This is a genomic window from Vibrio sp. 1F169 (assembly GCF_041439605.1).
GTDB lineage: Bacteria > Pseudomonadota > Gammaproteobacteria > Enterobacterales > Vibrionaceae > Vibrio > Vibrio tasmaniensis_A.
Genome location: NZ_JBGOOI010000001.1, coordinates 173,015 through 227,521 on the forward strand (window position 1 = coordinate 173,015; position 54,507 = coordinate 227,521).

Annotated in this window: 53 protein-coding genes and 1 pseudogene (1 of these 54 running past the window's edge); 23 read left to right on the forward strand and 31 right to left on the reverse strand. The window is 44.0% G+C overall.

Annotated features, from left to right (window positions below; translation table 11 throughout):
• The 3 genes from fhuB to ACED53_RS00785 all read left to right on the forward strand — a co-directional run.
• Nucleotides 1-196, forward strand: the final stretch of a protein-coding gene (gene fhuB, locus ACED53_RS00775) for a Fe(3+)-hydroxamate ABC transporter permease FhuB (protein ID WP_017101589.1). The gene continues 1,802 nt to the left of window position 1, outside the view; the window shows 196 of its 1,998 coding nt (coding positions 1,803-1,998); its start codon lies beyond the left edge, outside the window; it ends in the stop codon at nucleotides 194-196.
• 281 nt (nucleotides 197-477) lie between these two features.
• Entirely contained in the window at nucleotides 478-1,434 is a 957-nt protein-coding gene (locus tag ACED53_RS00780; protein ID WP_017101588.1) for a GntR family transcriptional regulator, read from the forward strand.
• A 603-nt stretch (nucleotides 1,435-2,037) separates the two neighbouring features.
• The gene (locus ACED53_RS00785) at nucleotides 2,038-4,191 is read left to right on the forward strand and encodes a TonB-dependent receptor (protein WP_017100409.1); all 2,154 of its coding nucleotides are present in this window, start codon (nucleotides 2,038-2,040) and stop codon (nucleotides 4,189-4,191) included.
• A 140-nt stretch (nucleotides 4,192-4,331) separates the two neighbouring features.
• Here the strand turns inward: ACED53_RS00785 and ACED53_RS00790 are convergent, their stop codons facing one another.
• The 4 genes from ACED53_RS00790 to ACED53_RS00805 form a co-directional block, all read right to left on the reverse strand.
• Nucleotides 4,332-4,811, reverse strand: coding sequence for a hypothetical protein (locus ACED53_RS00790; protein ID WP_017100408.1), 480 nt, complete (start codon nucleotides 4,809-4,811; stop codon nucleotides 4,332-4,334).
• Nucleotides 4,812-5,708: 897 nt separating this feature from the next.
• Entirely contained in the window at nucleotides 5,709-6,434 is a 726-nt protein-coding gene (locus tag ACED53_RS00795; RefSeq protein ID WP_009847198.1) for a DsbA family protein, read from the reverse strand.
• Between the two features lie 10 nt (nucleotides 6,435-6,444).
• Nucleotides 6,445-6,972 carry a protein disulfide oxidoreductase gene (locus tag ACED53_RS00800; protein WP_017100406.1) on the reverse strand — a complete coding sequence of 176 codons (528 nt, stop codon included), beginning with the start codon at nucleotides 6,970-6,972 and terminating at the stop codon, nucleotides 6,445-6,447.
• Nucleotides 6,969-9,065: a protein-disulfide reductase DsbD gene (locus ACED53_RS00805; RefSeq protein ID WP_009847200.1), complete on the reverse strand. Its 2,097-nt coding sequence runs from the start codon at nucleotides 9,063-9,065 to the stop codon at nucleotides 6,969-6,971. Before ACED53_RS00805 ends, ACED53_RS00800 begins: the two co-directional genes overlap by 4 nt.
• A gap of 839 nt (nucleotides 9,066-9,904) precedes the next feature.
• Between ACED53_RS00805 and ACED53_RS00810 the strand changes: the two genes are divergently transcribed.
• Nucleotides 9,905-11,173: an alpha/beta fold hydrolase gene (locus tag ACED53_RS00810; RefSeq protein WP_017100405.1), complete on the forward strand. Its 1,269-nt coding sequence runs from the start codon at nucleotides 9,905-9,907 to the stop codon at nucleotides 11,171-11,173.
• Between the two features lie 415 nt (nucleotides 11,174-11,588).
• Here the strand turns inward: ACED53_RS00810 and ACED53_RS00815 are convergent.
• Nucleotides 11,589-11,708 (reverse strand): annotated as a pseudogene (locus tag ACED53_RS00815) (manganese-dependent inorganic pyrophosphatase); the annotation flags it as partial.
• A gap of 269 nt (nucleotides 11,709-11,977) precedes the next feature.
• Between ACED53_RS00815 and ACED53_RS00820 the strand changes: the two are divergent.
• Complete coding sequence (locus ACED53_RS00820; protein ID WP_017100404.1) at nucleotides 11,978-12,529, forward strand: hypothetical protein; 552 nt, start codon at nucleotides 11,978-11,980, stop codon at nucleotides 12,527-12,529.
• A gap of 111 nt (nucleotides 12,530-12,640) precedes the next feature.
• Here the strand turns inward: ACED53_RS00820 and ACED53_RS00825 are convergent, their stop codons facing one another.
• Both ACED53_RS00825 and ACED53_RS00830 read right to left on the reverse strand, forming a co-directional pair.
• Nucleotides 12,641-13,093: a septal ring lytic transglycosylase RlpA family protein gene (locus ACED53_RS00825; RefSeq protein ID WP_012604447.1), complete on the reverse strand. Its 453-nt coding sequence runs from the start codon at nucleotides 13,091-13,093 to the stop codon at nucleotides 12,641-12,643.
• 307 nt (nucleotides 13,094-13,400) lie between these two features.
• Entirely contained in the window at nucleotides 13,401-13,892 is a 492-nt protein-coding gene (locus tag ACED53_RS00830; RefSeq protein WP_017065261.1) for a VOC family protein, read from the reverse strand.
• A 483-nt stretch (nucleotides 13,893-14,375) separates the two neighbouring features.
• Here ACED53_RS00830 and ahpC point away from each other — a divergent pair, with 483 nt between their 5' ends.
• A complete protein-coding gene (gene ahpC, locus ACED53_RS00835; protein WP_004736364.1) occupies nucleotides 14,376-14,933 on the forward strand; it encodes an alkyl hydroperoxide reductase subunit C in 558 nt (185 codons plus the stop codon).
• A gap of 227 nt (nucleotides 14,934-15,160) precedes the next feature.
• Nucleotides 15,161-16,753 carry an alkyl hydroperoxide reductase subunit F gene (gene ahpF / locus ACED53_RS00840; RefSeq protein ID WP_017100402.1) on the forward strand — a complete coding sequence of 531 codons (1,593 nt, stop codon included), beginning with the start codon at nucleotides 15,161-15,163 and terminating at the stop codon, nucleotides 16,751-16,753.
• 187 nt (nucleotides 16,754-16,940) lie between these two features.
• On the opposite strand, the gene ACED53_RS00845 is transcribed toward ahpF, so the two are convergent.
• Nucleotides 16,941-17,540: a LysE family translocator gene (locus tag ACED53_RS00845; RefSeq protein ID WP_004736366.1), complete on the reverse strand. Its 600-nt coding sequence runs from the start codon at nucleotides 17,538-17,540 to the stop codon at nucleotides 16,941-16,943.
• Between the two features lie 122 nt (nucleotides 17,541-17,662).
• On the opposite strand from ACED53_RS00845, the gene ACED53_RS00850 reads away from it, so the two are divergent.
• Nucleotides 17,663-18,148, forward strand: coding sequence for an Lrp/AsnC family transcriptional regulator (locus ACED53_RS00850; protein ID WP_004736367.1), 486 nt, complete (start codon nucleotides 17,663-17,665; stop codon nucleotides 18,146-18,148).
• A gap of 117 nt (nucleotides 18,149-18,265) precedes the next feature.
• On the opposite strand, the gene ACED53_RS00855 is transcribed toward ACED53_RS00850, so the two are convergent.
• Both ACED53_RS00855 and ACED53_RS00860 read right to left on the reverse strand, forming a co-directional pair.
• Nucleotides 18,266-19,636: an L-serine ammonia-lyase gene (locus tag ACED53_RS00855; RefSeq protein ID WP_102494577.1), complete on the reverse strand. Its 1,371-nt coding sequence runs from the start codon at nucleotides 19,634-19,636 to the stop codon at nucleotides 18,266-18,268.
• Nucleotides 19,637-19,662: 26 nt separating this feature from the next.
• Nucleotides 19,663-21,204 (reverse strand): sodium/solute symporter, encoded by a 1,542-nt coding sequence (locus ACED53_RS00860; RefSeq protein WP_017100284.1) that lies wholly within the window; start codon nucleotides 21,202-21,204, stop codon nucleotides 19,663-19,665.
• A gap of 348 nt (nucleotides 21,205-21,552) precedes the next feature.
• Here ACED53_RS00860 and ACED53_RS00865 point away from each other — a divergent pair, with 348 nt between their 5' ends.
• From ACED53_RS00865 to ACED53_RS00880, 4 genes are all read left to right on the forward strand, one after another.
• The gene (locus ACED53_RS00865) at nucleotides 21,553-22,848 is read left to right on the forward strand and encodes an MFS transporter (RefSeq protein WP_017100285.1); all 1,296 of its coding nucleotides are present in this window, start codon (nucleotides 21,553-21,555) and stop codon (nucleotides 22,846-22,848) included.
• 162 nt (nucleotides 22,849-23,010) lie between these two features.
• The gene (locus ACED53_RS00870) at nucleotides 23,011-24,027 is read left to right on the forward strand and encodes a nuclear transport factor 2 family protein (protein ID WP_017100286.1); all 1,017 of its coding nucleotides are present in this window, start codon (nucleotides 23,011-23,013) and stop codon (nucleotides 24,025-24,027) included.
• 248 nt (nucleotides 24,028-24,275) lie between these two features.
• Nucleotides 24,276-25,370, forward strand: coding sequence for a porin (locus ACED53_RS00875; RefSeq protein WP_004736373.1), 1,095 nt, complete (start codon nucleotides 24,276-24,278; stop codon nucleotides 25,368-25,370).
• Between the two features lie 251 nt (nucleotides 25,371-25,621).
• Nucleotides 25,622-26,653: a LacI family DNA-binding transcriptional regulator gene (locus ACED53_RS00880; protein WP_017100287.1), complete on the forward strand. Its 1,032-nt coding sequence runs from the start codon at nucleotides 25,622-25,624 to the stop codon at nucleotides 26,651-26,653.
• 148 nt (nucleotides 26,654-26,801) lie between these two features.
• Here the strand turns inward: ACED53_RS00880 and ACED53_RS00885 are convergent, their stop codons facing one another.
• Both ACED53_RS00885 and ACED53_RS00890 read right to left on the reverse strand, forming a co-directional pair.
• Complete coding sequence (locus tag ACED53_RS00885; protein ID WP_017101003.1) at nucleotides 26,802-28,304, reverse strand: arylsulfatase; 1,503 nt, start codon at nucleotides 28,302-28,304, stop codon at nucleotides 26,802-26,804.
• 9 nt (nucleotides 28,305-28,313) lie between these two features.
• Nucleotides 28,314-28,703, reverse strand: a complete 390-nt coding sequence (locus tag ACED53_RS00890; protein ID WP_017101002.1) for a DUF4345 domain-containing protein — start codon at nucleotides 28,701-28,703, stop codon at nucleotides 28,314-28,316.
• Between the two features lie 139 nt (nucleotides 28,704-28,842).
• Between ACED53_RS00890 and ACED53_RS00895 the strand changes: the two genes are divergently transcribed.
• Nucleotides 28,843-29,613, forward strand: a complete 771-nt coding sequence (locus ACED53_RS00895; protein WP_017101001.1) for a DUF481 domain-containing protein — start codon at nucleotides 28,843-28,845, stop codon at nucleotides 29,611-29,613.
• A gap of 365 nt (nucleotides 29,614-29,978) precedes the next feature.
• Nucleotides 29,979-30,539: an outer membrane protein gene (locus tag ACED53_RS00900; protein ID WP_004736379.1), complete on the forward strand. Its 561-nt coding sequence runs from the start codon at nucleotides 29,979-29,981 to the stop codon at nucleotides 30,537-30,539.
• A gap of 62 nt (nucleotides 30,540-30,601) precedes the next feature.
• On the opposite strand, the gene ACED53_RS00905 is transcribed toward ACED53_RS00900, so the two are convergent.
• From ACED53_RS00905 to ACED53_RS00915, 3 genes are all read right to left on the reverse strand, one after another.
• Nucleotides 30,602-31,003, reverse strand: coding sequence for a globin (locus ACED53_RS00905; RefSeq protein WP_029222247.1), 402 nt, complete (start codon nucleotides 31,001-31,003; stop codon nucleotides 30,602-30,604).
• A gap of 155 nt (nucleotides 31,004-31,158) precedes the next feature.
• Nucleotides 31,159-31,539, reverse strand: coding sequence for a VOC family protein (locus ACED53_RS00910; protein WP_017101000.1), 381 nt, complete (start codon nucleotides 31,537-31,539; stop codon nucleotides 31,159-31,161).
• Between the two features lie 76 nt (nucleotides 31,540-31,615).
• The gene (locus ACED53_RS00915; protein ID WP_017100999.1) at nucleotides 31,616-32,500 is read right to left on the reverse strand and encodes a LysR substrate-binding domain-containing protein; all 885 of its coding nucleotides are present in this window, start codon (nucleotides 32,498-32,500) and stop codon (nucleotides 31,616-31,618) included.
• A gap of 104 nt (nucleotides 32,501-32,604) precedes the next feature.
• On the opposite strand from ACED53_RS00915, the gene ACED53_RS00920 reads away from it, so the two are divergent.
• Together ACED53_RS00920 and ACED53_RS00925 are read left to right on the forward strand one after the other, a co-directional pair.
• A complete protein-coding gene (locus ACED53_RS00920) occupies nucleotides 32,605-33,933 on the forward strand; it encodes a 6-phospho-beta-glucosidase (RefSeq protein WP_017100998.1) in 1,329 nt (442 codons plus the stop codon).
• A gap of 109 nt (nucleotides 33,934-34,042) precedes the next feature.
• Nucleotides 34,043-34,807 carry a carbohydrate deacetylase gene (locus ACED53_RS00925; RefSeq protein WP_017100997.1) on the forward strand — a complete coding sequence of 255 codons (765 nt, stop codon included), beginning with the start codon at nucleotides 34,043-34,045 and terminating at the stop codon, nucleotides 34,805-34,807.
• A 17-nt stretch (nucleotides 34,808-34,824) separates the two neighbouring features.
• Here ACED53_RS00925 and soxR read toward each other — a convergent pair whose 3' ends face one another.
• The 4 genes from soxR to ACED53_RS00945 form a co-directional block, all read right to left on the reverse strand.
• On the reverse strand, nucleotides 34,825-35,265 hold the full coding sequence (gene soxR / locus ACED53_RS00930) for a redox-sensitive transcriptional activator SoxR (RefSeq protein WP_017100996.1): 441 nt from the start codon (nucleotides 35,263-35,265) through the stop codon (nucleotides 34,825-34,827).
• Nucleotides 35,266-35,430: 165 nt separating this feature from the next.
• Nucleotides 35,431-35,952 (reverse strand): NADPH-dependent FMN reductase, encoded by a 522-nt coding sequence (locus tag ACED53_RS00935; RefSeq protein ID WP_029225495.1) that lies wholly within the window; start codon nucleotides 35,950-35,952, stop codon nucleotides 35,431-35,433.
• A 324-nt stretch (nucleotides 35,953-36,276) separates the two neighbouring features.
• The gene (locus tag ACED53_RS00940) at nucleotides 36,277-37,839 is read right to left on the reverse strand and encodes a glutamate synthase-related protein (protein ID WP_017100994.1); all 1,563 of its coding nucleotides are present in this window, start codon (nucleotides 37,837-37,839) and stop codon (nucleotides 36,277-36,279) included.
• A 226-nt stretch (nucleotides 37,840-38,065) separates the two neighbouring features.
• Nucleotides 38,066-38,623 (reverse strand): DUF1439 domain-containing protein, encoded by a 558-nt coding sequence (locus ACED53_RS00945; protein WP_017078873.1) that lies wholly within the window; start codon nucleotides 38,621-38,623, stop codon nucleotides 38,066-38,068.
• Between the two features lie 162 nt (nucleotides 38,624-38,785).
• On the opposite strand from ACED53_RS00945, the gene ACED53_RS00950 reads away from it, so the two are divergent.
• From ACED53_RS00950 to ACED53_RS00965, 4 genes are all read left to right on the forward strand, one after another.
• A complete protein-coding gene (locus ACED53_RS00950) occupies nucleotides 38,786-39,172 on the forward strand; it encodes a thiol-disulfide oxidoreductase DCC family protein (protein ID WP_017100993.1) in 387 nt (128 codons plus the stop codon).
• 222 nt (nucleotides 39,173-39,394) lie between these two features.
• Entirely contained in the window at nucleotides 39,395-40,714 is a 1,320-nt protein-coding gene (locus ACED53_RS00955; RefSeq protein WP_017100992.1) for an AarF/ABC1/UbiB kinase family protein, read from the forward strand.
• Between the two features lie 104 nt (nucleotides 40,715-40,818).
• On the forward strand, nucleotides 40,819-41,364 hold the full coding sequence (locus ACED53_RS00960; protein ID WP_017100991.1) for a glutathione peroxidase: 546 nt from the start codon (nucleotides 40,819-40,821) through the stop codon (nucleotides 41,362-41,364).
• Nucleotides 41,361-41,828, forward strand: coding sequence for a DUF3429 domain-containing protein (locus tag ACED53_RS00965; protein WP_017100990.1), 468 nt, complete (start codon nucleotides 41,361-41,363; stop codon nucleotides 41,826-41,828). The genes ACED53_RS00960 and ACED53_RS00965 overlap by 4 nt, the downstream gene beginning before the upstream one ends.
• Nucleotides 41,829-41,870: 42 nt before the next feature.
• Here the strand turns inward: ACED53_RS00965 and ACED53_RS00970 are convergent, their stop codons facing one another.
• The 6 genes from ACED53_RS00970 to ACED53_RS00995 form a co-directional block, all read right to left on the reverse strand.
• Complete coding sequence (locus tag ACED53_RS00970) at nucleotides 41,871-42,305, reverse strand: N-acetyltransferase (RefSeq protein ID WP_017100989.1); 435 nt, start codon at nucleotides 42,303-42,305, stop codon at nucleotides 41,871-41,873.
• 39 nt (nucleotides 42,306-42,344) lie between these two features.
• A complete protein-coding gene (locus ACED53_RS00975) occupies nucleotides 42,345-43,097 on the reverse strand; it encodes a phosphotransferase family protein (RefSeq protein ID WP_017100988.1) in 753 nt (250 codons plus the stop codon).
• A 61-nt stretch (nucleotides 43,098-43,158) separates the two neighbouring features.
• Nucleotides 43,159-43,773: a LysE family translocator gene (locus ACED53_RS00980; protein WP_017100987.1), complete on the reverse strand. Its 615-nt coding sequence runs from the start codon at nucleotides 43,771-43,773 to the stop codon at nucleotides 43,159-43,161.
• A 98-nt stretch (nucleotides 43,774-43,871) separates the two neighbouring features.
• Nucleotides 43,872-44,225 (reverse strand): hypothetical protein, encoded by a 354-nt coding sequence (locus ACED53_RS00985; RefSeq protein ID WP_017100986.1) that lies wholly within the window; start codon nucleotides 44,223-44,225, stop codon nucleotides 43,872-43,874.
• A 116-nt stretch (nucleotides 44,226-44,341) separates the two neighbouring features.
• The gene (locus ACED53_RS00990) at nucleotides 44,342-45,775 is read right to left on the reverse strand and encodes a lipopolysaccharide biosynthesis protein (RefSeq protein ID WP_102579819.1); all 1,434 of its coding nucleotides are present in this window, start codon (nucleotides 45,773-45,775) and stop codon (nucleotides 44,342-44,344) included.
• 16 nt (nucleotides 45,776-45,791) lie between these two features.
• On the reverse strand, nucleotides 45,792-46,718 hold the full coding sequence (locus ACED53_RS00995) for a glycosyltransferase (RefSeq protein ID WP_017100984.1): 927 nt from the start codon (nucleotides 46,716-46,718) through the stop codon (nucleotides 45,792-45,794).
• Nucleotides 46,719-47,011: 293 nt separating this feature from the next.
• On the opposite strand from ACED53_RS00995, the gene ACED53_RS01000 reads away from it, so the two are divergent.
• Complete coding sequence (locus ACED53_RS01000; protein ID WP_017100983.1) at nucleotides 47,012-48,160, forward strand: glycosyltransferase family 4 protein; 1,149 nt, start codon at nucleotides 47,012-47,014, stop codon at nucleotides 48,158-48,160.
• A 159-nt stretch (nucleotides 48,161-48,319) separates the two neighbouring features.
• On the opposite strand, the gene ACED53_RS01005 is transcribed toward ACED53_RS01000, so the two are convergent.
• From ACED53_RS01005 to ACED53_RS01025, 5 genes are all read right to left on the reverse strand, one after another.
• Nucleotides 48,320-49,093 (reverse strand): viroplasmin family protein, encoded by a 774-nt coding sequence (locus ACED53_RS01005; protein ID WP_017100982.1) that lies wholly within the window; start codon nucleotides 49,091-49,093, stop codon nucleotides 48,320-48,322.
• 191 nt (nucleotides 49,094-49,284) lie between these two features.
• The gene (locus tag ACED53_RS01010; RefSeq protein ID WP_017087186.1) at nucleotides 49,285-49,776 is read right to left on the reverse strand and encodes a DUF2059 domain-containing protein; all 492 of its coding nucleotides are present in this window, start codon (nucleotides 49,774-49,776) and stop codon (nucleotides 49,285-49,287) included.
• 319 nt (nucleotides 49,777-50,095) lie between these two features.
• The gene (locus ACED53_RS01015) at nucleotides 50,096-50,425 is read right to left on the reverse strand and encodes an AzlD domain-containing protein (RefSeq protein ID WP_017087187.1); all 330 of its coding nucleotides are present in this window, start codon (nucleotides 50,423-50,425) and stop codon (nucleotides 50,096-50,098) included.
• A gap of 2 nt (nucleotides 50,426-50,427) precedes the next feature.
• Nucleotides 50,428-51,156: an AzlC family ABC transporter permease gene (locus ACED53_RS01020; RefSeq protein ID WP_029225494.1), complete on the reverse strand. Its 729-nt coding sequence runs from the start codon at nucleotides 51,154-51,156 to the stop codon at nucleotides 50,428-50,430.
• A gap of 157 nt (nucleotides 51,157-51,313) precedes the next feature.
• Nucleotides 51,314-52,147 carry an AraC family transcriptional regulator gene (locus tag ACED53_RS01025; RefSeq protein ID WP_029225493.1) on the reverse strand — a complete coding sequence of 278 codons (834 nt, stop codon included), beginning with the start codon at nucleotides 52,145-52,147 and terminating at the stop codon, nucleotides 51,314-51,316.
• 237 nt (nucleotides 52,148-52,384) lie between these two features.
• Here ACED53_RS01025 and ACED53_RS01030 point away from each other — a divergent pair, with 237 nt between their 5' ends.
• Nucleotides 52,385-52,723 carry a hypothetical protein gene (locus tag ACED53_RS01030; protein ID WP_017100979.1) on the forward strand — a complete coding sequence of 113 codons (339 nt, stop codon included), beginning with the start codon at nucleotides 52,385-52,387 and terminating at the stop codon, nucleotides 52,721-52,723.
• A 42-nt stretch (nucleotides 52,724-52,765) separates the two neighbouring features.
• Here ACED53_RS01030 and ACED53_RS01035 read toward each other — a convergent pair whose 3' ends face one another.
• Entirely contained in the window at nucleotides 52,766-53,674 is a 909-nt protein-coding gene (locus ACED53_RS01035) for a LysR family transcriptional regulator (protein WP_017100978.1), read from the reverse strand.
• A 90-nt stretch (nucleotides 53,675-53,764) separates the two neighbouring features.
• On the opposite strand from ACED53_RS01035, the gene ACED53_RS01040 reads away from it, so the two are divergent.
• On the forward strand, nucleotides 53,765-54,397 hold the full coding sequence (locus ACED53_RS01040; RefSeq protein ID WP_017100977.1) for a LysE family translocator: 633 nt from the start codon (nucleotides 53,765-53,767) through the stop codon (nucleotides 54,395-54,397).
• The last annotated feature ends 110 nt before the right edge of the window (nucleotides 54,398-54,507 follow it).

The window sequence follows — 54,507 nt, forward strand, 5'->3', positions numbered from 1 at the left end:
GGCGCCGCACATGGCGCGTTCGCTTCACCAATATCGCGCGATTCCTCAAATGCTCACTGCAGCATTATTAGGCGCTATCATCATGGTTGCTGCCGACTGGATTGGTCGTACGCTATGGTTCCCTTGGCAGTTCCCTGCAGGTCTATTAGCCTCTCTGATTGGTGGCGGCTACTTCCTCTATCTAATGAGAAAATAAGCACACACGAGAAGTCACTTTCTCCGCTTAAAGCCCCGTTTGAAGCCTCTATTTGAAGTCGAGGCTTTAAGCGGGCTCTCTTCTTACCCACTCATCAACACACTTGCCAACAAAGCTATCACTAACCGATCAATTCCCTATGAACCGCTAAATTACCAACCAACCTATCCATTGCAACAGGTCGACTAACATTGTCTTTTGGTTACAAAAACACAATTTATGGTATTTAAGCCTTTTTGTGTTTACCATGGAATCAAGATTAAACACATACTCTGAGCGTCATGGACACAACGACAATTACAAAGCTCCAACAAAATTTGTTATTCAAGGTCATCGCGAGGCTAAAAGCCGACAACGCGAAAGCGGGAAGCAGCCTAAACGAATCATCTTTGGCGCAGCAATTCGAAGTATCAAGAAGCCCTATTCGAGCGGTGCTAAAACACTTGTCAGCGCAAGGCATCACTAAAGTCGTCCCTTATAAAGGGTCTGTATTGCAAACCGATGCGGCAGATATCGAAATTTCAGGCCAAGACAACGACCAACAACCTCGCCAAGAACAATTATACCTGCGCGTACTCATGGATTTATTCTTTAGTGAGTTAGGTCAGTCGTTTTCCGAGAAAGACCTGCAACAACGTTATGATGCCAACCGTGGTGAGATGCAAAGCGTACTGCGCCTGTTAGAAAGCGATGGTATTTTTCGTCGCAGTCCAGGATACAAATGGCAGCTTGATGGTGTGTTGAACACCTTAGAAAGACACACCGAAAGTTATCGCTGTCGACTCATTTTCGAGCCTGCAGGCCTACTCGAACCAACATGGACACTTGATAACAGTGCAATTGAAAGCTGCCGAGATCGCCATGCTCAAGCGATTAACGCCCCAGAATCAGTCAACGCCAGTCAACTCTTTAGCCTCAGTGCCGAGTTTCACGAGCAACTTGCCGCATGTTCAGGAAATCGCTTCTTATTGAGCACCATGCAACAACATAATCGCCTACGTAAAGCGACCGATCTCGTCTCGATGCACATTCAATCTTCGGTCACTAAATCGTGCCAGCGTCGCCTAGAGATCATCGAATTGGTGCTAGAAGGTGACAACCAAACGGCCTCGACAAAATTAGCTCAGCTACTGGAAAATGACATTCGAGTCATGAAACGCACCTACAACGACGTAATGACGGTCTCTATGGAGCAGCGAGAAAGTTTAATCAACAGCATCATTGCAAAAAACCGTTAACTACGTGAGCAGTCAAATCATGGCTGCCCTTATCGTGTCCTTCTACCATCGAAAATGCCATTCTGACTTCATGAACACACGAGGCCTGTTTACCTTTCGTTGTTAAATTTTGTTCAAAAGATCAACAGGCCCTAATACCTGCACTTTCACACCTTCTGAATTATATGGTTCACACCCGCTTAAACACTTGCGGAACAAGGCACTGGCTCTGTTCCGCCCGAGTGACTAACCCTCCCGGCAAACAAGTGTTTCCAAATCTAAAAAATAAAATTGCATTTTCATATTGTATTTTCGCAACAAAAACACAATAATAATGATTCTTATTTAGAATTGATAAACTTAACGATAATACTTCGTACTTTAACTATTGAAGTAGTAACCGCTTAGGTGGCGTGAATGCGAACGTATACAAGCTTGAAAGATATCGAGATGAGTATGTTTGGGGCCATAAGTAAGTGACCACTGTTAACCTCTTTTCTAATTTAGGAGGCTTCATTTATTACTAACCAGTAAAGATGAACGCTTGTTTACTTATAAAAAACAAAGTCATTGCACAAATATGAGTCTTTGTGCAGCCTTTTATTGATCAAGATTGAGAACAAAATGAAAACCGAAAAAGGAAGTTTCAAGCTTTCCACCGTTACGCTAGCGATTGTCGCAGCAAGCACAGTGTTTACAGCCCAAGCACAAGAATACACAACCGAAGAAAACATGGTGGTTGTCGCTAGCCGAACACCAAAAGCGATCAGCGATATTCCGGGAACAGTTTGGTACATCGACGCAGATAAAATCGAACAGGAATACCGTGGTGGTAAATCATTAGGTGAAATTCTATCGGCGAGCATTCCCTCTTTAGATGTAAGCAGCGGCGCTCGTACTAACTATGGTCAGAATCTACGTGGCCGTAAGATGCTCGTTATGATCGATGGCGTATCACTGCAATCCTCTCGCCAAATCAGCCGCCACTTAGATTCAATCGACCCATTTAACATTGATCGCATCGAAGTGTTATCGGGTGCAACATCTATCTACGGTGCCGGTGCTTCTGGTGGTGTCATCAACATCATCACCAAAAAAGCACAAGGTGAAGAGTTAGAATTCGAATCTTATGTCGGTGGCTCATCGGGCTTTAATTCAGGTGAAGATTTCGATTACAAAGTCGGTCAATCTATCTCTGGCGGTAACGACAAAGTTCAAGCTCGCTCTTCTGTGGTTTACACCGAGACACAAGGTGTATTCGATGCAGATGGCGATATTGTTACTCCTGACATTTCACAAGGCTCACTGCAGTTCAACAAGACGGTAGATTTCCTGACAACTGTCGGCGTGAACCTGTCTGAGACCAAAAAGCTCAACTTCCTAGCACAATATTACGATAGCCAGCAAAACTCTCCTTACGGTCTATACATCACCGGGCGCGATTTTGTTGACGTACGTAAAGGGTTTTACTCGGATCGCGAACACGGAACTGAGCGCATCATGCTGAGTGCCTCTTACGTCGATGATCAATTCCTTGGGCATCAGTTTATTGCTGAAGCTTCATACCGTAAAGAAGACCAAACTTACACGCCTTACTTCCAATCTTCTGGTCAACAAATTACCGATGTTATTTCATTAAAAACAGCACTGGCTAAGAGCTTCAATAAGTTCAATATTGTTTATGGTATCGATGCGTATCAAGATCAACTTGATAGCAATCAAGCGCTTTACGATCGCACCATTGCGAACAATTCAGGCAACTTAGTCAACAAGACCTATGCACAAGTGGGTCGCTATGCAGGTGTTAAAGTCAGCTCTATCGCAGGCTTTATACAATCTGACTATGCGATCACCGATGATTGGACGGTGGAAGGTGGATTCCGCTACCAATACATCTCTAACAAGATTGATGATTTTGTCGGCTACAGCCAGCAGAAGAAAATTGCTGCTGGTAAAGGCAAAACAGCAGACGCAGTACCAGGTGGTGAAACTGATTACGGTGTTGGCTTATTTAACCTAGGTACGATCTACCACCTTAATAACGAGTCTCAAGTTTGGGCAAACTTCTCGCAAGGTTTCGACCTTGCAGACCCAGCTAAATACTACGGACAAGGCAGCTACAAGCTCGTTGGTGATCACTGGAAACTCAACGACAGCATCAACGTTAATGACTCAAAAATGTCTGGTATCAAAACCAACAGTTTCGAGTTAGGTTACCGCCTTGATACTGGCGAGCTAAGCTTGCAAACCGCGGCTTATTACTCACAATCTGACAAATCAGTGAAGTACAACGGAAAGACATTGCTGATTGAAAACATCAATGACAAAAAGCGAGTGTACGGGCTAGAGGCGATGGCTTCTTACTGGGTACATGACAACATTCAACTGGGCGCTTCTGGTCACTACGTCACCTCTGAAGTGAAAGGTAACGACGGTTGGAAAGATGTATCTGCAGGAAGTGCAAGTACTTCTAAAGCAAGTGCTTGGGCAGGTTGGTATGACACAGACCTATCTGTAAAAGTACAAAGCCAAACTATGTTTGATTACGAAGACGACAAAAACAAACTTGATGGCTACACCGTGTTTGATCTAGTGAGTACGTATCAGCTTCCTGTCGGTAGTCTAGGTTTTGGTATTCAAAACTTACTGAACAAAGACTACACCACTGTTTGGGGTCAACGTGCTCAAATCCTTTACTCGTCTCATTACGACTCAGCAGCGTATGACTACAAAGGCCGCGGCCGTACTTACACTCTGAACTACCAAGTTAAGTACTAATTAATCGGTCTGCATAAGCTGAATTAGTCGCCCACTCTGAAGTGTGGGATGGCTAAAAGACAAAAAGGGTTGGCAAACATGCCAACCCTTTTCAATTGAGAGTTCATTCCGAACTCCCCTATGTTTAATTCTACTTATGCTTAAGCTGTCTTTTCTTTCAAGTTTGATTCTTGTTTATCATCAAGCGCAAAGTAGATCTTCGATACAATTACTTCAGTAATGAGAATCGTAAATACCACGGCGAAGAACGCCACTACACCATTCCAAGGGCCTGTAAAGCTCACCTTCTCGCCGAACAATAAGTTAATCGCTTCTAGCATCACGAACTTTGAACCCACCAAGATGATGTAAGTAGTGATGGCGCGATAAACCTTAGGCCCGGTACCCGGTTTACTTTTGAAGTGCTCAGCAATCTTGTGCTCTAAGCCAATAGAGAGCTTCAACAATAACTGCAGTAATAACGCTGCTATCAAAGAAATAGTGAAAGACTCAATGTTGACGAAGTCCCAGTACTCATCGAAAAAGTTAAGTACCACTAAGTCCACCAGCACAGCTAACGTGTAACCTACAAATAGACGTTGTGGTGTGTTGAACCCGTAAACTTTGTCTGATTTAGTCATTCTGTCTCTCTCTAATTTGATAAGTCGCCTTGATTTGAAATACATCTTAGCGCTCGAAAAGGAGCAAAACTTACCATTTTGTGACACCACCAATAATCATTATTCAAATTAATGATTCGACAGAAACCCCCCTTCCTTCTCTTATAGCAATAGCAAAAACACACCCAATTCATCACTGTCACCAAATGGCCATTCTTCAAATGCTGCCCCCATATGATGACTCCATCAGCGACACACACTCATTTCCAAAAGGTGCAGACTATGAAAAAGCTAATCACTAATGTGAACGTATTTAACGGTGTTGATAACAACTTAATCGAGAGCGTATCAGTCCTCATCGAGGATAACTTGATCACCCAGATTAGAGAAATTAACTTCCATTCTACGAGTTAGTTTCCGTTTTTCGAATTAATTCCCACTCTATGAATCAATTTACATTCACGTATTACCCACCCAAATAACAACCACACAAGAAACAAAATGGAATACCAACCTGTAAAAATTAAAAATAAACAACCTCTAATTACTTCGTAAAAACACAGAGTAAAGGGAATTATTTCAGCATGGGAAACTCTAACTAAATGTTAAGTGATAATTTATCTGGAGGTGCTATTTTAATATAACCTTGTCAACCCCACGCCCTTAAATTGCACATAAGACAATTTATAAAAGTAAATACTATTAATAATTTTTTGTAATCAGGAATTAACAATGAGACTGTTGTTGTACTCGACATGTGGTGTTCTGAGTTTTCTAGGCATATTTGGACTAGCTGCGTTGTATATTGTTTATTAATTTGTAATCTACTTTTACAATTAATATTTAAATGATAGAAAGCCCTAATCAATAGGGCTTTTTATCCATCAAAGATAATAATTAAGTTATCGTAAATTTATTCTATTTACTTTTCTCTTCTAGCTTAGCCTTTACTATTGGATATAGTTTTTCGTATGGCAAGTAGCCGGGGAGCAATGTTCCATCAATTAGCATCGCTGGTGTACCCCGAACACCCAGCCTCGTAAATAAGTTATAGTTTTCGGCAACTTCAATCGCTATTTCACTGTCTGAAGAAACATAATCGGTGGCTTTGTTCTTCTTCGCTACTTTCATTATCGAACGAACGTTGTGAATACCAGGCTTACTGATCAACATCTCTTCAACTGCTTTGTATTTTTCTTTGTCATTGTTCCAGACATTGAGTCCAAAAGTTGCTGAGTTCAATGGCGAATCTCTCTCCTTTAGAGGGATATAAATATTTATCACCTTGATGTCATTAGGGAACTCATCCGCTATTTTTCGAAGAACAGGGTCTAATTTTTTACACCACGGGCAACTAAAATCAGTCATATTTACGATCGTCAGTTTTGGATGTTCGGAACCATACCAAGGGTGATGTGGGTTGTTATAAATAAAGTCATGACTCTCAACTAACGTTTTATCAAAGCTACTTTGTTGATCTATGTAAGCAGCTAGACTGTCGTGAACTGAATCGATAATACCTTCGTTCGTTTCTAACATTTGCGTTATCTCGGCAATCTTTTCTTGTTTTGTCATTGCGAAAGTGACGGGTGAGAAAGCCAGAGTAACCAATAGTGTGATGATGCTTTTTGTAATGAATTTCATATTTTTCCCATTAATACTTAGCTAACCAAAGTCGGGCTGCGATACCTATTGGCGTAGTAATTCCTGAAGTAACACTTGTTACTTTTCCATCATTAATAACAATGAGTGTTGGCGTTAAGGATATTCCCCAATCGCGTGCAATTTTACCTTGAGCGTCATTAATGTTGTCGTAGCTATACCCTTTAGCATTCATATAGCGTTGAACTCTTTCATCTTTACCCGAAGTCAGTGATACACCAACGACGGGATAGCTCGATGAAAACCAATCAACCACTGGCGTCACAAATTTGCAGGCGACGCACCATGTCGTCCAAAAATAAACTAATACCGGCTCTTTCTTACTCATCTCTATTACATCTATCGGTTTACCGGATAACGACATCCCAACCATTGGCGGAACGTTCTGCATTGGAACGTCTTTTGTACGCCAATAATCAACACCAAAGACCACGACCAATGCAAACAAGGTATACAGTAATGCCGATCTCAACTTCTGCTTTTTGGTCTGAGGTTTTGCCTTAGCTTTTTTTCTCATCATTCGTCACCACCTTTTGCTTTCTCAATGGCTTCCATAACCGCATCACTGGTTAAGATGACAGGAAGCTCAATACCTTCCGGAGCGTTAGGGCCATAAACCATGTTGAACGGAACACCGAAACGGTTGTGATCTTGTAGGTATGACGTGACACTATCACTTGGGACTGTCCAATCGCCCTCCATCGGCACTACATCACCTTCAGTCAATACGCTGTAAACAGGATCTTGTAAGAGAACCCCGATCTTGTTTGCTTTACAAGTCACGCACCAATCAGCGGTAACATCAACGAAAACTACTTTGTCGTTAGCAACATGATCATCAATGGCTACGGTCGACAAAGCTTCCCACTCAGGTTCTGGTGGCAGAATTTTGGATGTTGCCTTCTCGACAAATAACGAGGCAGAGATAACACTCAACAGCAGCAAGGCAACAGCACCCGCAGTCTTGATTCCATGCACTTGAACCAACCTGACAAGCAATAGGCAAACACTGACCGCCAGTATTGCGTATAACCACAATTGAGGGACGTGAGGTCGAAGCAAGCTAAAGAGCCAAACGCTAGTGATTAGCATCATTCCGCCGAACAGGTATTTAACACGGTTCATCCATGCTCCTGGTTTAGGCAGCGCCAAAGCTATCGATGGGAATGCAGCAACGATGATCCATGGAAGTGCCATACCAACGGCAAGTGCGGTGAAAATACCAAACATCGTCGGGATAGTCGTGGCAAGAGCAAATGCAACGGCTGTCCCAAGAAATGGAGCAGAACATGGCGTAGCCAATAGCGTTGCGAACATGCCTTGTGTAAAGTGTCCGACGTAACTACTGTCTCCCTTGGTTGCCATCCACGTATTGGTATTCGATGAAAGACGTATCTCGAAAAGCCCTAACATGTTGGCGCTGAAAAGGGCTGTGACGATAAACATCCCACCGATAAACCAACCGTTTTGGAACTGAATTCCCCAACCGATAACGCTGCCTGATATTTTTAACACAGCCAAGAAAGTGGCGATTAACCAGAAGGATGCGAGGATGCCACTCGCAGATGCAAGGAATTGGAACCTAACCTGTTTTCTTGCCATGCCTTGAGCAGAAATAACCCCACTCAGTTTCATTCCAAGTACAGGGAATACACAGGGCATGATATTGAGAATCAACCCACCTAATAGCGCCAAAAGCACCATACTTATCATAGAGCTATTACCCACTATGCCGTTGGTAACAGTGGCTGGGTATTCTGTAATGAAGTCTTTGTCTTTGATGCTGACACGAATGTGTTGGTTGTTGAGATCGGGTGTGCCCATCCAGCTGCTTACGTCATAAGTCGCAATGGCTTGGTTACCTTCAATTTCAATGTGAGGAATACCAAATTCAGCATCTTGCATTTCATCTGAATCACCATCCACGATTATATCGGGTGCAGTCCAACCAATTTTATGTGTAGCAATAACTTGAAGTTGCGACTTGTGAGCATCCCAAATCGTAGATGTACCCTCTACAAGCGGTGAGTCTTTCGGCACTTCGCTCATTGCTTTTGCGTAGACAAGCATCGCGTCGTTATTCACGGTCATCTCACTTGGGTTAAACACCAAGTTGATGTCAAAATCCGTGAGAATACATATGGTGGTGCATGAAGACATCGTCAGCACTGCATGGAGCTCAACAGGTTTGTTCATATCATCAATATGAAGATTCATCGGAAAGATGATGTTGTGCTTGTAGCCTAGCGTATCTATGCCGAGCAAGTTGAAGCGTTGAGGAAACTTCCAAAACCATTGCAGTTGCGAAACGTTCTTAGAGTCAGCCCATTTAATTTTGGGCGCAATGCCTCCTTCGCCAGGACTTCTCCAGTAAGTTTTCCATTCATCAGAAAGGTTCACTTCCAGATAACCCGCCGCGGTTTTATCTTCTTTATTAATTTGTCCTGTCATGACAAAACGCGTTTCTACATACGGATGTAACTTGTCTTGCATCCAACCCGTTGTAACAGGAGTCATCGATTCGCTCGCACTTGCGTTCACAGTGAATGTTGAACACAGCGCAACGAATAGCCAAAGCACAACAAAGCGCAATGACATTTTGCTTTTAGGCATGTCTAATTTTTCCTTAAAAAATGAATAATATGAGTGTTAGTTAAACGCTCTTATTCTCATTCTTTAAAGACACAGACCTTGAGATGGATGCGCCTACCTTTGTGGAGGATTGGCTCAGTGAAGGGAGGGAAATACGGGACAGTACTTAGCAGCCACAATACGACGACAACGAGTATGAAGTACGTGAATATTGCTTGATCATTGACTTGGTGGTGATCAAAATTTATCAGATGTTCTGATAACTCACATTTTTGGACGGATTGGCCGTCTTGGGATTGAGATGCCCCATCAATAAAAACGCCACCATCGCTAATCTTGTTTGCCTGCACGGCAGTAGAAATAGCAGAATCACTGTTGTCATAATTTACTTTGCAGCCTTGGATAAAACTCATATTACTGGCGAGACAGAAACAGATAACCCAACCCACTAATAATAGTGCGCTACGAGTTAGCTGATGTGTGTTTCGACTTGAGATCATATCTAAACTGCAGATGTCTTGTTATGGTAAACGTAGCAATACGACTTAACTAAAATAATAAAGTTCAATTTTTTTCTTAATGTCGATAATTTTCATGAATCAAAGCGATTGAGAATCGTAAAAATCATATACCAACAATCAGGGTCGGAAAGACAATCAGTATCGAAAAGACAATCGACATCAGCCATACCGCGGTCGAGCAGCGTGAACTAAGTAAACTCGGACCAAGACAATACATGCTCAAGAACAACGTATGACCTAACTCTCTGTTTTCTTGCTAGTATTAAACTCATGCAGTTTGTTTATGTATAAAATTGTTGATTGAAGGACGAAGCTTATTGAGATGGGGATGAGATTAGAATGAGGCAATTCATTACTGGACGATTATTTTTCGTACTGTTATTCAGTGCTGTGCTATCAGGGTGTGGTAATTTTAGAAATCTATCTAATGAGATAGACGCAATTGATGCCTATACCGACCAGTACCAAATCATTTTGACCGAACCAGCGTCGGGCTCAGCCGTCGTTATTCAACAGATAAAAGATATCAATAAAAGCGAAGTTGATGGCTACGACGGCATAATAGATAGCGACAGTATTCAATTGCAGCTATCTAGAAAAATACACTACCTACTTGTCTTTGATGATAAAAACCAAGATTTAACCCTACAAGCTGACGAACCATTCAGTGTCGTTAATCTGCATGATCACCAAGACAATTCTACAGTAAGAATTTCACTCGCCATTAACGAAAACAAAGCGCCCAGAGCCTTTGTTAATCACTCATTGTCCTCTTTACTGAAAGTGGAATTGGATCTTGTCGATATAGGCACCGTTGTGAGTTTAACGGATCTGCCCTTTAAGCGAGAAAACGCTAAGCTCGGCATGTGGCAGCCAGTAACATTCTTTTTTGAAGGGAATGCTGGACTCTACTTTTTGCCGGAATACGACCCAACTAAAATCCCTATCCTATTTGTACATGGTATCAACGCAACCGCTTTAGATTTTGCTCCATTAATCGAAAAAATCGATCAATCTAAATACCAAATATGGGTATTCAACTACCCTTCTGGCTTATCTCTGGTTTTAAGTTCGAAAGGCTTAAATAACCTGCTGCATACCATAGTGACGGAATACAAGATCCAACAATCACACGTGGTGGCACACAGCATGGGCGGGCTGATCGTGGCAAACAGTGTTCGTCAGTGCCAAATCGGGCAGTTGTGCAATTTTGTCAGCAGCATCACCACCATATCTTCCCCGTTTGGTGGGGTGACATCTGCCAAGCAAGGGGTTGAATACTCCCCTATCGTGATGCCAGCCTGGGTAGATTTAAATCCAGACGGAAAATTTATCGCCGAGTTATTTGGTAGTAAAACTAAAAACCATACCCCGCACTTTTTAGCGTTTGGATACAATTCAGGGGAGTTATTTAATACCAACAGTAATGATGGCGTAATTGACCTATCAAGCCAGCTTTCGCGCCCAGCTCAATTAAACGCCGACCAAATTCTTGGTTACGATGAAAACCATTTAAGCATCTTAGACAACGACGACTTGTTTGAAGATCTTTCTGAGTTTTGGTTGAGAACCGAACAAGGCTATAATGCCAATGAAAATAATTTTTAAGATTAATTGACTATTGGTTGTCCACAATTGATATTGTTTATTTAGACACCACTACCACAGTAAATACTAACTCCTGTAGGAATGCAGACAGCACCGTTGGTTGCACAGCCAGATATATAAAGACAAAGAGCGGTTATTATTAGTTTTCTCATACAGAATAAAATCCTTTAGGTAGAAACATTGTGTGTTTTGGACAACAGAAAATGCATTTCTACTCAAATAAAAAGAAATTTTTATTTATACACTTCATATAAACAACCAAACTCTACTTTTTACCATATTTATACAATGCGAGTATTAGTATTTTGCCAACGAAAACACTGGTGAATTTAGTCCTAAAGTCCAAGTTAATTAGCTTATCAAAAAGAAGGGGGGGGGATCTATACCAATCCCTCTCCCAAAAATCTCTTTCTACTTACAAGCTCTCAATTGCCTTTTGCACTGCAGGGCCAATCTGGCGCTTACGAGAAGTGACGCCCTCCAAAGTCAGCATGTCACTTGTTGGTTCAGCATTGAAAGCCGATTTTTTAATCTCCTTAATTCACCTAAGTTCACTTATTTTTGCCCCTAATCATCCTCACCCTATATGTAGATTTTCGACGGGGAAATATAGACATAGCGAATCAACTCATGCCTCCTGCGCACTTGTCAAATACATTAAAACCGAACATATATGAACACTGAGTAATATTGCTAGGTAATGCTTGGTGGTGATATTGTAAGAAAATAATAATAGATATTTTTCAGACAGTTATTCGATTCGCAAATTCAATTATTTATAATGAATCACGCAGGAGTATTAAAGTGATACTAAATCATAATTTAGACTGGAGTATTGTTGGCGCTATACCAACTGGCCCTGGAACATTTGTAAGAGATGCCTTTCAATTACAATATGGCCAACCCACTAGAGAACTCCTTCCAGCTGGGACATCGATATATAAATTTAATGGTTATCCAACTTTAGGGCGAGGCGAAATTACAGATGAGACCACACTCTCACCATGGTGGTCACCAACCGACCCTTTCCAACATGATGCAGGACTAGAACAAAAGAAAAAAATTGCGCAGCGTAATGGCGTATCTCTTAGAGAATGGGGACGTTTGACCTCAGTTATCAAAGAGAACTGGAGTTCATTGGATTACTTATTGGAGATGAGACTAAAATCTCCGGTTTATGCTTGGTTTGGCGGTTTTAAAGGGATGAACCGTATTGATGCAGGCTCACAATCCAAAAGGAATACAGCTCTTGAAATGAGAGGTAATTCGCAAGGCTTACCTGGCGGAGCGACTCAATTCTATATTCCCAACTTAACCGTAGGCCATTTTATGTCTCACAAGTTTTGTAAGATGTGAGCCTGCTTAACAAATACAACTTCATTTTTGATTACTAACCACCAGTACCGGCCTAGCTCTTGGTACCGTTTATAGTAGTGGTTGACAATTCAAAGGAATACTTGAAGTTGGTTAGTGCTTATACCTAAAGGTATTACGGTCATCAACAATCTCAATTTTGACAGGCACTGTACCTTGTTTAACGTTGCCGATTTTTGCAAATGCCTTATGCGAGAGGTCAATCACTCGGCCTTTTACGTAAGGGCCTCGATCGTTAATTTTAACTTCGACAGACTTATTATTGGCAGTGTTAGTCACTCTCACGATCGTCCCAAAGGGCAAGGTTTTATGAGCCGCCGTATAAGCATTCATATTATACGTCTCACCACTTGCTGTGAGTTTTCCATGGAATTTATCGCCATACCAAGAAGCTTTACCCACAAGAGCATGTGACTTGGCATAGTCCTTTGTTTTAGAACTGCCGACAGCCGACGTTGAGGTGCATCCAGCTAATATCATAAGAATAAGAGCGGTAAATATGATATGTCGTTTTTTCATGTGATTTGGGAACGCTAATCTCTGCATGTATCTCTATTTTCGTTGTTGTTGGTTAGCAATATTGAGCTGAGTATAGTCACAACTCAATCAAGGCTACCATTCGGTATGATGGCGCAATGTTTTCATGAACAACGCTTTATTCCGTCATATTCATGAAAGGTTTTATCTTCAAAACGTCAACTTTAGCAACGCCTTAAATCTGTACCTTTCTTAATCACTTCATATAGATAAGTCACTCAACCAAACATCCAAACACAAAAAAGGATTGGTATCTCTACCAATCCTCTTTAGGGGGTGTTTCGGTTTTCTACCTTATGACAGGCAGGTAACGCGATTACTCGTAATCAGTCGCGTACGTGTCTTCGTATGTGTGCGAGTAGAATTCGAATAGGTTGCCAAACGGGTCTTCTAGATAAACCATTTGCGCTTGTTTTAGTTCGTCTTCTGGGTGGTAACGCATGATGTCCATACGAACCTTACCGCCAAACTCTTCAACGCGCTTGATAGCTGAATGAAACTGCTCTTTTGGAAGTTGTAGGCAGAAGTGGAAGATACCTAAGCGAGAGAAATCAACTTCGTGACGCTCTTGGCGCTCTTTCATTTCAAACAGCTCAACACCGATACCATCAGATGTGACTAGGTGTGCAATGTTGAAGCCTTTAAAGCCTTCACCGAACACAGCGATACACATACGGCCGATTGCTGATTCGCGCTCTTCCATCACTTTAGTGTTGTTCATTACGATTCTTAGACCTAGCGCTTTCGTGTAAAACTCGACTGCTTGATCCATGTCACCCACCATGATGCCTACGTGATTCATTTTCATAACTTGCTCCAAATTCGTTTTTAATTCTGTGCGTTTCGAAGACTGGCTTCGATGTTTCGTTTCGATGGAGAGAGTATATGGAGATGTGATGATTAACTGAAATTATCATAAATTATATTAATGATAATTTTTTGTTATTTACAAGTTTAGCATCAAATCCTAGCTCACTTAAAGAATCCATGCCTGCCCTTGCCTACTTGCCTACTTAGATACAGAGATACAGAGATACATAGAGGCTTACGTGAATAGAGATAAGCCGAAATAGAGAACAGCCTAAAGAGCATAGCTACCCAAATAGAACGTAGCCCTAGTTTGATAACTTTTATCGATAGTTTTTGTCGATAGCGATCTTCTTACGAAGATAGGATTTGCCTATTGAATCTATAGAAATGTCCGATTTCACTAATTTTCGGTGCGAATGCAATATAGCTCCATCGACGCGGGATAGCGTTAAACACTACAAATTAGAAAGAGAGTCGAATCATGATCAACACAGAAATCAAACCATTCAACGCAACAGCATTCAAAAACGGCGAATTCGTAGAAATCACTGAGCAAGACGTTAAAGGCAAGTGGGCTGTATTCTTCTTCTACCCAGCAGACTTCACGTTTGTATGTCCAACTGAGCTAGTTGACCTACAAGACAAATACGCAGAGCTTCAATCTCGCGGCGTAGAAGTTTTCTCAGTATCAACTGACACGCACTTCTCTCACAAAGCATGGCACGATACTTCTGACAAAATCGGCACTATCGAATACTTCATGGTAGGCGACCAAACAGGCAACATCACAAATAACTTCAACGTTATGCGTGAAGGTCAAGGCCTTGCAGACCGTGCAACTTTCCTAATCGACCCTGAAGGCGTTATCCAAGCAATGGAAATCACTGCTGAAGGTATCGGTCGTGACGCTGAAGACCTACTACGCAAGGTTAAAGCAGCACAATACGTAGCCGCTCACCCAGGTGAAGTTTGCCCAGCTAAATGGAAAGAAGGCGAAGAGACTCTAGCGCCATCTCTAGACCTAGTAGGCAAGATTTAATCTAAGCCTAGCTAAACAAGAATAGCCAAGAAAGAACGAGTAAAACAGAACAGTTAAACGGTTCTACAGGCGCGCTTCGGCCCCCCTCCTAAAGGGCAGTCGCGCGCCACCCTTTCAAAACATCAACACCACAATATTTGCCGACTTGCGCCCCCTTTTTATTTCCCTTTTTCAGCAAGAAGGTATTGGTCAATACCAAGACACAGAATTTAAGAGCAGGCACGATTATGTTAGATCAAGCAATGAAGCAGCAGCTAAAAGCATACCTAGAAAACCTAAAAACCAATGTTCAGTTAGTGCTGAGCCTTGATAGCAGCGACACCGCAAACAAACTTCAAGATCTGGCGAATGACATCGCGTCTTTAACCGACAAAATTGAAGTAACTCGTGATGATAGCGCAAGCACGCGCAGCCCAATCATGCAGGTAGTGAACCAAGAGAAAGGCACCGCGATCGGTTTTGCCGGTTTGCCAATGGGTCACGAATTTACGTCACTGGTTCTAGCACTGCTTCATAGCGGTGGTCACCCTATCAAGCTTGAAGCGGACGTAATCGAGCAAATTAAAGAACTCGATCAAGAGCTTAATGTAGAGATTTTTATCTCGCTCTCATGCCAAAACTGTCCAGAAGTGGTTCAAGCCTTCAACATGATGTCGGCGATTAACCCTCTAGTTAAGACAACCATGATTGATGGCGCAGCATTCCAAGACGAAGTGAAGTCTCGCGACATCATGGCAGTACCAAGCGTGTTTATTAACGGTGAGCTATTTGGTCAAGGCCGTATGTCTCTGGCTGAGATCCTAAACAAAGTCGATTCAGGCGCAGCAGAAAAGAAAGCGGCCAACCTAAACGAACAAGCACCGTTTGATGTATTGGTTGTCGGTGGTGGCCCTGCGGGATCTTCAGCGGCTATCTACGCAGCACGTAAAGGCATTCGTACCGGTGTGGTTGCAGACCGATTCGGTGGCCAAGTGATGGACACGATGGCGATTGAGAACTTTATCTCCGTGAAAGCGACAACAGGTCCTAAATTAGTGGCAAGCCTTGAAGAGCACGTAAAAGAGTACGGTGTTGAAGTAATGACTGAGCAGCGCGCGGCTAACATCATTGCGGCTGAAGATACAGAAGACGGTTACATCCACGTTGAGCTAGAGAGCGGCGCAACACTGCGAGCTCGCACGGTTATCACAAGTACTGGTGCTCGCTGGCGTGAAATGAACGTTCCGGGTGAGCAAGACTACCGCAACAAAGGCGTCGCTTACTGCCCACACTGTGACGGCCCTTTATTCAAAGGTAAGAAAACAGCGGTTATTGGTGGCGGTAACTCCGGTATCGAAGCGGCGATTGATTTAGCAGGTCTTGTTGAACACGTAACCGTACTTGAATTTGCAGACACACTGCGTGCCGACCAAGTGCTTATCGACAAAGCAAACGCAACACCAAACATCGAAATCATCAAGATGGCACAAACAACGCAGGTGATTGGTGATGGCAACCGTGTAACCGGTTTGGAATACAAAGACCGCAACACCGATGAACTTAAACAGATTGAACTAGCAGGTATCTTTGTTCAAATCGGCCTGATGCCAAACAGCGAATGGTTGAAGGGTTCGAAGGTAGAGCTTTCACCACGCGGTGAAATTGAAATTAACGCTCATGGCGCAACATCGATGAAAGGTGTGTTTGCGGCGGGTGATGTAACAACCGTACCTTACAAACAGATCATCATTGCGATGGGTGAAGGTGCAAAAGCAAGCTTAGGTGCATTTGACCACCTAATCCGTAACTCAGCTCCGGTTAAAGAGGCTGAAACGGCTTAATCTTTAAACCTAAAACTTAAAACTTAAAACTTAAAACTTAAAACTTAAAACTTAAAAGCTTCTAGGCATAAAAGCTTTTAACTCAAGTTCCTTAAATATTTGTTAACTCAATTCTTTACTGTTAACGACTTAGTCGACATTTAGACACCACTCCTATGGATTTAGGAGTGGTTTTTTTCCTTGTGATTTATGCCGGTTGATAAAGCATAAAGGCAACCACCATCGCTAAGCTTCCACCCAAGCAACGGTTCACAAACATCATCTGTTTTGGTGATTGCAGTAATTTTTTCAGCATGGTGCCGCAATACGCCCACACCAACATGCACGGCACACCGGTAATCACCATACCCGCGATAATGGTCACTACTTGAATCAAGTAATCTGCATTCGGAGTAATGAATTGCGAAAACACGGTTAATGAAGCTATCCAACCTTTAGGGTTTAACACCTGCACCAACACACCTGACATAAAACCTGAACGTTTATCTGTGGTGCTTTCTTCGATTTGCATGTTAGCAATCGACCACGCCATAAACAGCAAGTAAGCCGCACCCGCGTATTTCAAAATGTTGTATAACTCTGGGTAAAGGGTAAATAGGCTCACCAAACCGACACTGGAACCCGCCAGTACGATGATGATGCCAACAGCGTTCCCAGAGATAAAAGGTAAAGTCGCAGCAAATCCATAACGACTTGAAATCCCAAGTAATGCGATATTGCCTGCCCCAGGTGTAATTGCAATTGATGTGGAAAATAGCAAGAACGCCAGCATTAATTGAGAGCTCATTTCCTCTCACTCCTAATAAGTAAAGTATTTATACGGAGAGAGTTTACAGATTCGACTAGGAATTAAATTGCTATATAGGCTAATATTAATGCAAATTTGAGCAAGACTTTCCCAAAAACACCATGAAACAGAAAGAATCCACCAAAGAAGTGTTAGATGACACAGATATCGCCATCTTAGAACATATCCAACAAGACGGACGCATGAGCAACAGCAAGCTCGCAGAGAAAGTGAACCTCAGCGAAACCCCATGTTGGCGCCGTTGGAAACGCATGGAAGAGACGGGTTATATCGATGGTTACGCCGCGAAGCTAAACCGCAAAAAGCTTGGTTTTCATGTGGCTGGTTTTACTCTTGTGACCTTAGGTAACCATGAAGTAGAAAACACAGAACCGTTTGAAGAGTTTGTCGAAGTAACCGATTGGATTCCTATGTGTCACTGCATTGCAGGCGGCGCCGACTATATGATTCAAGTGCTAGCGAAAGATTTAGAAGAGTACTTTGAGCGTATTAGCTCGATCAGACGAGTAAAAGGTGTAAGTGCGATTCAGTCGAATATCTCGGTTAAAGAGTTGAAAAACAGCTATAAGTTGCCTCTTGGAGACTAGTTCACTTCTCCTGACAGCCCTTTACTTTAAGCAAAATAAAAGCCCAGCTCCCTAGATTTCTAAAACTTAGGGGCTGGGCTTTGTTATTTTGAAACAGATATCGTTTATTTACGCTTGCTATTCACAAGGGTGAGCTAAATGAATCAGCGCCAAACCACCTAGAGACGTTTCACGATACTTCTTATTCATGTCTTTACCCGTCTGATACATAGTAGCGATAACCTTATCCAATGAAATCAGGCTTTTGCTGTTACGTTTGAGTGCCATTCGTGAAGCATTAATCGCCTTCATGGAACCCATCGCATTTCGTTCAATACATGGCACTTGTACCAAGCCACCAATCGGATCACACGTCATACCGAGTGAATGCTCCATCGCAATCTCTGCTGCAATACAAATCTGCTCGTTGCTGCCGCCGCGTAGTGCCGTTAAACCCGCTGCCGCCATAGAAGACGATACGCCCACTTCACCTTGGCACCCTACTTCCGCACCAGAAATAGAAGCGTTGGTTTTGTACAAAATACCAATCGCGCCCGATACGGCTAAGAAGTCTTTTAACTGCTTAGTATCCAACTCTTTAATGAAGCGATGGTAATACATCAATACGGCTGGAATAACGCCCGCGGCACCATTAGTGGGTGATGTCACCACTTGGCCACCAGCCGCATTTTCTTCACTCACCGCAAAGGCGAACAAGTTAATCCAATCCATGATTTCCATTGGATCGTTTTCAACGGCCGCATTCGCTTCAAGCTTCTTCAACAAGTTTGGAGCACGACGAGTGACGTTTAAGCCACCATCAAGAATGCCTTCAGTTTCAAAGCCGCGTTCCATACAACGAGTCATCACTCGCCAGATTTGATCGGCCTTTTCTGAGATAACATCATCGCCTTGGAAAGCCGTTTCATTTTTCAGAATCATGCCACCCAAGCTCATGCCGCTGTCTTCTGCTTTTCTCAGCATTTCATCGGCATTTTTGAATGGGAAAGGGACTTCTACTGTTTGGGTTATAGTGCCATTCTGCAGTTCATCCGCGGTTGCGATAAAACCGCCGCCAATCGAATAGTAAGTTTCAGCAACAATTATGCTTCCGCTTTGGTCAAACGCGGTAATCATCATGCCGTTTTCATGCAAAGGCAGATTGTCTTCATGAAATAGCATGTCGGTTTGGTAGTTAAAGCCAATGGTGTGACTGCCACTCAGCTGCATTTCACCACTGTCGATAGCAAGACGCATCGCTTCATTAGCGCTGGTGATCTTAATCGTGTCTGGCTTATTGCCGAGCAAACCCAAGATGGTTGCTCTGTCGGTGTGGTGACCTATGCCAGTCAATGACAAAGAACCGTATAAATCCACCTGAACACGCGTCACTTCTGCGATTTTGTCCGCGATTAATTGTGTGAAATGAAAACCCGCTATCATTGGGCCGTTGGTGTGAGAGCTCGATGGTCCCACACCAATTTTGTAGATATCAAAGATCGATAACATAGATATACCAGTAAAAAATCGGTCAATTAAGAAAGAGCGGCATAAAGCCAATCAGGGATAACAGTACAAGCAGCAATCGTCACAACAGCGAACACCAACAAGCCGTAATGACTCGCCGTAGGCTTAGCGAACAAATGCTTCTGCTTGGCAATAAATTCGTTTTGTTGCTCGGTCACCTCTCCCCAGAAACGACTCACAACAACACCTAACACTAAGAAAACCACAGTGCCAATCAAAGCAAACCAAGGCCAAGAGATGCCACTGTATTTAGCAATGAACACCACAGCTACGCTGCCAATACTGCCTGCAATCACCCCTTTCTCATTCGCTTGTTTGAAGAACAAACCCAGGATGAAAGAGCCAAGGCGAATACCGACAAAAATGGAAGTTAGACTAGCAATAGTTTTAAGCACTGATTCATTAGAAACCGCCAGTAATGCAGGAACAACAACCGACGCTGCAGCAACCAAGCTCATCTTTCTTGCCACCGATTCATAATGTGCATCGGAAGCTTTCTTACGGAAAAAGCGCTTATAGAAATCGAACGTTGCGACTGTCGCCATTGAGTTATAAGTAGAATCCAGTGTCGACATCGCTGCTGCTGAGAGTGCGGAAATCACCAAACCAACAATGATTGGGTTGGTATGGTTAAACACAAAATCAAGAATTACTTCGTTGCTGTTTTCAAAGCTTTGCTCTTGATAAAAGACACTCAATAGAACGCCCATTACCGAGAAAAACAGATAAATAAAGAACGCGCCGTAACCACAAAGCAGCATGGATTTTTGTGCTGTCTTCACGTTCTTTGTTGCCAACGTTCTTTGAATAATCAGTTGGTTAGTGCCATACACACTTAGATGTAAGAAGCTCACTGCCACTACGCCTGCCCACAAAGTGGTATCAACACCCAAGTCAAAATCGAGGTTGATGATATTCAGATGTTCAGGAGACAACACTTCCCCTGCATCAATCTTCATCAGCAATAAAGCAAAGATCGCAATGCTGCCGATGATCAGCACCGCCGACTGCAACATGTCTGTCCATATGACAGTCGAGATACCACCCGCATAGGTATACAAAGCGGTAAATAAGCTGATGTAGATGATTGCCTCGGAGATACTCACCGGCAACACTTGCACCAAGATCAGTGCAACCGCATACAAAATCACACCTGCCGAAATACACTGAACCACAATAAACACGATAGAGTTGATCGTGCGAGCAACAACGCCAAAGCGGTGCTCTAGGTATTCATAAATCGAAGTCAGGCCGAGTTTGTAAAACACAGGGACAAAGAAAACCACAGCGAAAAAGATCACTATTGGATAATTCAAATGGACGCTCATCGCTTCCATGCCTGAGCTATAAACCCAGCCCGGCATGCCCACGAACGTCATTGCGCTGATGTAGGTGGCAAGAATCGACACACCTGCCGTAAACCAACCAAATTGTTTTCCGCCCGTTGAGAAATCGCCACCAACGCTATAACGCTTATTCACTAAGTAACTGATAAATAGAGTAGTTAGCACATACAAAGCAATAACCACAAAACTTGAGTACGTAACCATTTTTAGATTCCGTTTATTATATTTCGCAATTCATTCGCCGCCAATAGTACTCAAAAATGGATATTTTCCCTCAAAAACCCACAATAAGTGTGAGTATTGTCACTAAGATAGATGATTAAACACTCTAAATGCCCAAAAAGTCGCAAAACAACGATCTAATGAGATCAAGATCACTAAAACACACAAAATGGGTACGCACTCATTTTAAAATTGACTTTGATCACGGATCTAATAACCACAAAAATTCTATTATCTCTCCCGAAATGAAGATGGTGTGGTGATGTTCAATAACCACCACACAATAATCGAAACTAAAAACACCCTATAAAAAATAAAGGTTTATCGGTCATGACTATTAAAAAACACATGAGCGAAGTTCCTATGATTCAAAGGGTAGCTGCTTATCTTGCAATTCTAGTTGGCTACTTTTTCTATTGTTATAACTTTGTAATTATTGACTACGTACGCCCATACATCGTTGATGCGTATGATGGTATTAACTTGGCGGATACCGCTCAGTTCTATACATGGCAGTCGGTTGGTGCACTTATTGGTGCTCTGAGCTGTGCATGGGTGGCATCAAACTTTGGTAAGAAATCGACTCTTATTGTCATCACTGCACTGAACGGTGGCGCAACCATCATCAACATGATGTTTACTGACTACGCGATGTGGGCAGCAATGCGTTTCATCATCGGTATTTCTTTAGGTGGCTACTTCACCGTAGCAGTAAGCCTGATGATCGGCCTCTTCACACCAAGTGTTCGCGGTAAGTTAACGGCATTCGCTTCTTCTATGTTCTCGGTTGCTCTAATGGCAATGGGCGCATACGCGGCATTCATTTCTAGCATCGATGCACCTTGGCAGAGCCTAATGTGGGTGGGTGGTATTCCTCCTCTAGTTGCTGCAGCACTGATGATCTTCATCCTACCTAGCGACAAGAAAGTGATCGCTTACGGTGAAGAAGATCAAGCCGCAGCTGAAGCATCGAATAAACCAGCGAAGAAAGGTTCTTGGGGTGAAATGCTAAGCGCGCCTTACCGCAAGTTAACCATTACTTGTCTACTACTGGCTGGCCTTAACTTCTATGGCTACCAATTCTTCTCTGGCTTCGTGACAACGTACCTGAAAGAAGTTCGCCAATTTGACGGTTCAACTATCGGCATCATCTTCTCTATCTCAGCATTCGGTTCTCTATTCGGTGCTTGGGTATGGGGTGCAATCGCCGACAAATACGGCCGTAAAGTGAACGCGTTTGGTTTCATCCTTGCGGGTGTCATGGCTTCAGTATTCTTCGTAGCACCAAGCGACGTGATGATCGGCAGCCTAAACATGCTGGCTATCCTAGGTCTTATCTACAACTTCGGTCTGTCTGCTTCTGCGGTATGGGGTGGCTACTTCTCTGAGTTGTTCCCAGCTCACCTACGTAGCTTCGGTGCAGCTCTGTTCCACGGTGGTCGTATCATCGGCATGTGGGCACCAATGGTGTTGGTATTCATCCAAGAGCGCAGCGACCTTGCGACAGCAATGTGGGGCTCGCCAATCGTATGGATTCTAGCTGGTCTACTGTGGCTATCTCTACCAGAAACATTGAAAGGCGGCATTTTCGACAAGAGCAAAAAAGCGGAAACAGCAAAAGCTTAATCCCCTTAAGTTGAAGACTTCTAAAAGTTGAAAACCTCTAGAAGTTGAAGACCTCTAAAGACACGAAATAAACATCAATCCGGCTGAGAAGTCAGCCGGTAACAAAATCCAAATCGAGTCCTGTTCCGAATGTTGGCTCGACAACAAAAAAGAGAATTTACTATGTCTAAATATCAAGAAGCTAAACGCATTGTTCGCGATTACTTTGACGCTATCGAAAACGCAACACACGAGAACGTTGCTGAAGTTTTAAAAGCGCACACGTCTGAAGATTACTTATGGCGCGGTGTTTACCCATTCCGCGAGCAAGAAGGCGCACAAGCAGCGGCTGACGTATTCTGGGCGCCAATGATGAAGTCAATGACTCGCATGCAGCGTCGTCAAGACATCTTCATCGGTGGTAACAACGAAGTTAACCCAGATGAGATTTGGGTAATGAGCATGGGTCACTTCATGGGTCTATTCGACGCTGAATACCTAGGCATGCGCCCTACTGGCAAGATCATGAACGTTCGCTACGCAGAATTTAACTGTGTGGTTGACGGAAAAATCACTAAGACAGGCCTGTTCCTAGACCTTCTAGGCATGATGGATCAAGCGGGTTGCTACCCACTTCCACCATCAACTGGTAAACACTTCGTATACCCTGGCCCACGTAACCACGATGGTCTGCTATTCGAAGATGCAGATCCAGAAGAAGGCGTTGCAACGCTTGCTCTAGTAAACAAAATGGTTGATGACCTGTCTGCTCTTAACGACAGCGGCGCAATGGGTTGCCCACCAGAAGTACTCGCGAAGAGCTGGTCAAAAGACATGATTTGGTACGGCCCATGTGGTATCGGCGCGTCTTACACGATTCCTCGCTACCAACAACAGCACCAACTTCCTTTCCGTAACAACCTGAAAGATAAGAAGTTCAACGGTCACGTTTGTCGTTTCGCTGAAGGTAACTTCTCTTGTTTCTTCGGTTGGCCAAACCTATCAAACACACCAACAGGTGGCTTCCTAGGTATGACTGGCGGCGAAGTGCGTGCAAACATGCAAGTGGTTGACGTTTACTACCGCGACGGTGACAAACTGTCTGAGAACTGGGTTCTTATCGATCTTCCTTACTGGCTACAACAGCAAGGTCTGGACGTGTTCGAACGTACTTCATCTATCATGAATCCAACGCTGTAATCGATACGCTTTAATCCAAAAGATTGAAACGAAATAGTGGCAACCTAAATAGACATCTGATTTAGGTTGCCACGCTTACTGGGGGACCCTTATCGCTCCTAGTAAGTGCTCCAACCAATTCATTATTGCTCCACTAATAACTGAATCTACTAGTGCCTCATGGATGGGGTACACCCTGCCAAACCATTACCAATATAACGGGCTTGAAAGCACGGTGGCTTTCTGCGGCCTGAATAAAGAGAACAACAATGAACAAGTCGATACTTTCTGCAGTGATCCTGACGGCACTTACATCAGGTTCAGCTTTTGCTGCACACACTTTTACCAATGACGCGGGCGATAGCCTTACTTTAGACGGTCGTTTCGACGTTCGTTACCAAGACAAAGGTGGCGATCATAATGGCGAATGGAACAGTGGTAGTTCTCGTTTCGGCCTTAAAGGTCAAATGGGACTAGACAACGATTGGACTGGCTTTGGCCATGCCGAATGGGGTTATAACTCGGGCGCTAACGGCGATAACATTTACGACCGACTTCTATACGCAGGCGTAGAGCACGAGAAATACGGCAAGATCGCAGCAGGTACTAAGCAGTGGTCTACCTTCTACGATGTGGCTTGGTTTACCGATATGGGTCGTGTATTTGGTTCACGTGGTTCTGGTTACTACAACCTATCTGACTGGGGTATTTCATCAGGCACAGGCCGTGCTGAAAACTCGATAACTTACCGCAACAGCATTAACGACAACTGGAAATACGGCTTTACTTACCAAACAACTCGTGAAGATGTCGCTGTATCAACAAGATTCAACCAAACGAATTCAGATACTGTTACGCTGAAAAACGGTATCGGTGCTTCAACGCTGTACACCGTTATGGATGGCCTAACGATTGGCTTAGCGTACCATCAGAATGAGTTTGATGATGTGGATAGCACAGTTCAAAACATCAAAGATGGCGACACACAACGCATAGGTTTATTAGGTGTGAACTACACTAATGATGGACTATTTGTTGGTTTCACTTACAGCCAAGGTTCAAACTGGGAGACCACCAGCCAATCTGAATTTTACGACCACCGTGGTGCTGAATTCTTCACCTACTACCACTTTGAAAATGGTCTACGTCCAACCTTTAACGTTAACTACTTAACGGACACAGACGACAACGCGAATGGCTACGAACGTCAGCTTATTATCCCTGGCCTTGAGTACCACTTTAAGAAGAACAAGTTCTTAGTATGGACGGAGTACCAATTCGACAACGGTAAAGATTCATACAATGGTGTGAAATACGAAAACAACGATGATCAGTTCGCTGCCGGTATTCGTTACTACTTCTAACCATGTAGCGGTATGTAGTTCATTTTTGAGTAAATTCGTAATCTAAAGCTCTGCTTCTAAGCAGAGCTTTTTAGTCACTATTTATTTAAAGCTACATTTTTGTAACGACACAGTTAATGGGTTGTACCCAACATAGAATTCAAAATAACCATTATTCCTTATTTTTCATATCATTCCTTGGCATTACTTTATGAGTACGTACCTAATCATGTTACTCTGTGCGCAGTCAATTTGGTTCAAAAGTATGGTCTATGAACTCTCCAAAACACTCCACGGCGTCAAAGCCAACCGTCACCTCTAAAGATGTCGCTAAGCTTGCTGGCGTTTCTCAATCAACTGTATCTCGCGTATTTGTACCTGGCAGTTCAGTGTCTGAAAAGACCAAACAAAAAGTGTTCGATGCAGCAAAATCGTTGAATTATCGTCCCAATGCCTTTGCCCGCAGTCTGACGACAAATGAATCCAAATTGATTGGCCTAGTTTTTCCTGATGCCGACTACCCTATTCACATGAAAACACTGCAGCTTATCTCTACTGAGCTACAAAAACAGGGGTACTCTGCGGTATTAATTCCTTGGCAAGTTGATGGAAACGATAACCACTCTATCCCTAATATCTTCCAATTCCGAGTTGATGGCGTGATTGCCGCTTCTGCTACCTTTAATAAGTCGCTTTATGAAGAGTGTGAAGAGTTCGACATCCCTATCGTTCAGTTCGCGCGGGTTGTTGAAGGGACTAAGAGTAGCCATGTGGTAAGCGACAACTACGCTGCAGGTCAATTTGCTGCTCAGCACTTTCATAAACTTGGTATCAAGTCAGCCACTTACCTCACAGGTAACGTCCCGACATTTACTAATGGCGAGCGCCAAGTGGGTTTCTGCACAGAATTTGAAGACTTAACTGGCAAACAGGCTCGCGTGATTGAAGCTGACTACGATTACCTTGATTCACTCGAGATCATCAGAGCCATGTTCAAAGAAGCTTCTCATCCTGAAGCCATATTTTGTGCGACGGACAATCTCGCTATGGCAGTGATGGACGTGGCTCGTTTAGAGTTCGGGCTCCGTATCCCAGAAGATCTACAAGTGATTGGGTTTGATGACATCCCACAAACTCAGTGGCTGAACTACCAATTGACCACTTTCAAGCAGGATTTCCGACGCCTTGCACGTGAGTCCGTGAAAATTGTCGTTAGCCAGATTCAAGAACAAGACACCAGCTTAGTGAAATTAATGGTGCCAGTTCAATTTGTAGAACGTAACACTACGTTAAAAGCAAAATAGCGTTTTCTTCAGCCTTTGTTTGCATGATTAAAACAGGCTTTTAAACAACCAAAATACAAAAATCCCGTTGGCGACGATTAGAGTCTCCAACGGGATTTTGTATTTCTACTCAGCCTTTTCTGCCCCAACTACTTGAGACAAGTGCGTATTAATTACCCACACCACCTGTTTTCTCAGCTGGTAAATCTGGTGTCACTGGGGGCCACTCTTGGAAGGTCGCTAGATGTTGTTGTACAGCAGCTTGAGCAGGACCAAATGCCCACATTTTCTGCCCCATCCATTTCAAGTACATGCCCGACTCTTCTGCCGCTCGCTCGTATGGGTCACGACGTAAGTTAAAGAGTAACGGTGCGTTTAACTCCTCTTTCGGACCACTCCAGCCATGGTTTTGGACCACAAAGTGCGCCTTCCAATCACCAATACGAACCGCTTGTAGCTTGTCTCGTTCGTAGTAGTAGATCTCTTTACGATTAGACTCGCCTTTCTCTGCCAGCATATCCACTTGGTTGTAACCATCAAGGTGCGCTTTAAAGCCATCGTGACCTTTCAGCATTTTCTCTTTTAGATCCGTTGGACCACCAGCCGCAGCAACCAGAGTGGGTAACCAGTCCATACCATCAAAGATGCCATTGCCTACAGTACCTGCAGGTATTTTACCCGGCCAGCTAACCAGTGCAGGAGCGCGAACGCCACCTTCCCAAGTTGTGCCTTTTTCGCCATGGAATGGTGTCATACCACCATCTGGCCACGTCATGATCTCAGGACCATTATCCGCAGTGAAAATGATGATGGTGTTATCGGCAATACCGAGTTCTTCCATTTTCGCCATCATCTCACCAACATGGTCATCAAGATCTTTCATGACCACTTCTTGAAGTCCCCAACCGTTTTGGCCAAGCATGGCTTCGTATTCAGGTGACAGGTGCGTCCAAACGTGACCACGTGATGGACAGTACCAAGTGAAGAATGGCTTATCCGCTTCAACCGCCCTTTCGATGAAGTTGATCGCGTGTTTATTCACTTCATCATCGAGTGTACGCATACGCTCAATCGACAATGCACCATCATCTTCGATCGTTTGACCACCTTTGCCATCTGATCTTGCGTAAATGACATTACGAGGTGCAAAAGCATCCAAAGATCCATCTTTTGGCCAATCTGGATCTTCTGTGTATTCCATTGCATTCAAGTGATACAACCAACCCCAATACTCATCAAAACCGTGCATTGTCGGTAGGAATTCATCTCGATCACCAAGATGGTTTTTACCAAACTGACCCGTAACATAACCCATGGTTTTAAGAATCTCAGGAAGCGTTGGCGTGTCGGCACTTAAACCAACTGGGCCACCTGGCAATCCGACTGAGTGCATGCCTGTTCGAACAGGGAGTTGACCCGTTAAGAATGCAGAACGACCCGCCGTACAAGAGGGTTGAGCGTAATAATCGGTCAGTAGCATGCCCTTTTCAGCAATACTATCGATGTTTGGTGTTTCACTACTCATCACACCATTGTGATAAGCACTCAGGTTTGATATCCCAATATCATCCGTGAAGATAACAAAAATATTCGGTTGCTCTTGGGCTGACCATGCTGATAGCGAAAAGCTGCTCAACACACTCAGAACAACAAGGTGGAAAATCCTTTTCATAGAATGTCCTTATACTGTTTCAGATTGCTCTTTGTTAACCATTTTTATTCCTACCAAACCAAAGCCAAGCTCCAATAGTAGATAGACGACAAGTAGCCAGTGAGGCATGCCATCTATCAACAAGCTAATGACTCGGCCAGCAGCCAAACCCAACATGAAGACCACCAAACTGTAGAGTGCTGGCAGTCGGTATTTCTTTAGTAGCGCCCCTGCTATCCAAAACAGAGCCAACGCTAGGTACAACCCCATTACGGCACGAAAAATATGAGTGACATTGATAGGGCTAGCATCAATTCCGAAAAGATAATCAAGGGAGACAACGGGGGCATAACCGTACGACAACGCAATCGGTGTTAAACCCAAAACAGCAACGAACAAAAAAATGCTTTGTGGCTTCATATCCTTACTCTTTTAATTTGGCTCTTTTCAAAAAACATAGTCTACAATCAGCAATATACAAGTTGCATATGTGAAAAATGGATAGTTAAAACACACATTCACATTCGTGCTATTTCACATCGAAGATAAGGATATCAATATGGCTAAATGGCGTTACCTACTCGCATCAGCATTAGCTGCAAGTTCAACCGTAAATGCTCAGGAAGCAAGCGCACAAGCGGATACAAAAAAGTGGCAACATAGCTTCGAAATTTACGCGCTCGCACTCAACATCCGTGGAGACAGCACCATTAGTGATTTGTCTGCTGATATCGATGTTGATCCTGCATTCATCATGGATCATCTTGATATGACCGCAATGGTGCGCTTAGAGGGTATCTATGACAATCAATGGGGCTATTACATTGACTACAGCTTCATGAAGTTAAGCGGAAAAACAAACTCAGTGTTAGGTAGCAACCTAGAGGTATTGAGGGGCAACCTTGATATCCGACAAGGTGTTTTAGATGTGAAGGGGTTTAAGCGCTACCAGTACGATTTTGGCACGATTGATTATCTGTTTGGGCTTCGTTGGTGGGATAACGACATCGATGCCAAGCTTTACGGTTCAGGTGGCAATTTAAGTGCAGACCGATCACTCGATGAAGATTGGGTTGATTACCAAATAGGTGTGAGATGGATAACGCAGCTCAATAAGGATTGGAAGTTTCACGCAACTATTGACGCAGGGCTTGGCAGTGACACCAACTTTACCTCATCTCTGTTAACTGGCGTGCGATACCAGATAAACAGTTGGTCTGACTTAAATGTTGCCTACAAATCGACCTGGGTTGATTACGAAAACAAGGGGACCTTTGAATACGATACCGCATCGCAAGGGTTCCTGATTGGTTGGGCTGCTCACTTTTAATCCAATTATCGTAACGTATTAGAACCTAGGCCAACCCAACATTGGTCATTTGGATTTAATTTCTATTAAAACGTAAGCCTTAATTGATCCGTACCTCTGGTGATGACCTCCGTCGCCAGAGGTTTTTCTTCGTGAAACATACACCGCCCTCCCTCAAGGAAAGCCCATAAAATCATAGACTAACACCTGTACATCGTTCATTTAATCTATCTAAAAAATTGTAATTTTAGGTCATGGAAATACAGGTTTATATCTTGAGATATTTAATCTTCATTTAATCCTACCCGCCCCATTCGAACAGTGTTTTTTATTTTTAAAATATCGCTAGAATCCTCTCCCGAAATTTACAAACCAGAGTGGAAACAATGAAAAAATTAATCTTAGCGGCTCTTACGATTGCCTCAGTTACCGGCATCGCATCAACTTCAGCTTTTGCATCAAATGAAATGTATGCACTAGGCGGTTTCGGGATGGATGATGGCGATGTCGGTGGCCAATTCACATTTGGTAGCCAAATCATGCAAAGCAAGTGGTATGTTGAATCAACGTTGCTTGTTATTAGCACTGATGAAAAGGATCTTCAAACAAAGCAAGAGTTCGATTCTTTAATGCTTTCATTAACACCTATGTATAAGCACAGCTTCAGCGAAAACTTCGCTGTTTATGGTAAGGCGGGCGCTTTTTACGCACACTCAGATACCAAACTGGTTTTCCTATCTAGCGATAATAATGAAGTCCACAAAGGGTCCCATGGTGATTTTGGCTTAACTTACGGTATCGGCGCAGAATACAAGTCACTAAAACCAGTTTTCGGCCACTCCAAGTTTGTGACTCGAGCTGGATTTGATTGGTATGAGTTCGGAGGAAGTACTGGTTGGTATACCGCTGAGTCAGTACTAAGTATCCAAGCAGGCTTTACCTTTTAATTGAGTAGAAAAAATGAGTAAGCCTCTTGTTAGACGAGGCTTACTTCGTTACACATTTTGGTTCAGACTACGCACTCTTTCTTCATGATAGTTAAGCCAGCTTCGAGAGTTTCTGTCCAAGCTTGTTCAACGCTTTCATCATAGTGAGGATCGTATTTTTTAACCGTATTGAGTAACGAATTAAACCACTCGTTGAGCTCAATCTCGGAAATATCCAGTCCTAAGTCTTTATGCCTTTTACCCAATTTCTTTACTGAGTTACGCACGCTCGGCAGACCAGCAGAATTATAGATAAGAATGATCGAGGCTTTAAGCATCTTGGTTTGCTGCTCTAACCCTATCTTTTCAAAACGTTCTGAAAACCTTGGATTATGCTCGCAAAAATCCGCCAGAAAGCTCTCCAAAAATTCTTGGTCAATCCGGCAGCGCTCAAAGCTTTCATAAAACAGTTCGTTCGGTTTCATCTAGCAAGTCCTTTGCAATAGTCAGCAGGTTTTTAAAATAACAGGTTAGTTCAGAGCAGCGATAAACTAACTCCGAACTATCAATACACTCTAATTATACGCCACTGTGGCATATTTTGAACGATGACATAAGGCGAACTGTGGCATAACGTAAACTATGGCATAAAGTGAGTTGCACAGATCTTGTTTCCATCAGGATCTCGCAAATAAGCCATGTACAAGCGACGATCGTCAGAACCTCTCGCTCCGGGTCCGTTTTCAATGCTGGTACCGCCATTTTCGACGCCAACTCGATGCCAGTCATCTACAACTTCAGGAGAAGACGCAAGAAAACCCACCGTCATGCCGTTGCCGTGAGTCGCAGGCTGACCATCAATCGGCTTCGTTAAGCCCAACACACCCGTTTGGCTAACGTAAACACAGCGCCCTTTAGGGTCAACAGAACCTTCGCTATAACCAAGCACTTTCATGATTGGGTCATAAAAAGCCTTCGCGCGTTCAATATCTTCGGTACCGAGAAAAACATGGCTGAACATAACTAACCTCTTCTTTTATTGAAAGAACCACCTAAACTAGACCTATAATTCGTGTTTGTCTAGGCACGCTATTCGGTCACAACTGTTGCTTAACCCATTGAGCAAACACCTGAAACTTAGTTCGCTGCTCCATGCCTTTCGGGCACACTAAATCATACCCTTTGCCCGATTCAACGCTCATAAGAGGTGCGACCAACAAGCCTTGTTCAATCTGCGGAGTCATAAACTCTAACCGCCCTAATGCGAGCCCCATCGATAATATCGCCGCATCCATCGCCAAGCGGTTATCGCTGTAATAGTCACACTGAAGCGCGCAGTTGGTATCACTTTGAGCTTCATACAACCAACGCTGCCACGCAGTAATATCGCCACTGTGAATGAAACGAACATCGTCTAAGTGTTGAATGCCTTGGTCTAGTTCGAAGCGTTTCGCGTATTCAGGGCTACACACAGGAGTTCTTACTCCACTGAATAATCGCTCACTGTAATGGTTTGGGTAATGGCCTTCGCTATAGAAAATTGCCACGTCATAGGGTTCAAACTGGAAGTCTGACTGGCTCTGTTTGGTTTGCAGTTTGATGCTTAGATTCGGATACAAGCGTCTGAATTCTGGCAAGCGCGGCATTAACCATGATGAAGCAAAATAAGGCGATGTCGCGATGTACAGCTCCCCACTTAGCTCACCCGTTTGAATATCCATGAGTTCGGAAAAGATAGACTCAAACGAGACGTTCAACATGGATAACACGCGCTGACCTTCTGGCGTCAGTTCGAGCTTTCTTGTCTTGCGCACAAACAAGTTGAACTTCAATTGTTGTTCGAGTTTTTTGATGCGATGGCTGACCCCTCCCTGCGTTAAGAAGAGCTCATCGGCGGCAAGCGTAAAGCTTAAATGTTTAGCCGCAACACTAAAGGTGTGCAGCAGTGACAGCGTTTGTTGGCGATTTTCGAACAGCCCCATGCATTAACCTCACTAATTCATAAGTCGTCATAACTGGTTTGTCGGTATATGTAACCATCATATAAATTAAACCAAGTAATCTACAATATTAAATGGTGAACAGCATGCAACAGGATCAAAAACTCAAAGTAACCGTGATTGGTGGCGGCTCAAGTTACACCCCAGAGCTCGTTGAAGGACTGCTCAAGCGCCATCACGAATTACCTATCTCTGATCTGTGGTTAGTCGATATCGAACAAGGCATGGAAAAAGCAGAGATAATCGCGGCGCTCACCAAGCGAATGATAAACAAAGCAGGCTGTGAGATTAATGTTCACCTCACCACAGATCGAAAATCAGCTCTGAAAGATGCAGATTTTGTCTGCTCACAATTTCGCGCCGGAAGAATGGAAGCAAGATTACGTGACGAAAGGATTGCTCTGAAGTATCGCATGATCGGACAAGAGACCAATGGCTTGGGTGGCTTCTCTAATGCGTGCCGAACCATTCCGATTGCTCTCGAGATAGCGAAAGAGATGGAAGAACGGTGTCCAAATGCGTGGTTACTCAACTTCACCAACCCATCAGGCATGGTAACGGAAGCACTGATTAAGCACTCAACCATTAAAACCGTTGGTCTATGTAACGTTCCCGTCAACATGGAGCTAGGCGCGGCGAAAATGCTCGGCGCAGAACGTAAAGATATCACGATGCAAATTGCCGGATTAAATCACCTAGTGTGGGCTCGTAAGGTGCTTCATAAAGGTGAAGACAAGTTGGGAGAACTCATCGAACAACTCCTTGGTGGTAACGATCAAATGATGCCAAAGAACATCCCTCCTTTTGAGTGGGACTCTGAATTGATTCGTTCTCTGAACATCGTTCCTTGTGCTTACCTACGTTACTACTACCAATCCAGAGACATCTTAGACAAAGAGTTTACTGCGTCTGAAAACAGCACCAATCGCGCAGATTTAGTTGCCAAGGTTGAACAGCAGTTGTTAGAAATCTACAAAGATCCCATGCTCGATACCAAGCCTAAATTGTTAGAAGAACGAGGCGGTGCTTACTACTCTGAAGCGGCCTGTGAGCTGATGAGCAGTATTCACAATAACAAACGTTCTATCATGCACGTCAACACTCGCAACAATGGTGCGATTCAAGGATTACCCGATGACTGTGCTGTAGAAGTAAGTTCGGTAATCACCAGCAGTGCGATCCTACCACTGAACGTTGAACCTTTTGATAGCGACACGCTGCGCTTAATTCAACAGATGAAAGAGTTTGAAACCTTGACCGTTAAAGCGGCGATGACGGGTGACATCGCAACAGCAAAACGTGCCCTGATCTTAAACCCTATCGTCGATAGTGGTTCGCACATCGACGAGGCTTTACAAGAAACCATTCGCGAGAACTTAGACTTCATGCCTGCGTTCGCTCATCGACTCGCTTAATGTGGCATTTTGTTAGCAGCTAATAAGCTCGGTGATAACAGCTAATAAGCTCAGTGACAGCAGAGCTCATTCAAGATATTGAATCCAAATCTTTTAATAAGAGGTCATGATGAAATTGATACTCAACGCCGATGATTTCGGCCTCACTGAAAGCGTGAACCATGGCATCGTCGACTGCTTTAAGGCGGGTTTGGTTAAGTCGACCACCATCATGATGAATCAACCGGGTACACAAAACGCGATTGAGCTCTATCATCAAGGTTTAGTCCCTGAAGTTGGTTTGCACTTTACAGTCACCGCATGCAAACCACTGACGTCACCAGAGTTAGTGCCAAGCTTAGTCGACGAACACGGCCACTTCTTTAGCAACGTGACTCTGTTCGATAAATCAGATGTGAATGAAGATGAGGTGATGCTCGAACTCAACGCGCAATATCAAGCCGCCCTCGATGCCGGTTTAAAGATTAACCATATCGACAGCCATCACTTTGGTGGTGTATTTAAATCTTTAAAAGCAGCGTTTACCCGCAAAGTGAATCGCATTGGTCTGCCAGTTAGACGAATCGATAACATCTTAAGTGGCCAAGATGCACTGCGAGTGCCAACGCCAGATGCTTTCGACATGCGTTTCTTTGACGAAGGCGTATCACTGAATGGCCTGCAAGATTTATTACTGAGCTACCAAACTATGATGCCTGACGGTGTGCTTGAGTTAATGTGCCACCCTTCATCAGTAGCAAGTGAACAGCTTAAGTCCCTATCAAGCTACAGTGATAAACGCGTCGAAGAGCATCAACTGCTCACTAGCCCAGCGCTAAAACAGTGGTTGGCTGACCATCAGATTGAGTGCATTGGATTCGACGATCTCAGATAGGGAGCCTTAAGTCAGGGCTACTCAACGATCCGTTGTGGGCCCTGCCCTTGGTCATGCAGAATATCTTCAGGGTTCAACAAGTGGCACTTCTGCATACTCAAACACCCGCAACCGATACAGCCGGTTAAGTTCTCTTGTAGCGATTTAATCTGCGCCATTTTACTGTCGAGTTGCCCCTGCCACTTCTTAGCAACGCGCTCCCAATCTCGCTTAGTCGCGGTATGGTTCATCGGCAGTGTCGATAATTCTTCGGTGATCTCTTCCAGCGTGAAGCCTATCGACTGCGCGACTTGTATCAAAGCAATTCGTCTCAACATCGCCGACTGATATCGACGCTGATTTCCGTTAGTACGAATTGAAGCAATCAACCCCTTGGTTTCATAAAAGCGTAAGGCCGAAGGAGCCACGCCACTGCGCTCTGCCAACTGGCCTATGGTGAGGTATACGATGTTTCTCATTGTTACACTATCCTTGAGATCATAAAATATTTAAAGCTTACTTTAACTTTAGAATAGCGACCTATTGTTACCTTAACCAGTTAATGTCCTTAAACTTTGACAACGGGCGCAATGAAAAGAAACCACGCAAATGGCTGCTTTGTTTTATTGTCGTGTTCTCGCTCTCTAAATCTGACTCATGATAGATTTCAGGCTCTCGGCGATTTCGGCGTTGATGATCTCACCCGTTTCTACATTAAAGTTGTCGTAGAAACTTGGCACCGACATCGAGCCCTTCACATCAGCATCAAAGTAAGGTGCAGAATGTACCGCAGACGACAACACAGAGCTTGCGCCGCCTGGGCCTGGTGATGTAGAGAGCATAACAACAGGTTTGCCTTGGTACACTTTCATGTCGATTCGTGATGTCCAATCAAACACATTCTTAAAGGCTGCGGTGTATGAGCCGTTGTACTCTGCAAAAGAGATGACCACAGCATCAGCTTCGCCAATCTTGCTAAAAAAGCGCTGCGCGTGTTGATGAACGCCAGACTCTTTTTCTCTGTCTTCACTGTAAATAGGCATCTCGAAATCATTAAGATCGAGCACCTCTACTTGCGCGCCCTCGGCTAAGCTTGCGGTGTACGCTGCCAATTGTTGGTTAATCGATGCTTTACTGTTGGTTGCGCCAATTGCTAATACTTTCATTGTTGATCCTTGTTCATTTTTCTCACCTTTTTGCACTCATGACTTCAATTACGGAGCTCAAAGTTCATAACTGAAGATTCGTAACGTCTGTTTGATAACATCAAAACCTGCACTAGGCGACAAGGTGATAGATTGTGTTTTAGATTGGGGATGATGATAAAACCTCAAGTTAACTTGAGGTAAAGCGATATTTTCAAAGAATAGGAAATAGTTTAAAAATAAAGGTAAAACAGTGAATTACCTCAGAAAAAACATGAACTTGTATTGCATAGACAAAAAGAAGCACACCCAAAATGCAGTGGGTGTGCTTTATTGAGGTGTTATTTACTTAGATTGATTTAATGGACTGACACCCGAATAGGCAACACCCGATAGCTCGGCCATTTCGCGATTCCATGTTGCCAAATCGTGAGGATTAAACTGATTCAAATGGTCGTGACCACATGCTCTCGCCATCACTTGCATCAATTCAGTCGAGGCTTCGAAGAAGTTCTTCAATTGGTTCGAGGCCTTTTCGACATTTAAGCGTTGGCGTAAATCGGCTTTTTGAGTCGCGATGCCCGCCGGGCAATTATTGGTGTTACACATTCGGGCGGCAACACACCCTATCGACTGCATGGCACTGTTCGAGATAGCGACACCATCTGCACCAAGCGCCATCGCTTTTACAAAGTCCATTGGAACACGAAGCCCACCAGTAATGATTAAGGTGACTCTGTCACTTACGCCTTGTTTATCTAGATAGGCTCTGGCACGAGCAAGCGCTGGAATGGTCGGCACACTAATATGGTCACGGAACATTTCTGGCGCCGCCCCAGTACCACCGCCTCGACCATCCAAGATGATGTAATCGGCACTGGCATCAAGTGCGAACTGAATATCCTCTTCAATATGATTGGCACTCAACTTGAAGCCTATTGGGATCCCGCCCGTCACTTCTCGAACTCGGTCGGCAAAATTTTTGAAATCCTCGACGGTTTTTAGATCAACAAAGGTGGGTGGAGAAATCGCGGCTGTACCTGCTTCAATGCCACGCACCTCAGCTATCTTACCAATGTTCTTCGCACCCGGTAGGTGACCGCCAGTTCCGGTTTTAGCACCCTGCCCGCCTTTAAAATGGAAGGCTTGGACATTTTTGAGCTTAGATTCATCGTAACCAAATTGTGCGCTGGCTAGTTCGTAAAAGTAACGTGAGTTTGCCGCTTGCTCTTCGGGCAACATGCCGCCCTCACCCGAGCAGATCCCCGTTCCCGCCAACTCCGCGCCTGTCGCTAAAGAAATTTTCGCTTCTTCAGATAACGAACCAAAACTCATATCAGACACAAATAAAGAGATGTTCAATTTAAGCGGCTTTTTCGCTTTTGGCCCAATAATAAGCTCAGTACCGACTGGCACATGTTCCAACAGAGGTTTGGTCGCCATTTGAGCAACCATCACTTGAATATCATCCCAGTGAGGTAATAGATATCTTGGAACACCCATTGAAGTCATTGGCCCATGGTGACCCACTTTGGATAAGCCATCTCGTGCTAATTGATGAATGAATTCGACCGTGGGCTCTTCTTTGGTTGCAGAAGCCGCAGGTGAGAGATCGGGTGTTGCCGCTTGGATGTGAACATCGGGGCCTTCTTGGCCCACTTGCTCAGCCGTAAACTGTTTATGGGTGCCATCACAGAAAGGGAGATTGTTCGAATACTTACAGCGGCACAGGTAAGCGTCGCCGGTTTCTTCGGCCACGAAACTCTTCGGTTTGAAGCCCGTTCCTGCATGAGAACCATCACAAAACGGTTGGTTTTTCGATTTCCCACAGGTACAGAAGTAATACTCCTCCCCTTCTGTTAGCTCGACCTTAACGGGTTTGTTATCCGCTATTACTGGATTCTTCATAGTTCGCTCACCTTTTCTTTCTTATGATTTGATGACTGAAGCGATGACTTGCTCACAAGAGTAAAGTAAAGGTGAGATACGCGGCTAATTCAATAAATGAGCCAGAGAAAACAAGCTGGATAGACAGCCTAAAAACAGAAATCTTGCTGATTCAACACAAACAAAAATGGCCACCAAATCGGCAGCCATTGTGTTTTAAATCTGAGTCTAAGCTAAACGTGAAAGGTTAATCGAATAACTCGATGACCAGCTTGTTGTCTTTAATCACTAGATTAGGTTCCGATGACTTGATCAATGACTCTTGAACCTTGTTGCTGTCCAGTTTGTAAACCGGTGACTGGGACAAAGCAAAGCCAATCATAGAAACGGCAGGCTTAAGTAGTTTGGCGACCTCAGGCGAAAGCTGTTTATCTTTTTCTTCAAAGCGCTCTAAACGCAGTGATTTCAAATAAATCTCGCCACTTTCTTTGTCATATTCAGGAATCGCACTGAACTCGATATCAAGATCCAACCTCATATTCGGCACGTTAAACACCTGAACTTGTGCATTGGTATTCGCCAGAACAGACACGCGTTCGGCATCAGCTCGGCCAATTTGCACCGCTAAGTCATCGACAGCGACTTGCGCATACATAACGTTTTGTACACCCACTTCTTGCTCTAACATCACCGAATCTTGAAGGTAGTTCGTCATTTCTTGTTCAGTAACGCTGTAGCTCACACAACCACTTAGCATTAGGGCTATGAAGGCTAGAATGAAACGGCTCATTGATTTCGTTGTCATTGGGGATCGACTCTTAATATGTAATTGCATGGAACGGATTTTACCTCGAGATGGTACTGTAAAATAGTCGTCACTATTACAGTGTCGGATAACTGAGTAAAATGATCCACCTAATCGGTGATTGCGTATAGTTGGGAATTGGTAAAAATAGTAAGGGAAGCAATGACTTCATTAACGATATTCTACGATGGGACATGTCCATTGTGCGCAAAGGAGATGGCGGCACTTGCCAAGCATGATGTCGAGAATAAGATTCAAACCATCGATATCTACAGTGAAGATTTTTCAGACTACCCTCAGATTGATGCGGACGCAGCCAACACTATTTTGCATGCACTGGATGAGAATGGAAAACTGCTGCTAGGTTTAGACGTGACCTACCAAGCGTGGCGCTTAGTAGGAAAAGGTTGGCTATACGCCCCTTTACGTTGGGCGATATTCAAGCCAGTGGCCGACTGGTGTTATCTTCGGTTTGCCAAGAACCGATACAAAGTCTCTTTCTGGCTAACTGGAAAGTCACGCTGCGATGGTAACAGCTGCACAAAATAGTACTTGGTTAAGACATACCACTTGCGACTTTGTAATACACCACACCAAACAGCGCAGCAAAAACTAAAACGGTAACCGCGACTTTTAACCAAATAAACTTCATGTTTTTTCCTTTAAATTCTGTTTACTGTTTCGCGAGCAACGTTACCACAACAAAACATTCGGTTGGGTAATGATTTATAGAACTTTGTAGTGAGTCTTGATAACTAAGTGAGAACCTTTATGTCGGCAAAAGAAAGAAATCTACCTACCCATCGTATTTCAAGATTCAGTAAGTTCGCCTCGCTGGCAACAAGGGTCGCGGGTAATGTGCTGACGGAAGGCACCAAGCAAATAGCACAAGGCAACAGGCCCAAAGCAAAAGACTTACTGCTAACGCCACAAAACATTGCTCGTCTAACCGATCAACTCGCACACCTGCGCGGTGCAGCAATGAAACTGGGGCAGATGCTGTCAATGGATGCGGGTGATATTCTTGAACCCGAGTTAGCCAACATTCTTGCTCGCCTACGTTCAGACGCTGACCCACTGCCAGCCAAACAGCTCAGCCAAGTGTTAGAAAATTCACTCGGAATGAACTGGAAGGCGGAGTTTATCTCCTTCAACTTTAAGCCCATAGCCAGTGCGTCCATCGGTCAGGTTCACCAAGCGTATAGCAACTCTGGAGACAAACTTGCCATAAAAGTCCAATACCCAGGCATTCGAAAAAGCATCGACAGTGATGTAGACAACGTAGGCACATTGCTGAACATCGTTGGTTTGATTCCCAAGTCTGTCGATTACAAAGGCTTATTAGAAGAGGCAAAAAAACAACTACATGATGAAGCCGACTATGCTCGCGAGGCTGACTATGCGACTCGTTATCACAATGCATTAAAAGAACACTCTCACTTCGTTGTACCTAAAATTCACCCTCAAATGTCTTCAGAATCAGTGCTCGCAATGGACTTCATTGAAGGCGTCTCGATAGAGCAAATAGAAGGTTACGATCAAAGCACCCGTGATTTTGTGATGCACAGCTTGCTTGAGCTTCTGTTCAGAGAGTTATTCGACTTCAAGATGGTGCAAACCGATCCTAACTTCGCCAATTACTTGTATGTAGAACAAACACGACAGATTGGCTTATTGGATTTCGGAGCCACCCGTGAATACAGCGACCGTTTCAGTGATGGTTATCGCATGGCTTTCACTTCTGTAGTTACTCATGATGAGCAGGGGTTAAACAAAGCCCTAGAGCAAATTGGATTTTTTAGCGAGACAATCCTCCCAAACCAACGCCAAGCGATTCTCAACTTAGTGAAAATGGCCTGTGAACCCATGCTTGTCGATGAAGGTTACGACTTCAAAGCCAGTGGTTTGGCCCAAAGGCTTCGTGAAGCAGGAACCATACTCAGCATGGAGCAAGAGTATTGGCACACGCCACCAGCAGACGCTCTATTCCTCCACCGAAAGATTGGAGGCATGTACCTGCTGGCATCTCGCCTTGGAGCCAAGGTGAATATCAGGCGCTTGGTGGCGCCCTATTTGCTAAGCGACAGCTGATACTTAACTGATAGCTGATATTGAAGCAATTCTGGTCTTTAAAGTGATCATTTTAAGTCGTTGAACAGTAATAACAGTTACGCCAACTAAAATGAGTCAGACTTATGAAACATTCGATGCTGTGCTCCACCGCCCTAATCGCGAGCCTAACGAGTTCATTCGCTTTTTCAGCTAGCTGCCCTGAGATACTTAACGGTAAACAAAGGTTGTTAAATTCAAACGAAGAGATTGAGCTGTGTGAAGAGTTTCAAGGTAAAACTTTATTGATCGTGAACACGGCAAGTCAGTGCGGTTTCACCCCACAGTTCGAGCAACTTGAGCAGCTTCACCAAACGTATAAAGACGAAGGATTCACGGTTGTTGGTTTCCCAAGTAATGATTTTCGCCAAGACAGAGGAAGCGAGGAGCAGTCCGCTAAAATCTGCTACCTAGATTATGGCGTCACCTTTCCGATGATGGCGCGCGCTTCACTCTCTGGGCCAAACGCAAATCCAGTCTTTGCCGAAATCCAACAACAAGCTGGTATCAAACCGAAATGGAATTTCTACAAGTTCTTGGTCAGCAAAGAAGGCAAAGTGATAGCAACCTTCCCGAGTTCTACATCGCCAACCAGTAGTACCCTCAAAAATGCTATTGAGCAGCAGTTATGAGGTCAGATTACTTGGAGACAACTCAAACACGCGACACCATGGCCAAGCTGGGTTATATGGGTTTAATCCCCTTTTTGTTCGGCCTACTGTTATCACTCACCGACAGCCAATTCTTTAGCTTGAGCGGCGAAACATTCTTCATCACCTACAGCGTGGTTATCTTGAGCTTTTTGTCGGGTATCTTGTGGGGTAATGGGATAGAGAACTTCGAAAGCCAATCCAGCAACAAGGCTCTGATTCTAAGCAATATTATTGTGTTGGCAGCGTGGCTAGCGGTGCTACTCGGTGAGCAGCAAGAGTTCCTCACCACTCTGATTCTGATCTTAGGCTACATTGCGGTTTGGCGAGCGGAAAGGTCCATGAGAGAAGAGAATCAAAGTGAAGGCCCCGATGGCTATTTTGATATGCGAACCCGACTGACCTCTAGCGTGGTGTTGATGCACGGTATCGTGATGTTGACCTAAGCGCGTGATGCCTGCATCTAAATAGGCACAATGAAACGGGAACTAGACGATGAGCTGCATGACCAAACGAGGCTCATCGTCTCCGAAATAATTACTCTCTTCTTTGATGGTCAAGAAACCCATCGACAAGTACAGCTCACAAGCCGAGCTGTTATTTGGATCAACAGTAAGCAACAGCTTAGAATCTTGTGGCAATGTTTCTATGGCCTGCTGCATCAATGAACGGCCAATCCCCATGCCTCGGTAAGCAGTATCAACAGCCAGTGACAAAACCCAATACTCTTGTTGTTTGTCGGTTGGTGTCATCAAAGCATAGCCCGCAACCTGCGAATCCTGTTTCGCCACCAACAAGCCCTTCCCCCAGCAATCAAATGCCTGACGAAAGAAAAACAGCGGATAGGCGTGATTGCCAAACAAAGCATGTTCAAGCTGGTAGATATCAGCCAGTTCTTGTTTTTCCGCACAGACAATATTCATACATCGACCTTAAATAGATTAACTACAACCGCGATTCGGCTACAACTGACCTTCAAATGAAGCCAGCCAAGTTGGCAATTGCTCTCTAAACCAATTGATGTACTTGGAAGCTTGTGGGTTGTTACGCGTGACTAATATATTCGTCACTTCCACTACGATCCAGCTTTTAGCGATGATCAATTGCTTTATTAATTCTTCACGCGGAATCAAGGTGTTATGGCAAAGATACTGTTCAACAATCAGCTCATAATCTTTCAGAGTACCCATTTGAGAAACGAGTGGCGCCAAGTCTATCGCGGGACTACCAAAGCCAAACCTCTCCCAATCAAATAACACGAGCTGACCGTTATCTCTTCTTCCCCAATTTCCTTCATTGGAGTCACCCGAAATTAACGTGTCATGATTAAAAAGAGCATCACTCTGCGATTGAATATATTTAAGACTGTCTTGCGTAACTTGAGGCAACTGTAGGGAAGATAAAGCCGATGTGGTGTCATCTAAACTCCATTGATGGCGCTTAACTTCAAATGTTGGTCGATATTGAGAACGATGAATACTCGCGAGCTGCTGAAATACGTCACTTGTTGTTTGTAGCTCGGTAAGGCAAACCGAATTAGGAATGTATTCGAGATAAAGCTCACAGCCATCGACCGCAAGAAGTTGAGGCGTATTCACTCCATCAAGATGCTGCGCTACGTGTTGGTAAAAAGCGACTTCAACCTCGCCAGCCCCTTGTTTATGAATACAAGGAGCGCCATTACGTTCAGTTAATGAAACCTGCGCAGCGCCCATTTGTGAAAGGTCTTGATTACTCGTCACATTCCTTCTATCCGTGTAAACAGCAGAACGAACCCTACTGACGGCTCACTAACAAATTCGCACCAGATAAGGCAAGAAACACAGAACATGCTTTATTGAAGCGCTTGGCCATTTGAGGTTTTGAAAACCAATTTCGTAGATATAAGCCAAAGGCGGCATAGATAGAAATCGCGAGCATTTCTAACACTAAGAATGTGCTTCCGAGGATGAAGAATTGCGTGTTTACATTAGCGGTGACATCAACGAATTGAGGAAGGAATGCCGTGAAGATAAGTATCGCTTTTGGATTGCCCGCCGCGAGTGCGAACTCTTGTTTAACCAGACCAAACCAATTCTTATTTCGTTCGATATCCGCGACCGGGCTAGCTTGTGAGCGCCATAGGTTGAACGCGATCCATAACAGGTACATCGCGCCAAATAGCTTGATAAGGAAAAACAACGTTTCAGAGGTGTAAAGCACAACCGCTAAGCCAGATGCAGCCAAAGCAATCATGCCAGAAAAAGCGAGGGTTCTTCCTAGTCCGGCGACAAAGGCGGCCTGAAATCCGTAACAACGGGCGTTGTTCATTGATAACAAATTGTTTGGGCCCGGAGTCATGTTGAGCGCAAAACAAGCGGGGATGAATAGCATTAACTTCCAGATTTCCATTTTTCGTCCTTGTTAAAAACTTCGTAAATATTTAATCAATGAACGAATGCAGAAAGCTCTGTATTTACCGCTTCACATGCCGCCATTTTAATTAATCATTACTCGACAATATAATGCTCTTCGTCTGGTTCAATCAAATTCTCTGCAATACCAATTTCGCCCGCGATGAAAATCGCACTCGCTATCGTTTCTAATGTTTTATTCGGCTCTCTATCCGGTACCTCGCCCAATTCAGGAACTGGCTGCGATCGCGTGATTGAATTACAAACGACACTTTCACAAACGATATTGTGTTGTTCCTGCTGAGAAACTTCTGGCGGCTTGAAATCTGGTGAATTGAAGTCGGGAGCACTCATACCCTCGCTTGAAAAATTAGAGGCGCTGTATGAGGCAGCTGAAAACAGAGAAAGGAGCAGCATCCACTTATTCATATATCTTTCCATCGTTAGCATTCGTTATATTTATAAATACTATCTAATTAAAATAATTATGAACAGTGTTTTATTATCAATAATTCATATATTTCTAAACGCTTATCAGGATACCCCGCACTCTAGATGAAGTGAGTTCAACTTACATGTGACTGCTTACCTAGCGTAAACTTATCGAGCAGCGCCTGCGGAACAGGAATAACAGAGTATCGAACAAAGACGACTAACGTCACTATTGCCACAAAACTGCCTAAAACAAAGTCATGAACATCAATCAACACCCAACCAAGAAGCCTGTCACTGGTAATCGCAAGTATGGCGATACTCAACGCTGCCATCCATTTACGGTGATCATAAGGTAAATATTCCATTTTTTGGCTCACGATATAGAGCAGTGACAGCCTCACGGCATAAGTACCACAAAGCACCACCACCACGGCCCACACGCCATAAATCGGTGTCACAACAAGATAGCCAATGGTTGCTAAGATCGCACAACCACCCTGTATCCACATTTGCGACTGACTTGAGTCACCGCTAAAACAACCGAGGTTAAGGTAATCCCCTGCATTCTTAATCACGCCGATGGCCAAGAGTGCCACGACGATGGTACCCGCATATTGATAACTGCTGGGCAAAATCAAAGTAATAAAACCGGGTACAGTGAGGATCATCAAACAACCCAACACAATGGCCAGATTAACGCCGACTAGCGCTCTGTCCGCACACTCTTTCTTACCATCAGGTTGTTGCAGCATGGCCACCCGATTTGGAAACCACCACAAAGCATAAGGCTGTAGTAGTAAGCCAAGCAGCAACGCAAACTTACCACTGACCGCGTAAATCGCCAGTCCTTCAACGCCTACAAAGCTCGCCATCACCCAGCGGTCTAGCCCTGTGATCATATACATCGAAGCTCCACCGACTAACGTGGGCAATCCAAATTTTAGGATCTTAGCGGAGTATTTGAGGCTGCCAAATGAGCCCATCTCCTGCCATTGATAACGCAGTAAACACAGCATCAATAACACACTCGAAACAGCGGCAGATATTAGTACACCATCAATGCCATAACCCGCTTCAAGCAATGCAAACGTCATAGCAGCTTGCACACTCGCCTTCATTGCATTGAGCATGCAAAAGCGCTTAGCCATCGCATTCATTCGCATCAATGTTAACGGGATAGAAATCGCACCATCTAACATGGTCGGTATTAGCAAAAGTAGGATTTGATAAGGTTGGAACTCGACGGGAAGAATCAGTAACAACGGCATACTAAGAGCAATTAAAGCCCCTCCTAGCACACAGACCAAGACACTCAACGTGAAACAGTTCGAGACAAGCTTTCTCTTTTCTTCACCCTCAGCGACGCCCACATACCGGTACATTGCCTCAACAATCCCAAAGCTAAATAAGATCGTCCCGATGTCAGCCAACAAGACGATGGCTTCTAAAGAACCGTATTCAGCCAACGTCATCTTATGGGTGATATAGGGGATCATCACGAGCGAGATCCCTTTCATCATCACGATGCCGATGGCGTAATAGGCCGACTGTTTTAATGAACCCATAGAAGTCACCTATTCCTTACAATGCAGGCATTAGGAAACTTTTACAGTCCCCAAGAAGATGTCGTAAGGCTCTTTTTTGAGGAGCCAACGCTAACGAGCGGATGCTATAAGACATGGCCCGTCGGTTCTGTTGTAAGCCTCTGTAATAGTCGGCGTAACCTTCTAGTATTCTTGCCTTTGCAATTTTGAAACTGGACGTCCGTAAGTTCCATCTCAGACTGTCATCTTGGTAACGTTGAAGAATGGTTTCGATAGACTGCAAATTTCTCAATTTAAGACTTTCAGTTTGGGTAACGGAACTCGCTCTCATCAAGTAACCAACCTGCACGGAGTTCAACACACCGATCTGATGGCTTTCACTCATTCGAAGCCACAGTTCCCAATCTTCCCCATACTTAATGTTAGCATTGAAACTGTCTGTTTGAGAGAACACATCCGCTTTCACCATGACGGTTGAGGTACCAATAACGTTATTTTCGATAATGAACCCTAGCGGGCTCTCAATATTAATGAACAACTCGTCTTGGTCTTGAAACTGCGACCAGTAACTAAAACAGTCGACTATCACTTGGTAGTCTTCAGTGAGGTGCTCGTAGTTAGTAAAGCTCATCGCAAGATCTGGGTAGCGCTGATGGAACTCGAGTTGTCGTTCGATTTTTTCTGGAAACCAAAAGTCGTCAGCGTCTAAAAAAGCAATGTATTCACCGGTCGCCTTTTCAATCCCTAGGTTTCTCGCTTGAGGCGCGCCAACACCCAAAGTGGATAATTTAATGATGCGTTCATCATGGATTGACGCGAGATAAGTCGACGTTCCATCGTTGCTGTTGTCGTCAATAATGATCAACTCCACGTCTTGATGTGTCTGCTTCAGTACGCTGCCAATTGCCTTCGGCAGGTAATCCAAACAGTTGTAGGTCGGGATAACAACACTTACTTTAGCCATAATGACGCCCCAGAATTATACGTTATATGGCTGACGTTGCAGGTTCTATGCCGAGAGTGTATTGCTATGAAATCACTTTTAGATCAGTCGCCTACGCAGACACTCTCAAAATGACGAACAGGGTGATCAGACATGAGCGTCAAAACTCCAATTTGATTATCAATTTGAGAAAATGAGCGACTTCTGGGGGGATAACCTTTGGAAAACCATCGAAAGCCCTCCAAAGCTACGATTTTATCTTGGTTCGTATTTTGCTTATTTGACTTTAATAGCATCAGTCAAAGGAGCAAAAAATGAAGAAAGTAGCATTTATAGCACCAACTTATCCTGTACTCAGCGAGACCTTCATCCAAACAGAAGTCGACTCGGTGAAAGCTTGTGGACACGATGTTTGCGTGATGGCATTTGAGATAGAAGAGAGTGAAAAGTCATTTGACTATGACATCATAAAAATTGGTAAGGATGTTCGGGCGGGTAAGATAGCCAGCATCAATTGGTTTGGCTTTCTCCGGGCGGTATCCTTTGTTTCCAAGCAAACCAGTATGCCCAAAAAATCACTGTTCGCTTATGGATTCAAACTGGCGCTGCAACTCGCCGAGAACGACGTCGAACACGTTCATGCGCATTTCTGTCAGCACACTACAGCTCACGCCATCGTCGCGGCAAAGCTTCTGAATATCACCTGCTCGTTCGTTGCTCACGGTCATGATGTTTACGAGTTCGCTTATGATATTGAACAGAAGATTTCGTCGAGTGATTTTGTGGTCGCAGTGTGCAAAGACATGCTCACGGATTTCAACACCATGGCTAAGGGAAACATTAAACTCCTGCACTGTGGGGTAAATACCAAACAATTTCAACTACACCCAAAAACCGAAGCTAAGCAACTTCGTCTCGTTTTTCTTGGCCGATTAGTGGAGCAAAAAGGCATCCACCATCTTATTGATGCATTAGCGCCGATTGCCGAACCTCTCGACATTCATCTCGATATCATCGGTACTGGCGATTTAGAGCAACAATTAAAATTGCAGGTCAAAGAGCAAGGGCTCACTCGAAACGTGACCTTTCTTGGCGCTAAACCTCACGAGTGGGTGAAAGAGAAACTATCGAACTATGACAGCCTAATCGCGCCCTTCTGTTTTTCCGAAACTGGGTGTGTGGATACAGGGCCACTGGTTTTAAAAGAAGCGATGGCCGTGGGCACACCCGTCATTACGACCAACATCATGGGATGCAAAGAGATCGTCTCACCAGAGACAGGTTTTGTGGTTAGCGAAAAGAACGTGGAGGAATTAAGAGAAGCGATTGAGCGTTTCGCGCAGCTAAGCAGTAACGATAAAGCATCGATGGGGTTAAAGGCACGTGAGAGAGTGAAAGACAGTTTTAATTCGATCAAACAAGCTCAGCAATTATCTCGTTGGATAGAGAACCCAGCTCAATAAGGATTAACTCAGACAGCTATGCCTCACAAAAGCGACTGAGCACCACAAGATCAAAAGAGCGCTACATCAATTTGGAATGTAACGCTCAACTTAGCACAGCCTAATGATGGCAACTTATGCTTTCAGTAACTTTGATTAGCTTTTCATTAAGAAGCCTAGCTAGCCGGCTCGAAGTGCCAAAATAGACTCAATATCTTCGATGTCACGATATTGAGCTAGCTCCTGCTCTTTCGATGAAATAGCCACAATCGACATTCTATCGGCCAATTCGTTACCTTCAATACCAACGTGTCCGTTCACATGGTAGATGGTGATTTTTGAAGCCAGTTCTTGGTAGAAAGCATACGCAGGCTTAATAATATCGAGGTTTTTGATCTCGCCGCCCGACTTAGTCCAGCCCTTTTTCTCCCAGCCCGTTGCCCACTTAGTAATACAATCAATTGAGTACTTAGAGTCACAATAAATCGCAACAGACAGACCCGCGTTTAACTTCTCTTTCGCGAGAATAAACGCTTGCTTAAGCCCATGTAACTCGGCGGTATTGTTGGTACCAACAGGCTGATACAAGCCATACCACAATTCTGTTAATTGGTTGTTTTGGTATACCGCTAAACCCGTCCCCGCTTCACCAGGATTTGGCTCACAAGCACCATCGGTAAAGATCTTGATATCAAAAGGCATATCTGTGATTTGCTGCTCCGAAAGAGGCGGCACCTTCACTTTCGTCGCCTTACCCGCAGAGCTTGGCTTTGTCGCTGTAGAACCTGACGCAGACGACGTTTTACCACCGAAAGCAGACTCAGCCTCGCCTAGTGTTGGAAACGATTTATATCTCGCACCAGCAAAGCCATCGACTTGCGCTTTACACTCGTTCCAAGTGGTAAAAATACCCGGTGTGCGACCTTTCCAAACCACATAATATTTCTTAGCCAAACTAACTCCTTACCAAAACCTAAATACACAATACCCACACCTAAAATGATTCAGCTATGGGGTAGTAATTATGCCTGATTACGCTTGAAACACATAAATCATTGCATGAAATGCAGCGTGTGTTTCAAGAATATCTACGTTATCGACCAAGTATAGAGCGTTATTTCTAATCACAAACCAACGGCTTCTGATCAAGAACCTCTATGTGCTTCAAGGTCTTGTTTTAGTTTGGTCGTTAACTTTTTAACTTTTGGGAGAACTTGTTGCATTAACGACTGAGTCATGATCATTGACTCTGTTGTCACGGTTGGCATTTTTTTCAGAATGCTTTTTCCATGTTCTGTTTTGTAGAAATCGATCATTGCACTGAGCTCTTCTTCAGTGAATTGATTGCTGTAAATCGTTACAATTCCTGGCTCTAGCTTTTGCCAGCTAACCTCCTCTTTCATTAAGTCGTTCATGCCCTGATAGTAATCATCAAAAATAGCTTGTTCTGACTCTGAAACCCCTAGGTCTTTAGACATATTTGCCATCATGCTATCCATTTGAACGTATACCGCGTCCAACGTGGAATCGACATCCATAATCTGAAGAAGCTCTTTTATCAGAGCTTGCCTATCATCTTGTGCCGCTGATAATTGCAGCGGTACGAGTAGAAATAAAATTGCGAAAAATCTATACATTTTGAGGTCCCTTTAGCTTTGTAAAACAGCTGAAATATCTTTCAATACATCTCAACACATTGAATTATTTGCAAATTTACTCACTTTTTATCCATAAGTAAAACGAATTAAACAGTACAAAATAATATAAAATCAATTGCATTTGAATGTGAGGAACGTATTGGACAGATATGAGGAAGGCGAAGAGAGGAACAGAGCGCTTTTGAATAAAGAACCACAAGAGAACTAGAGCCTAAAAGCACTCGTTTCAAGTAATGAGTCATGCACTTGAAACGAGGATAGCTAATGGCGTGACACGACGTATCAATTGAGCTACGTATCAATGAAAAAGGTAATCAACCGCAACGAGGTTATAGAACAAAAACACCGCCATGCTGACGCCGATAGTCAGTAGCACATTGCCTGTTTTCCAAATCAACAGACCTGTGACCAGCGCACCTATCAAGTATGGGTTTTCAAGGCTTGGCCAAAATGTCTGCTCTGGTGCAAATACAATCGGCCCCCAAATTGCGGTAAGCACAGCGGGACTTGAATAGCGTAACAGGCGACGCGTGGTTTGATTTAATCGAAGCGGGATTGCTGGCTCTAGAAACAGATACCGACTAAAAAAAACAATCGCTGTCATAAGGAATATCGTTAACCAAATCATCTCTATTTCCCCTCCACAATTGTCTTGTTGCCGTTGTTTCGCTCTTGGAACGATTCGCTGATAAAGCCCGCTAACATACCGGCAATCGCTGCAATCATTAGCTCGCCCTCAATATTGTTAACCGACATGGCAACCGAAGTGACCAATGAAACCACCACACACACTACGACGGGTAGAGTTCGGATTAATGGGAACACCAAAGCGATAAAGGTTGCTGCGACCGCGAAGTCGAGCCCAATTTCATTAAGCGAAGGAATTTGGCTTCCCGCGACAATGCCAACGAAGCTCGCGATATTCCAAACGAGGTAAAAACCACCACCTACACCCGCAGCGTACCAACGATTAAATTCTTTCTGAGACTGCCCACTACAAATCGCGAACAGCTCATCGGTGAGCCAAAATCCAAGTAATAGGCGCCAACGCGCAGGAAGATGGCTGATTTTGTCACGCATCGATACGCTATACAGAAAGTGTCTAGACGTGATGAATAAGGTAGTCAACAACATGGTGCCTAAACCAATACCCGCTTTGAACATACCCGCAGCGACAAGTTGTGCAGAGCCAGCAAATAGAATAGCCGACATCGCTTGCGCTTGAAGCTGACTCAATCCAGCATCTATCGCATATGAGCCCGCTAGAATTCCCCAAGGGATTACCGCAATGCTCAAGGGCATTCCCGCTAAAACGCCCTTCCATAACTGTGTTCGTCTATCCATTATTTCACTATCCATATAGTTCTTTTCTCTCTTCACATTGGCTATTCAATGTAAGAGGAGTTGAGTCGGTTCGATTGTACAAACTTGCTCGATTTCATGCCCCTCTGTTTGCCACACTTAACCGCACTTGCCCGTACTTAACACAAGTTGGCCATACCTTAGCCATGCAAGTTTAGAGCATTTTGATGTATTGCCCCGGCGTGTAGCCATTGGCCTTTTTGAAGTGTCGATGAAAATGGCTTTGATCATGAAAACCACACTCTTGCGCTGTATCTGAAATGGTATGTCCTTGTTTCAATAACTTACGCGAAAGCCTTAACCGAGATTGGATTTGATACGCATGCGGCGGAAGACCAAATTCTTTCTGAAAAGAACGCACTAAGTGAAACGGGCTCAATGCCGCTAGCTTAGATAGCTCCTCTAGGGACACATCGGCTTGTGGAAAGTCATCTAAGAACTCTTTCACTAAGACAAGTTGGCGTTGAGTTTTCCCATCGAGTTGAGGGTTAAGCGGCGATTTTCCGTGTCGGCTAATCAGTTTAACCAACATCCCGTACATCAAGGTTTCTCTTAACAAGCGATTGTCAGATTCATCAATCGTGTTAAAGACTAATCTCAATTGATTAGCGAGTTCAGGGTCTTCAACAACCGCTCTTGGGAAGTAAGGCGCGCCGTAGTTCGGTAGGTTAAGATCCTGAGTGATCTTGGCAAGTTGCTCTGGGAGAGGATACATGGCTCGATATGCCCAACCACCTTCAGTGGCAGAGTGACCGCTATGAACTTCGTCGGCATTGACCAGAATGATCGCATCTTGTGGTGCTATATGATGCCCGCCCGTTCGATAGAAACGCTGAGCGCCCTGCTCAATAACACCAAGTGTGTAGCCCTCGTGGCTGTGGCGCGAGAAGTTCTGCTTTTCGTATTCAGCATTAAGGGTTTCAAGGCCACCGAGCTCTTCTGTGATCTTATATTCGGCCTTTTCTTTAGAGCGTTTCTTGTTCTCCATAACAATTCCCAAGCCTGTTAATTATCGAGCGACTTATCAGTCTACTCTATAGGCTCTTTCAGCTTTTGTACAAAATTGCGCTTTTGTTTGTTAATACTGTTTTTATCGTTGGCTTAATAACGCTTTCTAACTGGAAGGAAAGTCTTGGTCTATAACTAGTTGGCGAGAAATTGACAAATTGGTGGGGCAATCATGGCAATACTCTCTTCAAATCATCGGCAATAGACCTGATACACCATGAAAAATACGCTAATCCTTTTCTTTTTCCTGAGCCTAACTGGGTGCACTCATAACCAATCAAAAGCACTGAGCATGAACTCCTCGCCAGTCAATTCGTATCCTCAATCCATGTCGAACCTGCAACTGTGCGACACCTTGTATTACGGGCGCTCAAGCAACCAGACACTCGCAGCAATTGGCAGTGAGTTTAATCGAAGAGGATTATCAAAACATTGGTGTGATACCGAAACCAATAAGCTTTATCTAACAAAGACGATTGATTGGGTTGCTGACCAAGTAGAAGACAAAGAAGATTCGGAGGAAGAAGCGTCTGCCGTTGTGTTGCCTGCGAATTAAATGAGGCAATGATAGATAAACGTCTGTTCGCACTTAATGATCTCACTTGCTTAGGTAATTAAATGACCTATTTTTACTCAAAAAATCCCAAGTTAACCTGGCTGCGTTCGAAGAAAAACAACCGCTTCTTTTCGCTACACAAATATTACGAGGGTACTCGGGCGCAAGAGGAATAACATTTACGCTGGGATGAGATTCTGGAACGGCAAGCTCTGCAACAATAGAAACACCTAAGCCCGCTCTAATCAAAGCAAGTATCGAGGTCAATTGAACAATGGTGTGTTTTTCTTTAAGGCGAGATTTTGATAGCTTAAACCATTCTCTAATGAGCGCCTCGCTGCCCCCTTTACTCAGTATAAAATCTCGATCTTCGATATCCACAGCCGACAAAACTGACAACTGGGATAAAGGGTCATCTTCATGAACTAAAGCCACCATACGGTCAGTAAAAACTGGGATGATATCTAGATCCAAATACTCTTTATCAACCGAGATTGCAAAATCTACGCGCCCCTCTCGCAATGCTAATAATGCTCCTTCGTCAGTAAACTCGCTTATTTCAATTTTAACTTGAGGTAAGTGTTGGCTGATCGCATGAATTAGGCTGGGTAAAATATGTGTGGAAGCGGATGCGCCAAAAGAAGCCACTTTCACCTGTCCAGCGCCATCTTTTTGAATAAGTCGAAGCTGTCTCAATAACACCTCTCCCTGCAATTTCTGCTGTTTAGCGAACTCAGCAATCAACCTCCCTTCCTCTGTTAACAATAAGGGACGACTGTCTCTTCGAACTAAAGCGAAACCTAACACATCTTCAGCACGTCGAAGAGCTTTGCTCGCAGCGGGTTGGCTGACTCCTAATACCAGAGCGGCATCAGTGATACTTCCGAGCGCTAGTAACTGCAGAAGTAATTTGGGAACTAATGATGGGATGCTTTCCAAGTCTTCAACCATTTATATAACCTCAGGTTATTTTGATATCTATCTCTATGCTAGCAGACTACTTTTTCCGAAAAATAGATACTAGTCACCCGGAGAAAACAAATGACTATAGAAACATGGCTAACCTTCTGCCTCGCTTCACTTATCTTAACCATGACGCCAGGTCCCAGCATTTTGTTGGGCGTCATTCATTCAATGAAATATGGCGTTAATAAAGCTATTTTTACGGCACTAGGCGATATCTCAGCAAACTTCATACAGATGATCATTGTTGCAGTTGGACTTGGCATCATAATGTCAACGTCTGAACTAGCGTTCGCCGTTATCAAGTGGCTTGGGGTCACAACATTGCTGTACATGGGTATCAAGATGTTGTTTGATAAACCTGTGTGTGATGCACAAATAACCACCAATTCACCCACCGCGATTTCAGGCCACAGACTCTATTTAAGTGGTTTCTTCGTTGCAGCGGGTAACCCCAAAGCGATTGTCTTTTTCACTGCATTCTTCCCCCAGTTCATAGACCCAACCAAGCCCCTGTTATCACAAATGTTGGTGATGTGCCCCACAATGGCAGTGTTGGATTTTACGTGGGTGATGATTTACGCCATCTCTGCCAAGAAGCTTCTTGGGTTTATGCAAGATCGCCCAACGTACCTGAATAAAATCGGCGGCTCAGCGCTTTTAACTGCAGCCATTGCACTCGCTGTAACAAGTCACAGCTCCAACCTATAGTCGAGCCAATAAAGGAAAAAACAATAAATTGGGTTTCATTCGAGGGGAAAAAATAGGTTCATCGCGGATTAGCGGGAACTCAAAACAAAAACGGTAGTAAGTGATATGGT

Bases quoted from the DNA above. Each gene is read 5' to 3' on its own strand.
- ACED53_RS00790 (WP_017100408.1), bottom strand. From the start codon at position 4,811: ATGACTAAATCAGACAAAGTTTACGGGTTCAACACACCACAACGTCTA.
- ACED53_RS00915 (WP_017100999.1), bottom strand. From the start codon at position 32,500: ATGGGGCTGTTCGAAAATCGCCAACAAACGCTGTCACTGCTGCACACC.
- ACED53_RS00965 (WP_017100990.1), top strand. From the start codon at position 41,361: ATGAGGTCAGATTACTTGGAGACAACTCAAACACGCGACACCATGGCC.
- ACED53_RS00925 (WP_017100997.1), top strand. From the start codon at position 34,043: ATGAAATTGATACTCAACGCCGATGATTTCGGCCTCACTGAAAGCGTG.
- ACED53_RS00975 (WP_017100988.1), bottom strand. From the start codon at position 43,097: ATGGGCGCTGCGCAGGTTTCATTAACTGAACGTAATGGCGCTCCTTGT.
- ACED53_RS00905 (WP_029222247.1), bottom strand. From the start codon at position 31,003: ATGAAACCGAACGAACTGTTTTATGAAAGCTTTGAGCGCTGCCGGATT.
- ahpC (WP_004736364.1), top strand. From the start codon at position 14,376: ATGATCAACACAGAAATCAAACCATTCAACGCAACAGCATTCAAAAAC.
- ACED53_RS01010 (WP_017087186.1), bottom strand. From the start codon at position 49,776: ATGTATAGATTTTTCGCAATTTTATTTCTACTCGTACCGCTGCAATTA.
- ACED53_RS00865 (WP_017100285.1), top strand. From the start codon at position 21,553: ATGACTATTAAAAAACACATGAGCGAAGTTCCTATGATTCAAAGGGTA.
- ACED53_RS00950 (WP_017100993.1), top strand. From the start codon at position 38,786: ATGACTTCATTAACGATATTCTACGATGGGACATGTCCATTGTGCGCA.
- ACED53_RS00935 (WP_029225495.1), bottom strand. From the start codon at position 35,952: ATGAAAGTATTAGCAATTGGCGCAACCAACAGTAAAGCATCGATTAAC.
- ACED53_RS00990 (WP_102579819.1), bottom strand. From the start codon at position 45,775: ATGGGTTCATTAAAACAGTCGGCCTATTACGCCATCGGCATCGTGATG.
- ahpF (WP_017100402.1), top strand. From the start codon at position 15,161: ATGTTAGATCAAGCAATGAAGCAGCAGCTAAAAGCATACCTAGAAAAC.
- ACED53_RS00850 (WP_004736367.1), top strand. From the start codon at position 17,663: ATGAAACAGAAAGAATCCACCAAAGAAGTGTTAGATGACACAGATATC.
- ACED53_RS00995 (WP_017100984.1), bottom strand. From the start codon at position 46,718: ATGGCTAAAGTAAGTGTTGTTATCCCGACCTACAACTGTTTGGATTAC.
- ACED53_RS00785 (WP_017100409.1), top strand. From the start codon at position 2,038: ATGAAAACCGAAAAAGGAAGTTTCAAGCTTTCCACCGTTACGCTAGCG.
- ACED53_RS00960 (WP_017100991.1), top strand. From the start codon at position 40,819: ATGAAACATTCGATGCTGTGCTCCACCGCCCTAATCGCGAGCCTAACG.
- ACED53_RS00845 (WP_004736366.1), bottom strand. From the start codon at position 17,540: ATGAGCTCTCAATTAATGCTGGCGTTCTTGCTATTTTCCACATCAATT.
- ACED53_RS00780 (WP_017101588.1), top strand. From the start codon at position 478: ATGGACACAACGACAATTACAAAGCTCCAACAAAATTTGTTATTCAAG.
- ACED53_RS00860 (WP_017100284.1), bottom strand. From the start codon at position 21,204: ATGGTTACGTACTCAAGTTTTGTGGTTATTGCTTTGTATGTGCTAACT.
- ACED53_RS01025 (WP_029225493.1), bottom strand. From the start codon at position 52,147: ATGGAGAACAAGAAACGCTCTAAAGAAAAGGCCGAATATAAGATCACA.
- ACED53_RS00880 (WP_017100287.1), top strand. From the start codon at position 25,622: ATGAACTCTCCAAAACACTCCACGGCGTCAAAGCCAACCGTCACCTCT.
- ACED53_RS01030 (WP_017100979.1), top strand. From the start codon at position 52,385: ATGAAAAATACGCTAATCCTTTTCTTTTTCCTGAGCCTAACTGGGTGC.
- ACED53_RS00855 (WP_102494577.1), bottom strand. From the start codon at position 19,636: ATGTTATCGATCTTTGATATCTACAAAATTGGTGTGGGACCATCGAGC.
- ACED53_RS00910 (WP_017101000.1), bottom strand. From the start codon at position 31,539: ATGTTCAGCCATGTTTTTCTCGGTACCGAAGATATTGAACGCGCGAAG.
- ACED53_RS00970 (WP_017100989.1), bottom strand. From the start codon at position 42,305: ATGAATATTGTCTGTGCGGAAAAACAAGAACTGGCTGATATCTACCAG.
- ACED53_RS00985 (WP_017100986.1), bottom strand. From the start codon at position 44,225: ATGCTAACGATGGAAAGATATATGAATAAGTGGATGCTGCTCCTTTCT.
- ACED53_RS01040 (WP_017100977.1), top strand. From the start codon at position 53,765: ATGACTATAGAAACATGGCTAACCTTCTGCCTCGCTTCACTTATCTTA.
- soxR (WP_017100996.1), bottom strand. From the start codon at position 35,265: ATGAGAAACATCGTATACCTCACCATAGGCCAGTTGGCAGAGCGCAGT.
- ACED53_RS01035 (WP_017100978.1), bottom strand. From the start codon at position 53,674: ATGGTTGAAGACTTGGAAAGCATCCCATCATTAGTTCCCAAATTACTT.
- ACED53_RS00980 (WP_017100987.1), bottom strand. From the start codon at position 43,773: ATGGAAATCTGGAAGTTAATGCTATTCATCCCCGCTTGTTTTGCGCTC.
- ACED53_RS01020 (WP_029225494.1), bottom strand. From the start codon at position 51,156: ATGGATAGTGAAATAATGGATAGACGAACACAGTTATGGAAGGGCGTT.
- ACED53_RS00945 (WP_017078873.1), bottom strand. From the start codon at position 38,623: ATGACAACGAAATCAATGAGCCGTTTCATTCTAGCCTTCATAGCCCTA.
- ACED53_RS01000 (WP_017100983.1), top strand. From the start codon at position 47,012: ATGAAGAAAGTAGCATTTATAGCACCAACTTATCCTGTACTCAGCGAG.
- ACED53_RS00940 (WP_017100994.1), bottom strand. From the start codon at position 37,839: ATGAAGAATCCAGTAATAGCGGATAACAAACCCGTTAAGGTCGAGCTA.
- ACED53_RS00800 (WP_017100406.1), bottom strand. From the start codon at position 6,972: ATGATGAGAAAAAAAGCTAAGGCAAAACCTCAGACCAAAAAGCAGAAG.
- ACED53_RS00825 (WP_012604447.1), bottom strand. From the start codon at position 13,093: ATGCAGAGATTAGCGTTCCCAAATCACATGAAAAAACGACATATCATA.
- ACED53_RS00875 (WP_004736373.1), top strand. From the start codon at position 24,276: ATGAACAAGTCGATACTTTCTGCAGTGATCCTGACGGCACTTACATCA.
- ACED53_RS00805 (WP_009847200.1), bottom strand. From the start codon at position 9,065: ATGCCTAAAAGCAAAATGTCATTGCGCTTTGTTGTGCTTTGGCTATTC.
- ACED53_RS00810 (WP_017100405.1), top strand. From the start codon at position 9,905: ATGAGGCAATTCATTACTGGACGATTATTTTTCGTACTGTTATTCAGT.
- ACED53_RS00890 (WP_017101002.1), bottom strand. From the start codon at position 28,703: ATGAAGCCACAAAGCATTTTTTTGTTCGTTGCTGTTTTGGGTTTAACA.
- ACED53_RS00795 (WP_009847198.1), bottom strand. From the start codon at position 6,434: ATGAAATTCATTACAAAAAGCATCATCACACTATTGGTTACTCTGGCT.
- ACED53_RS00895 (WP_017101001.1), top strand. From the start codon at position 28,843: ATGGCTAAATGGCGTTACCTACTCGCATCAGCATTAGCTGCAAGTTCA.
- ACED53_RS00920 (WP_017100998.1), top strand. From the start codon at position 32,605: ATGCAACAGGATCAAAAACTCAAAGTAACCGTGATTGGTGGCGGCTCA.
- ACED53_RS00955 (WP_017100992.1), top strand. From the start codon at position 39,395: ATGTCGGCAAAAGAAAGAAATCTACCTACCCATCGTATTTCAAGATTC.
- ACED53_RS01015 (WP_017087187.1), bottom strand. From the start codon at position 50,425: ATGATTTGGTTAACGATATTCCTTATGACAGCGATTGTTTTTTTTAGT.
- ACED53_RS00870 (WP_017100286.1), top strand. From the start codon at position 23,011: ATGTCTAAATATCAAGAAGCTAAACGCATTGTTCGCGATTACTTTGAC.
- ACED53_RS00830 (WP_017065261.1), bottom strand. From the start codon at position 13,892: ATGAAAATGAATCACGTAGGCATCATGGTGGGTGACATGGATCAAGCA.
- ACED53_RS00900 (WP_004736379.1), top strand. From the start codon at position 29,979: ATGAAAAAATTAATCTTAGCGGCTCTTACGATTGCCTCAGTTACCGGC.
- ACED53_RS00885 (WP_017101003.1), bottom strand. From the start codon at position 28,304: ATGAAAAGGATTTTCCACCTTGTTGTTCTGAGTGTGTTGAGCAGCTTT.